The organism is Rhodopseudomonas parapalustris (assembly GCF_053772255.1).
Genome location: NZ_JAMKBZ010000033.1, coordinates 1 through 57,671, shown reverse-complemented (window position 1 = coordinate 57,671; position 57,671 = coordinate 1). Strand labels below are relative to the sequence as shown.

Sequence of the window (57,671 nt, the reverse complement as noted above, 5' to 3'; positions counted from 1 at the left end):
GCGGCGATGCCGTCCCACAGGCTCTTCTGCCCCTTGCCCTTCTCCGGATAGACGTAGAAGCCCTTGGCGTTCTTGCGGCCGAACCGACCCTGCTTTTCGACCAGCTCGACCATCAGCTTCTTCTGCTGCTGATCGACCGCCTGTTCGCCGAGGTCGGCTTCGGTCGCCTTCATGATCTTCAGGATCAGATCGAGCGCCACCTCGTCGGCCAGCGACAGCGGGCCGACCGGCATGCCGGCCATCTTGGCGGCGGTCTCGATCATCGGCGCCGGAACGCCTTCCATCAGCATCTCGAGACCTTCGGCGGTGAAACGCAACACGCAGCGGTTGGCGAAGAAGCCGCGGCTGTCGTTCACCACGATCGGGGTCTTGCCGATCTGGCGGGTGTAGTCGAGCGCGGTCGCGAGCGTGACGTCGCTTGTGTTGTTGCCGAGGATCACTTCGACCAGCATCATCTTCTCGACCGGCGAGAAGAAGTGGATGCCGATGAACTTCGACTGATCCTTGAACTCTTCGGCCAGCGAATTGATCGGCAGCGTCGAGGTGTTGGAGGCGAAGATCGCGCCTTCCTTGAGCAGCGGCTGCGCCTTGGCGTAGGTTTCGGCCTTCACTTTCCGATCCTCGAACACCGCTTCGATCACCAGATCGGCATCCGAGATCGCGCCAAAGTCTGCGGTCGCGGTGATGCGCGACATCAGCGCGTCGCGGTCGGCCTCCTTGGCGCGGCCTTTCTTGATGAGACCTTCGATGACCGACTGGCAATGTGCCTTGCCCTTGTCGGCGCTCTCCTGGTCGCGATCGATCAGCACCACTTCGATGCCGGCCTTGGCCGAGACGTAGCCGACGCTGGCCCCCATGAACCCGGCACCGATGATGGCGAGCTTCTTGACCTTGGTCGGCGGCACGCCCTGCGGGCGGCGCGCACCCTTGTTCAGCTCCTGCATCGACAGGAACAGGCTGCGGATCATCGCCGCCGCTTCCTTGGTCTGCAGAACATGCGCGAAGTAGCGCGACTCGATTCGCAGCGCGACGTCGATCGGCACCAGCAGGCCCTCATAGACGCAGCTCATGATCGCGCGCGCGGCCGGATAGTTGTCGTAGGTCTCGCGGCGGTAGATCGCATTGCCCGCCGGGAACATCATCATGCCCTGCTTGGAGAACACCGGGCCGCCGGGCAGCTTGAAGCCCTTTTCGTCCCACGGCGCCACCGCCTTGCCGCCGCCCTTGATCCAGTCCTTGGCGGTCTTGATCAGATCGGCCGCCGGCACCACGGCGTCGACCAGCTTCAGCGCCTTGGCCTTGTCGAGCTTGATCTGATCGCCCTTGAGCAGAATCGTCATCGCGTTCTGCGGATCGACGATGCGCGGAATCCGCTGGGTGCCGCCGCCGCCCGGAAACAGGCCGACCTTGATCTCGGGCAGGCCGAGCCGGGTCTTCGGATTGTCGGCTGCGACGCGATAGTGGCAGGCCAGCGTGACTTCGAAGCCGCCGCCGAGCGCCAGACCGTTGATCGCCGCGACCCACGGCTTACCGCAGGTCTCGATGCCGCGCAGAATCTGCGACAGCTTGCGGCTCTCGTCGAACAGCATCTTCTGGGCAGCTTCTTCGCCCTTCTCTTTGCGGATCTGGGCGAACTGCTGGTTCATGCTTTCCAGCATCGACAGATCGGCGCCGGCGCAGAACGCGTCCTTGGCCGAGGTGATCACCACGCCCTTGACCGCGGCGTCCTTGGTGGTCGCTTCCGCGATCGCGCCGAGCTCCTCGATCGTCGTTGCGTCCAGCACATTCATCGACTTGCCGGGCAGGTCCCAGGTGACGAGCGCAATGCCGTCGGCGTCGGTCTCGACTTTGAAGTTCTTGAAGGTCATCTGATTAGCTCCTTCGCTGCCAGCAGCCATTACGGCGCGGCGGTTGTTGTTCATCTCCCCTCCCCCGCAAGGGGGGAGGGAGCAGGCCGGCGCGCGTGGCGCGGCCCGCCGCGCTATCGAATACTCACACCCGCTCGATGATGGTGGCAGTGCCCATGCCGCCGCCGATGCACAACGTCACCAGCGCGGTCGCCTTGCCGGTGCGCTCCAGCTCGTCGAGCACGGTGCCGAGGATCATGGCGCCGGTGGCGCCGAGCGGATGGCCGAGCGCGATCGCGCCGCCATTGACGTTGATCTTGTCGTTGTCGATCTCGAACGCCTGCATGTAGCGCAGCACGACCGACGCGAACGCCTCGTTGAGTTCGAACAGATCGATGTCGCTCTTCTTCATGCCCGAGCGCTCGAACAGCTTGTTGGTGACGTCGACCGGGCCGGTCAGCATCATCGCCGGCTCCGAGCCGATATTGGCGAAGGCGCGGATTTTCGCACGCGGCTTCAGGCCGTGCTTCTCACCGGCTTCCTTGCTGCCGAGCAGCACCGCGCCGGCACCGTCGACGATGCCGGACGAGTTGCCGGCATGATGGACGTAGTTGACCTTCTCGACTTCCGGATGCGACTGGATCGCCACCGCGTCGAATCCGCCCATCGCGGCGATCGGCGCGAACGACGGCTGCAGCTGCGCCAGCGACTGCATCGTCGTCGAGGGGCGCATGTGTTCGTCCTTAGCCAGGATGGTCAGGCCGTTGATGTCCTTGACCGGCACCACCGACTTGTCGAACCGGCCTTCGTCCCAGGCCTTCGCGGCGAGCTGCTGGCTGCGCACCGCATAGGCGTCGACGTCGTCACGCGAGAAACCGTATTTGGTGGCGATCAGATCCGCCGAGACGCCCTGCGGCATGAAGTAGGACGGAATCGCCATCGACGGATCCATCGGCCAGGCACCGCCCGACGCGCCGAGGCCGATGCGGCTCATCGATTCGGCGCCGCCGCCGATCACCAGCTCGTGCTGACCGCTCATGATCTGTGCCGCGGCGAAGTTCACCGCATCGAGGCCCGAGGCGCAGAATCGGCTGATCTGCACGCCGGGCACTGCTTCGCCGAGCCCTGCATTCATCGCGGCGAACCGCGCGATATCCGAGCCCGCTTCGCCGACCGGATCGACCACGCCCATCACGACGTCGTCGACCACGTCCTTCTTGATGTTGTTACGCTCTTTCAGCGCCTTCAGCGGCACGGTGGCGAGCGCCAGCGCGGTCACCTCGTGCAGCGAGCCATCGGCCTTGCCGCGGCCGCGCGGGGTGCGAACGTGATCGTAGATATAGGCTTCGGGCATAGGGTCTCTCCCGTTTCGGTCCGTGCTCAGCATGCCGGACGAATTGAACAATCGCGTGTCGGGGCGTCATTGCGAGGAGCGGAGCGACGAAGCAATCCGGACTTCGTGCGCGGCTTGGATTGCTTCGCTACGCTCGCAATGACGGTGGAGTTGGTCAGAACGCTTCCGCCGGCAGTTCCATCAGCGTGCCGCAGCCGGCTTCGATCCGGGTCAGCCGCAGCGCGGTCTCCGGCAGCATCCGTTCGGCGAAGAACCGGCCGGTGACCAGCTTCCTGGTCAGGTAGGGCGTCGCGCCCTCGGCCGCGATCTTGTCCTGCGCCACCTTGGCCATCTTGGCCCACATGTAGCCCATCGCCACCAGGCCGAAGAGATGCATGTAGTCGGTGGCGGCGGCGCCGGCATTGTCGGGCTGCGCCATGGCGTTCATCATCAGCCAGGTGGTGGCCTTCTGCAGGTGGCCGAGCGAGGTCGACAGCGGTGCGACGAACGGCTTCATCGCCTCGTCGCCGCCGTGCTCCTTGGCGAAGGCACCGACCTCGGCGAAGAACGCCATCACGGCGCGCCCGCCGTCACGCGGCAGCTTGCGGCCGACCAGGTCGAGCGCCTGAATGCCGTTGGCGCCTTCGTAGATCATCGCGATGCGGGCATCGCGGACGAACTGCTCGACGCCGTTGGCGGCGATGTAGCCGTGACCGCCATAGACCTGCTGGGCCGCGACCGCATTGGCGAAGCCGCCGTCGGTCAGCACGCCCTTCAGCACCGGCGTCATCAGGCCGAGATGATCATCGGCCGACTGGCGCTCCTTGGCGTCGCTGGAGCGATGCGCGACGTCGCTCTTCAGCGCGGTCCACAGCACCAGCGCCCGCGCCGCCTCGTTGAAGGCGCGCATCGTCAGTAGCGCGCGGCGGATATCGGGATGCACGATGATCGGATCGGCCGGCTTGTCGGTCGCCTTCGGCCCCGACAGCGCCCTGCCCTGCAGTCGTTCGCGCGCGTATTCGACGGCATTCTGATACGCGACTTCCGACTGCGCCAGGCCCTGCACGGCGACGCCGAGGCGAGCCTCGTTCATCATCACGAACATGCCCTGCATGCCCTTGTTCTCTTCGCCGACCAGCCAGCCGGTGGCGCCGTCGTAGTTCATGGTGCAGGTGGCGTTGCCGTGGATGCCCATCTTGTGCTCGATCGAGCCGCACATCACGCCGTTGCGGGCGCCGACGGTGCCGTCCGGGTTGACCATGAATTTCGGCACCACGAACAGCGAAATACCCTTGATACCCGCGGGCGCGCCTTCGATCCGCGCCAGCACCAGATGGATGATGTTGTCGGCCATATCGTGCTCGCCGGCCGAGATGAAGATCTTCGTACCGGTGATTTTGTAGCTGCCGTCCGCCTGCTTCACCGCCTTGGTGCGCAGCAGACCGAGATCGGTACCGCACTGCGGCTCGGTGAGATTCATGGTGCCGGTCCATTCGCCGGACACCATCTTGGGCAGATAGGTCTGCTTCTGCTCCGGCGAGCCGTGCACCGTCAGCGCCGCCGCGGCGCCCATGGTCAGCCCCGGATACATCGCGAACGCCATGTTGGCGGAATTCAGAAACTCCTGCACCGTCTGGGTCAGCGTGATCGGCAGCCCCTGGCCGCCATATTCGGTCGGCGACGACAAGCCCATCCAGCCGCCTTCGGCGATCTGCTTGTAGGCGTCCTTGAAACCCTTCGGCGTGGTGACGCTGCCATCGTCGTTGCGCTTGCAGCCTTCGTGATCGCCGACCGCGTTGAGCGGGTGCAGCACTTCCTGGCTCAGCCGCGCCGCCTCGTTGATGATCGCGTCGCGCACATCGGCAGCGGCATCGGCGAACCCGGGCAGATTGTTGTAGCGATCGAACTGAAAAACGTCGTTGAGAAGGAAGCCGACTTCTTCAACCGGGGCCTTGTAGATCGTCATGCGGGTCTCTCGATCGGGATCAGGTGTGAAGTATGCGCCGCCCGAACCAACTTCAGACGACGGCGTGATGAATTCGACCAGTCGCTGCCGCGCTTATTGCCGCGCCAGCTGTTCTCCCATCAAACGATGCAGCAGGTTGATCGCTTTCAGGGGTCTTACCATGACCTTGAAGTGGGTAATACGCCCGTCGTCGGCGAATGTAATGATGTCGACGCCGTTGATCTTGATGCCGTCGATCACGTTCTCGAATTCGAGCACGGCGCCGTTATCGCTGCGCCATTCGCCCACATAGGTGAAGCCCGGTCCGCCGAGCACCTTCTCGGCGCCCTTGAGATACTTGAACACAATGTCGCGACCGACCTGCGGGGTGTGAACCACCGGGCTTTCGAACACCGCATCGGGATGCAGCAGATCCCACAGTGCCGCTGCATCGTGGGACTTCATGAAGGCATACCAAGCGTCGAGCCCGTTCAAGGCCATTAGCAGTTCTCCGGATTGGCGAGACTAGAAGGCGGCGAAGACGCAAGGCGGAGCGGATGTTCGACCATCATCGGCCGAGACATCAAGCGCTATGACGCCGCGGCGCGCGCACGCGCCGACAGGTCTGCAAATTTTCGAGAAATACCGGGATGATGGATCGGAACAGGTCGACCATCGGCCGCTGGACCAACATGGCGTGCACGAGCGCTCCTCCGATGTGATGATTTCCAGCGGCCGCAGAACCGCAGCCTGCCGGATCATCTCCATACATCTCTGAATGGCATCTAATCGCGCGGCTTGGCCGTGTCAATACACGCGTGTATGGTACCTATATGGATTCGGATACCAAAGACCGGCTGACACGCGCGGACTGGCTCGCCCACGGGCTGCGCACACTCGCCCGCCACGGCGCCAATGCGCTCAAGGTCGGCGATCTCGCGGCCGGCCTGGACGTGTCGCGCGGCAGCTTCTACTGGCACTTCAAGGACGCGACCGACTTCCGTACCCAGCTCCTGCAGCTCTGGAAGGAGCGTGTGACCGAGCAGGTATTTCGCGACATCGATGCGGCGATCGTCGGCCCGGCCCGGCTCACGCATCTGATGAAGCTCGCCTTCAACGAGGACCGGAGCCTCGACCGCGCGATCCGCGAACTCGCCGCGACCGATCCGGCCGCCGCCCAAATGGTCGCCTCGGTCGATGCCCGGCGGGTCGAGTATCTCTCCAAGCTGATGATCGAGGCCGGGGTCGAGAGCCGCCGGGCTCGGCCACGGGCCGAGTTCCTGTACTGGGCCTATATCGGCCAGACCGCGGTGATGAACCCGTCGCTGAACGCGGTCACCGAATCCGACATCGACGACCTGAGCGCCCTGTTTACCCGAGCGGGCTGATAGCGAGTTCTGCGGTAATATTCGGCGCCACAGCAGCGCGCGACGCCTGGAAAATCACTGGGAAACCGCGGACTTTCGCCTCGATCGTTAAGTTTCTCTGCCGACCGCCCCGATCCTTAACCCGCTATTTACCCTAACGGGAAAAAGTCGACCCAGAAGCAGACTCCCGCGTCGTGTCGATGTTCGCTGGAACGGAACGCGGAATGTTTGCAGGCGCGGCCGTGGGCCGGCTCGGGTGCGGACAAGGGCATGAATCGCGTGTCGTGGAGTATCGAGGAGATCGAGCCGTCAGTGCGCGAGAAGGCCGAGGCCGCCGCGAAGCGCGCCGGTATGTCGCTCACCGACTGGATCAATGCTCAAATCGGCGAAGCTGCGCCGCAGCCTGCGGCCGATCGCCCGCACATCCCCGGCCGCCCGACGATGCCGGAGCGCAGCGCCAGCGAAGTCGCTGAAATCCATCAACGGCTCGACGCCATCGCCCACCAGATCGATCGCATGTCCCGCACCCCGGCGCGCAGCGAGCCGCCGGTCGCCCGTCAGCTCAACGACGCGATCTCGCGGCTCGACGCCCGCCTGGCGCGGATCACCGAGCCGAAGCAGACGCAGCGGCCAGCCGAGGCCGCTGCGGTGTCGCCGCAGACGCCGACCGACCGCGTCGAACGCGCCGCTGCGCAGGTGTATCCCTCGCCGACGCTCGACCCGAACGCGCTCGACAAGGCCGTCGCCGAAATCGCGGCCCGGCAGAGTGAGCTCGACGCCGCGGCCAGCCGGATGCCGCGACAGCCGGCATCGTTTGCGCCGCCGATCGCGCCGGCGATGACCCCGCCCGCGGGGCCGGACTTCAACAGCCTGGAGCAGCAACTCCACAAGATCACCAGCCAGATCGACGCGCTGCAGCGTTCGGACAAGGTCGAGCAATCGATCGCCGCATTCCGCGCCGATCTTGCCGAGATCCGCCAGACCATCACCGAGGCGATGCCGCGCAAGGCGATCGAGTCGCTGGAAGGCGAGATCCGCTCGCTGGCGCAGCGGCTCGACGAGAGCCGCGCCAATGGCAGCGACAGCGAGGCCATCGCCGGCATCGAACGCGCGCTCGGCGAGATCCATGGGGCACTGCGCTCGCTGACGCCGGCCGAACAGCTCGCCGGATTCGACGAGGCGATCCGCAATCTCGGCGGCAAGATCGACATGATCGTCCGCAACGCCGACGATCCCGGCACTGTGCAGCAACTCGAAAACGCCATCGGCGCGCTGCGCGGCATCGTCTCCAATGTCGCCTCCAACGAAGCGCTGACGCAGCTCAGCGCCAACGTCCACACGCTCGGCGAGAAGATCGAGCAACTGGCCCAGGCCGACAGCCACAGCATCTCGTTCGCCGCGCTGGAGCAACGCATCTCGGCGTTGACCGCGGCGCTCGAAAGCCGCGAGCGCCCGGCGCCCAGCGAATCCACCGAGCAGCTCGAAAGCGCGGTGCGCGCGCTGTCGGAGCGGATCGACCATCTGCCGATCGGCAACGACGATCAGTCGGCGTTCGCACATCTTGAACAGCGCGTCGCACATCTGTTGGAGCGGATGGAAGCCGCGACCGAGCAGCGCGGCAGCAGCGCCAATCTCGGCCGGGTCGAGGAAGGGTTGCAGGACATTCTGCGGATGCTGGAGCGCCAGCAGTCGCAGTTTTCACTGCTGAGCGAGGTAGACCGCAGCCCGGCGCCGGCGCTCGATCCGAGCTTCGTCGACACCATCAAGCGCGAACTCTCCGACATGCGCTTCAGCCAGTCGGAGACCGATCGCCACACCCAGGATTCGCTCGAGGCGGTACACAACACCCTCGGCCATGTCGTCGACCGCCTGGCGATGATCGAAGGCGATCTGCGCGCGGCCCGTGCCGCCCCGCCACTCGCGCCACCGCCGGTCTCGGTCTCGGAGCCGGCCAAGCCGGCTTTCCTCGCTGCCGCCCCGATCGCCTCCACTCCGGCCGAGCCGGTGGTGGCGCCGATTCAGCCGCAGCCGGAGATGGCCAATCCGGCCGCCGAGCCGTTCGCGGCCGCCCCGCGCGAATTCAGTTCGGTCAAAGCCCCCGCCGAACCGGCCCCGGTCGCACCGGCCCGCGCTCCGCGCGCTTTCCACGATCTGCACGAACCGGCCGCAGGCCCACAGCAGCCCGCCAAGGTCGAGCCGGTGATCGCCGTGCCGCAGCCGCCGCGGCGCGAAGCCGCGTTGCCGCCGGATCATCCGCTCGAACCCGGCACCAAGCCGCCGGGCCGCGTGTCGCCGTCCGAGCGGATCGCCGCGTCCGAAAGCGCGCTGAGCGATATCGCGCCGGCGCAGCCCGAACCGGCCAATGCCACCAGCTTCATCGCGGCGGCGCGGCGCGCCGCGCAGGCGGCCGCATCCGCCGGATCCGGCAACGCAAAGGCCAAACCCGGCAAGCCCGGCAAACCGAAGCACGACAGCGACAAGCCGGATCCCGACGGCGGCACGCCGGGCTCGACGCTCGGCTCCAAGGTCAAATCGCTGCTGGTCGGCGCCAGCGTCGTGGTGATCGTGCTGTCCAGCTTCCACATGGCGATGAAGCTGTTCGACAGCGGCGACGCGCCGCCGGTCGCCAGCGTCGGCGCACCGAAGTCCGCGCCGGCACCGGCACCTGAAAAGCAACTTGCGCCGGAGGATGACACCGACAGCGATCCGACCGAGCCCGCTGCACCGCCGGCGGTCGCCCCGGTCACTCCGCCGCCGTCGATGATCTCGCCGACGCCCGTCGAACGGCAGTCGCTGTACCCGCCGACGCCGGCAACGCCATCGGCAGCACCGCAGGCCGCGCCTGCGGCGACCGCCGCCGCCAACGACATCACCGGCACGATTCCGTCGTCGTCACCGAGCGCACCGCCGCAGACATTCGGCACCATCGCAATCCCCGCGGCCGAACGCCTGCCGGACGCGATCGGCGGCCCGGCGCTGCGCCACGCCGCTCTGAAGGGCGACGCCGCAGCGGCCTACGAGGTCGCCCTGCGCTATGCCGAAGGCAAAGGCGTGCCGGTCAATTACGACGAAGCGGCCAAGTGGTATCAGCGCGCAGCGGACGCCGGCGTCACGCCGGCGGTCTTCCGGATCGGCACCCTTTACGAGAAGGGGCTGGGCGTGAAGAAAGATCTCGATATGGCGCGCAAGCTATATTCGACCGCTGCCGACCGCGGCAACGCCAAGGCGATGCATAATCTGGCGGTGCTGTACGCCGACGGCGGCAGTAAGGGCGCGAACTACCGGACAGCCGCCGCCTGGTTCCGCAAGGCGGCCGAGCGCGGCGTCACCGACAGCCAGTTCAACCTCGGCATCCTGTATGCCCGCGGCATCGGCGTCGATCAGAACCTCGCCGAGTCGTACAAATGGTTCACTCTCGCCGCTGCCCAGGGCGACGAGGACGCTGCCCGCAAGCGCGACGATGTCGGCAAGCGGCTCGACCCGCAATCGCTGGCGGCCGCCAAGCTGGCGATCCAGACCTTCACGCCCGAACCGCAGCCCGACGCCGCGGTGAAGGTGGCGGCTCCGGCCGGCGGTTGGGACGAGCAGCCCGCCACCGCGGGTAAACACGGCTCGGCGAAGCGCGCCGCGCGCTGAGCCTCGGCGTTCGCCGGTTGGATGGTGACGTCGCGGCCGGGACGAAAAAATCCCGGCCGCGACAGATTCAGGAATCCCGGCGCGAACTAATTTCGGTTATGCAGGGTTGCGGTTCGGATCGACCGCCGTCTGGCGCGCATCCCGCGACCACGGGGCTCGGCTCGGCGGCTCGGATCCGCGCCCGATCGATCCATCGAGCATCTCGACGCCGAACCGGTGCCCGCTTCGACGAGAGTGCTCTCGTGCCAGCGAGAACTCCGAAGCGAACCGCGCGTGCAGCTTTATCTCCCGATCGCCGATATTCCCGTCAACGTCCTGCTCGTGCTGGCGATGGGCGCCGCGGTGGGGTTCGTGTCGGGGATGTTCGGCGTCGGCGGCGGCTTCCTGATGACGCCGCTGCTGATCTTCATCGGGATCGCCCCGGCCGTCGCGGTGGCCTCGGTGACCAGCCACATGGCCGCCTCGTCGTTTTCTGGTGCGCTGTCGTACTGGCGGCGCCGCGCGATCGATCCACTGCTCGCCTTCGTCTTACTTTGTGGCGGCATCGCCGGCACCGGACTCGGCGTCTGGTTCTTCGTGCTGATGCGCGCGGTCGGCCAGCTCGATCTGGTGATCGCGGTGTCCTACGTGGTGCTGCTGACCGCGGTCGGCGGGTTGATGGTGTACGAAGGCATCCGCGCCATCCGCCGCACCAGCCGCGGCGAGGTCGCGCTGGCGGGCCGCTCCGGTAACCGCAACTGGCTGTACGCGCTGCCGTTCAAGGTGCGGTTCAAGCGCTCCAAGATCTATCTGTCGGTGCTCCCGGTGATCGCGATCGGGGTTTTGATCGGCTTCATCGGCGCGGTGATGGGCGTCGGCGGCGGCTTCATCCTGGTGCCGATGCTGATCTATCTGCTGCGGGTGCCGACCAGCACCGTGGTCGGCACATCGATGGTGCTGACCCTGGTGACGATGCTGATCGCCACCGTGCTGCACGCCGCCACCAGCCATCTGGTCGATGCGGTGCTGGCGCTGATTCTGATGATCGGCGGCGTCGCCGGCGCACAGTTCGGCGCCCGTGCCGGCCAGCGCATCCGCGGCGAACAGCTCCGGCTGCTGCTTGGCCTGCTGGTGCTGGCGGTCGGCATCCGTTTCGCGATCGAGCTTGGCATTCGTCCCGCTGAGCTGTTCACGCTGCGTGAACTGGGTCCGGCGTGATGGCGCGGCGGCCCGCCTCGCTCCGCGCGCTGGTCGCCGCCGCGCTGCTGGCGATGCTCGTGCCGTTCGCCGCGCCGGCGCGTGCCGAGCGGCTGATCGTGTCGGTGTCCAACGCCCGCGTCACTGTCACGCCGAACTATTCGGGCGGCGAACTGGTGCTGTTCGGCGCGATCGAGAAGGACCATCCGGCGTTCACCGAGACTGCCAAATACGATCTGGTGATCACCGTGCTCGGCCCGCGCGCCAGCATGGTGACGCGGCGCAAGGAGCGCAAATTCGGGATCTGGATCAACACCGACTCGCGCGAATTCCTGATGGTGCCGAGCTATCTGGCGGTGTTCTCCAACCGGCCGACCGATGTGATCGCGCCGCTCGAAGTGCGGCGGCGGCAGCAGCTCGGCATCAACCATGTGCTGCTGACACAGCGGATCGGCACCGACTATGCCGACGTGGTCGCCGACGACCAATTTCGCAAAGCCTTCGTCCGGCTGCTGGAAGACCGCAAGCTGTATCGCGAGGACGCCGCGGCGGTGAAATTCCTCACCCCGACGCTGTTCCGCACCGGAATTCCGCTGCCGGCCGAAGTCCCGATCGGCAGCTACGACATCTCGATCAAGCTATTTGCCGCCGGCGAATTGCTGACCGAGACCGACACCTCGTTCGAAATCGCCAAGATCGGCTTCGAACAGTTCGTCGCCACCGCGGCACGCCAGCACGGCATCATCTACGGCCTGGTCACAGCGCTGATGGCGCTTGCGACCGGCTGGATGGCATCGGTCGTGTTCCGAAGGGACTAACGCGCCCCCGTCATTCCGGGGCGCTCGCGCAGCGAGCGAACCCGGAATGACGGCGTGTGGGGCCAGTTAAAGCAAATACCCCACCGCCATCGCGATGACGCTGAGCCCCATCGCCGCGGTCGACAGCCAGCCGAGCCAATACAGCGGGCCGCGCACGGTGAAGCGGTGCATCACGTCGCGGCGCCGGGCGATCAGCATCAACAGCACCATCACCGGCACCGCGAGCACGCCGTTGATCACCGCGCTCCAATACAGCGCCGAGATCGGATTGATCGGCGCGAAATTGATGATGATGCCGAGCACGGCCGACAGCGCCAGCACGCTGTAGAACGCCACCGCCTGCTTCGGCTTGCGCGCCAAGCCGACCGGCCAGCGCCGCCCCTCGCCGACCGCATAGGCCGCCGAGCCCGCCAGCACCGGAATCGCCAAAAGGCCGGTGCCGACGATGCCGAGTGCGAAGATCCATTCCGCGAACGGGCCGGCGATCGGCTTCAGCGCCTCGGCGGCCTGTGCCGAGGTCTCGATGTCGGTCCGGCCGCTGGCGTGCAGGGTCGCAGCCGCCGTGATGATGATCGCCAGCGCGATCAAATTCGAGAACGCCATGCCGACGATGGTATCGGCGCGGATGCGCTGGAATTCCCGCGGCGCATCCTGCGGCGATTTCGTCAGCGGCTTCTTGTGCGGATCGATCCGCTCGTCCTCGGCCTCCTGCGAGGCCTGCCAGAAGAACAGATAGGGCGAGATCGTGGTGCCGAGGATGGCCACGATGGTGGTGAGATAAGCGCTGCTCCAGGTGAGCTGGGGGATCAGCACGCCGGCCGCAGCCTGCGGCCAGTCCACCTTCGCCACGGCCAGCGCACCGACATAGGCGAACAGGCACAGCGTCAGCCATTTCAGAACAGCCACGTAGCGCTTGTAGTCGAAGAAGATCTGCGCCAGCACCGAGATCGCGCCGAACGCCACCACGTAGAGCAGCGGGTGGCCGCCGATCAGCAGCTTGGTGGCGTCGGCCATGGCGGCGAGGTCGGCGGCGATGTTGATGGTGTTGGCGGTGAACAGCAGCACGACGATCGCCGCCAGCAGTTTGCCGGAATAGTGCCGGCAGACGTTGCCGGCGATGCCGTGGCCGGTGACGCGGCCGACCCGGCCGGAGATTTCCTGGATCGCCACCATCAGCGGGAAGGTCAGCAGCATCGTCCAACTGATGCCGTAGCCGAGCTGTGCGCCCGCCTGGCTGTAAGTGCCGATGCCGGAAGGATCGTCGTCGGAGGCGCCGGTGATCAGGCCGGGCCCGAGCGTCTTGAAGAAGCCGCGGAGCCGGAAGCTCTCGAGCCGCTGGACCTTGGGGACGTCGCCGCTCGCAGGCGTGATGAAATCGGGATGTTCGGCATCGCCTTTGGCGTTGTTCTTCACACTGGGTCCCCGGCTCGCCGATCTCGACCACAACGTAGCCGAGGCCGGCCGGTTCCGGTAGCGGAACGAGCCGCCCGATCACGCCGCCGGCACAACTCTCTTGGCCGGACGTGTCACCAGATAGATGCCGATCGCGACCGGGATCACGCCGAACAGATCTCGGAGGTCGATCGATTCACCGAGCACCAGCCAGGCAAACAGCATCGCCAGCGGCGGCATGACGAAGTGCCAGGCGCTGGCGGCGGTCGCGCCGTACAGAGTCAGCAGTCGGAACCACAACCAATAGGCGACGATCGAACCGCCGAGCACCAGGAACGCGAAGGCGCCTGCAAGCCGCCAGCTCGGCACGATGTCGCCGACGCTCGACAGCGAGAACGCGAGCGGCGTCAGCACCAGTCCCGCGGCGAGATTCTGAATGCCGTTGCCGATCCACAGGCTGCCGTGCGGCGCCAGGCGCTTGAACAAAATGGTGCCGGCGACAATCGACGCCAGCGAGGCCAGCGTGAAGCCAATGCCGTGCCACGCCTCGGTGCCGATCGCGATGCGGTGCCAGACGATGAACGCGACGCCGGCGACGCCGAGCACCAGGCCGGCGACCTTCCGCCAGGTCAATGCCTCGTGCAGCACCAGCGCCGCCAGCACTGCGGTGAACACCGGATTGGCGCTGACGATCAGTCCGCCGATGCCGGCCGAGACGGTCTGCAGGCCGACATAGCCGAGGCCGAGATACAGCGCGTTGTTGATGATGCCGAGCAGCGCGCACAGCGCGACGTCACGCGGGCGCAAATTCCAGTGCTCCCGCATCAGCACGGACAGTCCGAGAATCAGCACGCCGGCGAGCGTGAACCGTCCTGCCAGCAGGATCAGCGGCGGACAATCGGCGACACCAGCCTTGCCGGCCACAAAGGCGAAGCTCCACAGCGCGCAGAACAGCGCGATCTGCAGCGGGCGGGTATTGAATCCGGCGGTCGCGAGCGAGGTGGTGGGCGCGAGTGACATCGGTGGCCTCCTGAAGACCTCTCCGGTCTAGGCGCTCGCGTTGTCATCGGGAAATTAAATGATAAGATCAACGTCAGTGGATTCTCAAATGGCACCCCTGCAATGCTCGACCTCGAATTGCTGCGCAGCTTCGTCTCGGTCGTGGAGGCCGGCGGCTTCACCCGCGCCGGCGAACGCGTGCACCGGACCCAGTCGACCGTCAGTCAGCAGATCAAGCGGCTCGAGGACGACCTCGGCCAGCAACTCCTCGACCGCAGCGGCAAGGATGTGCTGCCGACCGAGGCAGGCGAGCGGCTGCTGTCCTACGCACGGCGCCTGCTTGCACTCGCCGAAGAGGCACGCGACGTGGTGGGCCGGCCGAGCACCGAGGGCGCGGTACGACTCGGGATTCCGGAAGACTTCGCGCTGTACCGGCTGCCGCGGCTGCTCGGCAGCTTTTCGCGCGCGCGGCCCGGTCTGCGGCTCGATGTCCGCGCCGACCAGAGCCTGAATCTGAAGCGCGATCTCGCACGCGGCGATCTCGATCTCGTGCTGTTCAAGCGTGAAGCCGGCGGCTCCGACGCGATCGCGGTGTGGCCGGAGCGGGTGTATTGGGTGAACAGCAAGAACCACCCCTGCAACGCCAAGGCCGACAGCCTGCCGCTGATCTTCTTCCCCGGCGGCTGCCTGTATCGCACCCGCGCGATCCATGCGATCGAAGCCACCGGGCGGCGCTGGCACATGGCGTACAGCAGTTCGAATCTCGCCGGCATTCAGGCGGCGGTCGCCGCCGGGCTCGGCCTGTCGATCCTGTCGGAAATCTCGATCCAAGCCGATCACCGCAAGCTCACCGCGCGCGACGGCTTTCCGCCGATCGAGCGCACCGAACTGGCCCTGATCGCCGCCCCGCACGCCAGCCCGGCGACGCTGCGCCTCGCCGAAACGCTGGCCGAATTCTGCGACCAGCTTCACGCCAAGGCGGCGTGAGACATTCTGCGGCTTGAGGCCCGTCAATCGTGTCGACCTCTCAGCGGGTCATTCCGGGGCGCGCGTAGCGCGAACCCGGAATCTCGCCCAACATCGCAGCCGTCGAGATTCCGGGTTCGCTCGCTTTGCGAGCGCCCCGGAATGACTCGTAGATAGTTCTGGGATCAGCAGCAGCGCGTAGCGGCGATGGCGTGGAGGCGGTTGTCGCCGAGCACATGGGCGGTAAAGGCGGCGCCGCCGAACAGCCGAGCGAACGCGGCATCGCGAATGTTGAGGCCGCCCGTATAGGCGCCGAATGCCGGCATCACCACGCGCATGCCGTCACCTGCAAAGCAGCGCCGCTCGATGCTGCGGCCGCGGCGGCTGACCCGTGCCTTGGGATGCAGATGGCCGGCGATCTCGCCGCAGGCGCCAGTCGGCTCGTGACGGAACGCGACCGCGCCGATCGCAACTTCGCGGGCGACGCTGCCGCCGAGATTGCACGGCAGCTCCGGGTCGTGATTGCCGGCGATCCAGATCCAGTCGCGCCGCGCCTGCAGTGCGCCGAGGATCGCGCGATTGGCGTCGGACAGCCGATCATGCGCGTCGCGGTCATGGAAGCTGTCGCCGAGCGCGATCACCAGCTTCGGATCGAACCGCGCGATCACCGCCCCTAGCCGGCCGAGCGTCGCCACTGTGTCGTAAGGCGGCAGCAGTACCCCGCGCATCGCGAAGCTGGAGCCCTTTTCCAGATGCAGGTCGGAGACGACCAGCAGCCGCTCGTCTTCCCAATACAGCGCACCCGCCAGATCGGCGACCAAGGTCACGCCGGCGATGGTGACGACCGGTGCGGGATCGGGTTCGTAGAGAGTGCGGCCGGCCAGCAAAACAATCCACCCGTAGGATGGGTTGAGCGAAGCGAAACCCATCGATTCAATGCGCGCGTCTGATGGGTTTCGCTTCGCTCAACCCATCCTACGTGGATCCCATCGCCTCGCGCACCAGTTCGTCGGCGGCTTCGGCGAGCAGGGCATCGGAGGCCTCGCCGTACACGGCTTCGCGGCCGATTTCCAGCATCACCGGCACCGCCAGCGGCGACACCCGGTCGAGTTCCTTGTGGACGATGCGCCCGTTGATTCGCATCAGCATATCACTGAGCCGGCGCAGATCGAGCAGGCCGGTGGCGGCGTCGGCGCGGGCGGCGCGCAAGAGCACATGATCGGGCTGGTGCTTATTGAGCACATCGTAGACCAAATCAGTCGAGAACAGCACCTGGCGCCGCGACTTCTCTTCACCGGCGAACCGTCGCGCGATCAGCCCGGAGATGATCGCACAATTACGGAAGGTGCGCTTCATCAGCGCCGACTCCGCGAGCCAGGCTTCCAGATCGTCGCCGAGCATGTCGGGGTCGAACAGCGCGCCGAGATCGAGCCGGCCCTGACGGATCATCTGCGACATGTCGCCGAGTCCCCAAACTGCCAGCGCATATTCGTTGGCGACGAAACCGAGCGGCCGGGCGCGGGCACGTTCCAGCCTGCGCGTCAGCAGCATGCCGAGCGTCTGATGCGCCAGCCGCCCCTCGAACGGGTAGCACACGAGATAGTATTTGGCGGCGCGTGGAAACGTCTCGATCACCAGCTCGCGCCGCGCGGGCACGCGCGAGGCTTTGCTCTGCAGCGTCAGCCAGTCGCGGACTTGATCGGGGAGCCCCTTCCAAGCCTTCTGATTATCGAGCAGACCGCGAACGCGCTCGGCAAGATACGTCGACAGCGGAAATTTGCCGCCGATATAGGACGGCACCCGGGCGTCCTTGTCGTGGACGCGCGAGACGTAGACCTGGTCCTCCATCAGCGCCTCGTAGCGCACCACCTCGCCGCCGAACACGAAAGTGTCGCCCGGCGTCAGTCCCTCGATGAAGTACTCCTCGATCTGTCCGAGCATCCGGCCGCCACGCGCAATCGCGCCGGTCGAACCGCTGCCCTTGGCGCGCGACGAGCGCACCAGCTTCACTTTCAGCATCGACTCTTCGACGATGGTGCCGACGTTGAGGCGATAACTCTGGCGCACTTTCGGATTGGCGACGCGCCAACGGCCTTGCTTGTCCTGCTTGATCTTCGCAAAGCGTTCGTAGCTCTTCAGCGCGTAGCCGCCGCTGGCGACAAAATCGAGCGTGTCGTCGAAATCGGCGCGCGACAGATCCGCATAGGGCGCGGCGCTGCGGATCTCCTCGTATAAATCATCGGCCAAGAAGGGCTCGCCGCAGGCACAGCCGAGAATGTGCTGCGCCAACACGTCGAGCGCGCCCTTGCGCTGCGGCGGGGTGTCCTGCGCGTTTTCGGCAACCGCGTCGATGGCGGCTGCGCATTCCAGCACTTCGAAGCGATTGGCCGGCACCAGCACCGCGCGCGAGGCTTCGTCGATGCGGTGGTTGGCACGGCCGATCCGCTGCATCAGCCGCGATGAGCCCTTGGGCGCGCCGACATTCACGACCAAATCGACATCGCCCCAGTCCACGCCGAGGTCGAGCGACGAGGTGCACACGACGCCGCGCAACTTGCCTGCTGCCATCGCGTCTTCGACCTTGCGGCGCTGGCCGACGTCGAGCGAGCCGTGATGCAGCGCGATCGCCAGGTTGTCGTCGTTGATCCGCCACAGCTCCTGAAACAGCATCTCGGCCTGGCTGCGGGTGTTGACGAACACCAGCGTGGTTTTGTTGGCTTTGATCAGATCGTAGATTTCGGGCAGCGCGTGACGCGCCGAATGCCCGGCCCAGGGCAGCCGCTCGCGGGTATCGAGCATCTCGACGATCGGCGGCGCGGCACCACCGGCGACCACGATGTCGGCCTGTTCTCCCTCTCCCACAAGGGGAGAGGGGACAAAGGGCTGCGGCACCAGAAATCGCGCCAGCTCTTCGGGATCGGCAACCGTCGCCGACAGGCCAATGGCGCGGAGCTGCGGCGCGATCCGCCATAGCCGGGCGAGGCCGAGCGACAGCAGATCGCCGCGCTTGGACGTCACCAGCGCATGCAGCTCGTCGAGCACGATCCGCCGCAGGGTGCCGAACAGATACGGCGCGTCGTCGGAGGCGAGCAACAGCGCAAGCTGCTCCGGCGTGGTGAGCAAAATGTCCGGCGGATTGCGCCGCTGCCGCGTCCGCCGCGACACCGGGGTGTCGCCGGTGCGGGTTTCGACCCGGATCGGCAGCTTCATCTGCGCGATCGGCGTTTCGAGATTGCGGGCGATATCGACCGCGAGCGCCTTGAGCGGCGAGATGTAGAGGGTGTGGAGGCCACCGCGCTGGGCTCTTGTTCCTTCTCCCCGCATGCGGGGAGAAGGTGGCGCGGCAAGCGCAGCTTGGCGCGCCGGATGCGGGGGCGTCTCGGCAGCACGCGCCGCGTCGACAAGTGAAGGCTCATCAGCCCCCTCACCCGACTGACCGGCTGTGCCGGCCAGTCGACCTCTCCCCGCAAGCGGGGAGAGGTTAAGCCGCGACGCAGTGCTCAGCTCCACCAGCGACGGCAGGAACCCGGCCAGCGTCTTGCCCGCGCCGGTCGGCGCGATCAGCAGCGCCGAGCGCTGCGCGTGGGCTTTTTCCAGCAGCGCCAATTGATGGTCGCGCGGCGCCCAGCCGCGCGCGGCGAACCAGCGCCGGAACAGCTCGGGCAACAGGCCGGAATCGGCGACGGGTTCGGCGAGACTCACGCCGTCAAGGTAGGCATTGCCGAGGCGCGGGTCGAGATGGCGCCGCCGGAAACGCAAAACGCCCGCCAGAAGGCGGGCGTTACGGGACGGAAGGCTCTCAGTCGCAGGTCACTCGGTGACCGCCTTCTCCGAGATCTGCCATTCCTTGCCGTCGAACTCCATCGTGTGCAGCGTCTTGATCGAGGTGTAGTCGGTCGGCGTGTAGGAGTAGCTGACGTCGTCCAACATGTGCGGCGCGCGGAAGCCGCCGAGCATCGAGGCTTGCTTGAGGACGTTCGCACGCGTGAGGTTGTCGCCGCAGCGGCGCAGGATTTCCGCCATCGCGGCGGCCTGGCCGTAACCGGCGAACGCGATCGAATTGTCCGCCGCGACATTCGGCAGATACTTCTCGCGCAGCGCTTCGAACGCCTTCACATCCGGATCGTTGGCGTATTTCGGCGATCCGATGTCCTTGACGTAGGAAATCGCCACGATGCCCTTGGCGTTGTCGAAGCCGGCGGCGTGCAGGATCGAGCGGCCTGTGGAGCCCGCAGACAGCAGTTGCAGCGGCTTCCAGCCGAGCTCGGCGACCTTGCGGATCGACTGCGACGTCGCCTTGCCGGTGGTGATGTTGTAGAATACGTCGGCGCCGGACTTCGACAGGTTGATGAGCTGGGAATCGATCGTCGGATCGGTCAGGTCGTAGCTCGCCTCGGCCACCACCTTGGCCTTGCCGCCGGCGTCTTCCAGCACCTTCTTGAACGGGCCGAGGAAGTCGCGGCCGAAATCGTCGTTCTGGTACAGGATCGCGACCTTGGCGTCGGGCTTTACGCTGAGTACGTATTTGGCGAGGATCCGCGCCTCGGTCGGGTACAGCGGCAGGCCCGCGAGGGTCCATTTGAAGTGCTTCGGATCGTTCCACTTCGAGGCGCCGGTGTTCAGCAATAGCTGCGGCACGCCTTTGGAATTGAGATATTTGTGCACGGCGGTCTGCGGCGCGGTGCCGAGCGAGCCGTACAGCGCCAGCACTTCCTCCTGCTCGACGAGCTGACGGGTCGCTTCCACCGCCTTCGGCGCGCTGTAGGCGTCGTCCTTGGTGAAGAACCTGACCTTGCGGCCGTTGATGCCGCCCTTCTCGTTCAGCATCTCGAAATAGGCTTCGCCGACCCGGCCGAGCACACCGTACAGCGAACCGGGGCCCGAATGCGGCACCGTCTGGCCGATCTTGATCTCGGTGTCGCTGGCGTCGGGATCGTATTTCTTCTCGGCCGCGACCGACGGGGTGGCGGCGAGCAGCAGCGCGCTCAACACGGCTGATGACGCAAGGACGGATTTCGAGCGTGGATTCATGCGGTTTCCTCCTGATATGCCGGCTCGCTGTCGCGTCCGGTCTCGTTTGACCGCGGCTGCTCGCTTCTACGGCGGCATGTCCTCGGCAGGTGCTCCGGCTTCGTCACGCCGGCGGGGTTGGTCCCACCGGCGCGACGAGTCCGAGCCTAACACATCACGTCTCGAGGCCGCTCACAACGCCGCCCGGGAGAAGAACTTCGCTCGATCGCGCGGGATTACTCCGTGAACGGCTTGTCCGAGATGTCCCAGTCGGTGCCGTTGAAGGTCGCGATGTAGAGCGTCTTCATCGGGGTGTAGTCGTCCGGCGTGTAGCTGTAATCGATGCCGTCGAGGAAATAGGGAGAGTGGAAGCCCTTCAGCGAGGCGGCCTGCTTCAGCACGTTCTCGCGGGTCAGGTTGTCGCCGCAGCGGCGCAGGATCTCGGCCATCGTCACGGCCTGACCGTAGCCGGCGTAAGCAATGGTGTTGTCCTTGTCGACGTTGGGCAGGTACTTGGCACGCAATTCCTCGAACGCCTTGACGTCCGGATCGTTCTCGAACCGCGGCACACCGACTTCCTTCGAATAGCGGACCGCCACGATGCCCTTGGCGTTGTCGAGCCCGGCCGCATTGAGGATGGAGCGGCCGGTCGAGCCCGCCGACAGCAGGTGCAGCGGCTTCCAGCCGATTTCGGAGATCTTGCGGATCGACTGAGACGTCGCCTTGCCGGTGGTGATGTTGAAGAACACGTCGGCGCCGGACTTCGACAGATTGATGATCTGCGAATCGATCGTCGGCTCGGTCAGATCGTAGCTCGCCTCGGCCACCACCTTGGCCTTGCCGCCGGCTTCCTCCAGCACCTTCTTGAACGGCCCCAGGAAGTCGCGGCCGAAATCGTCGTTCTGGTACAGGATTGCCACCTTGGCATCCGGCTTCACCGCAATGACGTGCTTGGCCAGGATGCGCGCCTCGGTCGGATACAGCGGCAGGCCCGCCATGGTCCATTTGAAGTGCTTCGGGTCGTTCCATTTGGACGCCCCGGTATTCAGCAGAAGCTGCGGAACCTTCTTGGAATTCAGATACTTGTGGACCGCGGTCTGGGGCGCGGTGCCGAGCGAGCCATACAGCGCCAGCACCTCTTCCTGCTCGACCAGCCGGCGGGTCGCCTCGACCGCCTTCGGCGCGCTGTAGGAGTCGTCCAGGGTGATGAACTTGACCTTGCGGCCGTTGATGCCGCCCTTCTCGTTCAGCATCTGGAAGTAGGCCTCGCCGACGCGTCCCAGCACGCCATAGAGCGAACCGGGACCGGAATGCGGAACCGTCTGGCCGATCCTGATCTCCGTGTCGCTGGCGCCGGGGTCGTATTTTTTGTCGGCCGCCGTCGCGGTGCCGATGGCCAGCGTCGCCGCCACAATTGCGGCCGCGGACGCAAGGACGGAATTGTAGTTTGATTTCATCGAGTCTCTCTCCCCTGGTGCCGGATCGAAGGTCCGGTTCTCGTTCGGCCGCGGCGTGGTTCGCTTCTGCGGCGGGGCATCCTCGGTGCAAGGGCCGGGGACCGCAACCATCCAAAAGATTGAAAGATCTAGACAAACACGCAAAGCGTGCAGATCTTGCCGCGACGTGGGTTATCGGCTCGCGACGAGACGCCGCACCTGGAACCCAGGGGACCGGGAATTCCCTGCGTCAATCAATTGTTTACCTGCGATTTTCGGAGGGTGTGGCCGCGCGGGTACAGACGACTCGGCACCGCGACTTTAATCTCCGGGCAAGTCGAAGAGGGGATTTCCGTCCATGAAGCGAATTTTTGCCGGTGTCGTACTGGCCAGCACCGCCGCCGTCAGCGCCCAAGCGGCCGATCTCGCCGTCAAGGCTCCGTACCTGAAGGCCCCGGTTGCCGCCGTCTACGACTGGACGGGCTTCTACATCGGCGCCAACGTCGGCGTCGGCGTCGGCCGCAATCTCACGGCGCATGCTTTCCCGGGCGGCGGCACATTCAACACCACCTATCTGCAGCCGCAGGGCGCGATCGGCGGTGGTCAGATCGGTTACAACTGGCAGTTCGGGTCGATGTTCGGCCCAATGCTGATCGGCGTCGAAGCCGACATCCAAGGCAGCGGCGTGAGTGATGGCGGAACCACGCTGAACAGCTTGGCCGGCTTGGTGAACTACAATCAGAAGCTCGATTGGTTCAGCACCGTGCGTGGCCGCGTCGGCCTCGTGCGCGGCCCGGCGGTCGCCTACTTCACCGGCGGTTACGCGGTCGGGAACGTCAAAACCACTGTCACCGAGGGTGGCTTGGTGGCGTTCGACAGCAGCAAGACTCGCTCCGGCTGGGTGATCGGCTCGGGTGTTGAAGCGGCGCTGGGCGGCAACTGGACCGGCAAGATCGAGTATCTGTATCTCGACCTCGGCAACCAGACCGACTTCTTCGGCAATCAGAGCCTGCGAACCGAAGTTCGTGAGAGCATTTTCCGCGTCGGTCTGAACTACCGCATTGGCGGCAACGGCATGTACGTCACGCCGCCGCCCGCGAACTGGGCCGGCCTGTACATCGGCGGTAACTTTGGCGGCGCGCTTGGCCGCAACAATTCGACCGCGTCAATCTTCGGCCTCACCGAGCAGTTCAGCCTGTCGCCCGACGGCTACGTCGGCGGCGGCCAGATCGGCTACAATTGGCAGGCCGCAAACTGGGTGTTCGGCGCCGAAGCCGACTTCCAGGGCTCGACCCAGAAGGACGACCGCTCCGCGGTGCTCGGTTCGAACCTGATGTACAACCAGAAGCTTCCGTGGTTCGGCACCGCCCGCGCTCGCGTCGGCTACTCGCTCGGCTCGACGTTGTTCTATGTCACCGGCGGTTACGCTTACGGCAACGTCAAGACCAACATCACGACGCCGACCGTCAGCGACACTGTGAGCCGCACCCGCAGCGGCTACGCGGTTGGCGGCGGCATCGAGACCCCGTTCAGCCTGTTTGGCCTGCTCGGCCCGAACTGGACCTCGAAGACCGAATATCTCTATGTCGACCTCGGCAAGAGCGACGATTCGTTCTTCGGTGGCACCCTGCGCAGCACATCCAAGGTCACCGAGCATATGCTGCGCACCGGCATCAACTATCACTTCAATCAGCCGGTGGTCGCGAAGTACTGATCTTCGCATCGCAGCGACGGACACCAAACCCCGGCCTTTCGGCCGGGGTTTTTGTTTGCGCGGAACCAGGGCGACCGGGACTCGATTGCGATCCAGCCTGCCCTATATTGAACGGATGCGTCCGCACGACATCCTGATGCCGACCGCAGCCGGCTTGTGCTGCAAGCCGGGCGGCTTCCACATCGATCCGGTGCGGCCGGTCGAACGCGCTGTCATCACTCATGGCCATTCCGACCATGCCCGCGCCGGCCACGGCGCCGTGCTGGCGACCCAACCCACGCTCGACCTGATGCGGCTGCGTTACGGCGACAACTTCGCCGGCTCGACCCAAGCGGTGTCGTATGGCGAGACCATCCGGCTCGGTGACACCACGGTCTCGTTCCATCCGGCCGGCCATGTGCTCGGCTCCGCCCAGGTCTCGGTCGAAGCCGGCGACATCCGCATCGTCGCCTCCGGCGACTACAAGGACGCGCCCGACCCGACCTGCACGCCGTTCGAGATCGTATCGTGCGACGTCTTCATCACCGAGGCGACGTTCGGCCTGCCGGTGTTCCGCCATCCGGACGCGGCGGGTGAAGTTGGAAAGCTGCTCGACTCGGTCAGACTGTTTCCGGAGCGGGCGCATCTGGTCGGCGCCTATTCGCTCGGCAAGGCCCAGCGGGTGATCGCGCTGATCCGGCAGGCCGGCTACGACGCACCGATCTATCTGCACGGCGCGATGGAGAAGATCACGCACTACTATGCGGAGCAGGGCGTGCCGCTCGGCGAACTGCGTGCCGTGAAGGACGTCAAGAAAGCCACGCTCGCCGGCACAATCACGCTGGCGCCGCCGTCGGCGACCTCGGATCTGTGGACCCGCCGCTTCCCCGATCCGCTCACCGCATTTGCCTCGGGGTGGATGCGGGTCCGCGCCCGCGCCCGCCAGCGCGGCGTCGAACTGCCGCTGGTGATTTCCGACCACGCCGATTGGGACGGTCTCACCGCGACCATCGCCGCCACCGGCGCCGGCGAAGTCTGGGTCACTCACGGCCAGGAAGACGCGCTGGTGCATTGGTGCCAGACCAAGGGCCTCGCCGCACGGCCGCTCGATCTGGTCGGCTATGGCGACGAAGATGAAGACGTCGGCATGCCGGCAAGCGACAGCGAGGCCGCAGAGGCATGAATCGCTTCGCCGAACTACTCGACCGCCTCGGCTACGAACCGGGCCGCACCAACAAGCTGCGGCTGATCAACCATTACTTCCGCGAGGTCCAGGATCCGGATCGCGGCTGGGCGCTGGCGGCGCTGACCGGCGCGCTGTCGTTCCGCCACGCCAAGCCCGGCCTGATCCGCGCCCTGATCGCCGAACGCACCGACCCGGTGCTGTTCGGCCTGTCCTACGACTACGTCGGCGACCTGTCCGAGACGGTGGCGCTGATGTGGCCCTCGCCCCATGCACAGCGCAACTCCCCTCCCCCTTGCGGGGAGGGGTCGGGGGTGGGGGTCCACAACGGGAGCCTCGCCTCGGGGCGCCCTCACCCCAACCCTCTCCCGCAAGCGGGAGAGGGGGCTCGCCCTGCAGCGGGAGAGGGCAGTGATTCTGAACTCAGCGCGGCAACGACCCCAGGCCACAACAACCCTCCTCCTCCCACGCTCACCGAGATCGTCACCACGCTGCACAGTCTCGGCAAGGCGGAGCTGCCGGCGCAGTTGGCGCGCTGGCTCGATGAGCTCGACGAGACCGGGCGCTGGGCGCTGCTCAAGCTGGTAACCGGCGCCTTGCGGATCGGCGTGTCGGCGCGGCTCGCCAAGACTGCCGCAGCGGCGCTCGGCGATCAGGATCCGCACGAAGTCGAGTTGGTGTGGCCAGGCCTCGAGCCACCGTATGGCGACCTGTTCGCCTGGCTCGAAGGCCGCGGCCCGCAACCGGTCAATCGCGATCCGGCGCCGTTCCGCCCGGTGATGCTGGCGCACGCGATCGAAGACACCGACTTTGCAGCCATGAATCCGGCCGACTACATCGCCGAATGGAAATGGGACGGCATCCGTGTCCAGGCAGTCAGCGGCCTCAATGAGCAGGGCGACGGCGTTGCGCGACTCTATTCGCGCAGCGGCGAAGACATCACCATGAGCTTCCCCGATCTGTTGCCGTCGCTGCGCCTTCCCGGCGCGATCGACGGCGAGCTCCTGGTGCTGCGCGATCATCGCGTGCAGTCGTTCAACGTGCTGCAGCAGCGGCTGAACCGCAAATCGGTGACTCCGAAGCTGACCAAGGACTATCCGATCCATCTGCGCGCCTACGACCTGCTCGGCGACGGCGACGAGGATTTGCGGACTCTGCCGTTCGCCGAGCGCCGAAGTCGGCTGGAGGCCTTCATCACCCGGCTCGACGATGCCAAGGTCGATCTGTCGCCGGTCGTCGCCTTCGACGATTGGGAGGGCCTCCGCGCCGCGCGGCGCGATCCGGGGGCCGCCGGCGCCGGGCCGGATGCCGACGCGGTCGAAGGCGTAATGCTGAAGCGGCGCGACGCGCTGTATCTGCCCGGCCGACCCAAGGGCCAGTGGTGGAAGTGGAAGCACGACCCGCACATCATCGACGCGGTGCTGATGTATGCACAGCGCGGCCATGGCAAGCGCTCGTCGTATTATTCCGACTACACGTTCGGGGTCTGGACCGACGGCGACGGCGGCGATCAGCTCGTCCCGGTCGGCAAGGCGTATTTCGGCTTCACCGACGAAGAGCTGCTGCAGATCGACCGCTTCGTCCGTCGCAACACAACCGAGAAATTCGGCCCGGTCCGCCACGTCGTGCACGAGCCCGACAAAGGCCTGGTGCTGGAAGTCGCGTTCGAAGGGCTGCAGCGGTCGCCGCGCCACAAATCCGGCGTGGCGATGCGGTTTCCGCGGATCAGCCGGCTGCGCTGGGACAAACCGCCGAAGGATGCCGACCGACTGGAGACGCTGGAGCGGATGCTGAAGGCGGAAACCGTGAATCCGCCGACGGTCGCCGGGCGCAAGCATTGACGGCACGGCACCGGTTTCCCATCTGCCCTGCACCGAATATGATGCGCAAGCCACGCGCGCGAGGACCATGACGATGCGAGACGACATCCGGGATCTGCCGGCCAATGACGACAGAATGACCCGCTTTCTCGGCGGCTCGCCGATGGCCGTGGCATTTCGCCTGATCCTGATGTCGGTCCTCGTCGGCGTGGTGCTGGCGGCGATCGGACTCGATCCATGGAACATCCTCGTCAGCATTCGTCTGATGTTCGAACGGATCTGGGACCTCGGCTTCGACGCGATCAGCGGGCTGTGGCGTTACTTCCTGCTCGGTGCGGTGATCGTGATCCCGATCTGGCTGCTCAGCCGACTGTTCAGCACCCCGCGCGGACGCTGAACCGCCGCGACACGCCCTACCGTGGAATCCGCGAATTCGCCCGTAACCATCCGGCAGGTGTTCGCCATCGCCGGCCCGGCGATGGTCGCCAACCTGACCACGCCGCTGCTCGGCGTCGTCGCCACCACTGCGATCGGCCGGCTCGGCGAGGCGACGCTGCTCGGCGGCGTGTCGATGGCCTCGGTGCTGTTCGACTGCCTGTTCTGGCTGTTCGGCTTTCTGCGGATGAGTACGCTGGCCTTCACGGCGCAGGCGCTCGGCGCCGGCGAGGCGCGCGAAGTGCCGGCGCATCTGCTGCGCGGCCTGCTGGTCGCCGCCGGAATCGGCGTAGCGCTGATCGCCCTGCAGGCGCCGCTCGCCGCGGTCCTGATCGGCGCGATGGGCGGCAGCGATGCGGTCAGCGCCGCCGCCAAGACCTACTTCTCGATCCGGATCTGGTCGGCGCCGCTGGTGCTGGCGAATTTCGCGGTGCTCGGCTGGCTGGTAGGCCAGGCGCGCGCCATGCTGGCGCTCGCGGTGCAGATCGCCATCAACCTGATCAACATCGCCGCCACAATGACGCTGGTGCTGTGGTTCGACTTCGGCATTGCCGGCGCCGCGATCGCCGCTGTGATCGCGGAAGGTTCGGGCCTATTGATCGGGCTCGCGATCGCGGCCTCGCGCGGCCGTGGCCTGTTCAACGTGTCCCGGGCGATGCTGTTCGATCCGCACCGTCTGCGGCGGATGTTCGACGTCAATCGCGACATCATGATCCGCACCGCCGCGCTGATCGCGGTGTTCCTGTTCTTCACCGCACAGGGCGCGCGCGGCGGCGACATCGTGCTCGCCACCAATGCGGTGCTCAACAACTTCCTGATGATCAGCGCGTTCTTTCTCGACGGGCTGGCCAATGCCGCCGAACAGCTCTGCGGCCGCACCCTCGGCGCGCGCGACCGTTCCGGATTCGTCAAGGCGACGCGGCTGGTGATCCTGTGCGGCTTCGGCTTCGCACTGGCGGTGAGTGCGATCTACGCATTGGCCGGCCCGGCGCTGATCGATTTCATCACTTCGAACGACGAGCTGCGCCGTTCCGCCCGGAACTATCTGTGGCTGGTGACGCTGGCGCCGATACTCGGCGTATTCGCATTCGCCTATGACGGCGTATTCATCGGCGCCACCTGGGCGCGCGAGATGCGCAATCTGATGCTGCTGTCGCTGCTGCTGTTCCTGGCGTCGTGGTTCGCGCTTCGCCCGCTCGGCAACACCGGACTGTGGATCGCACTGCTGCTGCATTACGTCTGGCGCGGCGGTCTGCAGGCGCTGCGTTATCCGGCGATGGTGCGCGGCTCGTTTCCGGCGACACATTGAGTTTTCTTCAAATCTCGCACTGCGAATTATCGCTCCGTTGATACCCGCATCACGCGCAGAAGATTTACACTTCGCATCTCGCCGCTCCACAAATACCATTCTCCATAGAATAGAATCGAATCAGGGAGAGACGGAATGTGCCAGACGTGTTTGAGCGGTGTGTCGCGGCGCCATCTGATGGCGGGCGGACTGGGACTGCTCGCGGCCTCAACGCTGCCCTTCGCCGCGAGCGCGCAAACCCAGGCGAGCGATACGCCCGACGCCGCACTCGACAAGCTGATGCAGGGCAATGAGCGCTACATCGCCGGCCAGATGCGGGAGCGTGATTTCTCCGCGGGCCGCGCCGCGCGGGCGCAGAGCCAGGCGCCGTTCGCCGCTATTCTCGGCTGCGCCGACTCCCGCATCGCACCGGAGTTGGCGTTCGACCAGGGCCCCGGCAACCTGTTCGTAGTCCGCGTCGCCGGCAATTTCGTCACGCCGGACGGCCTCGCCAGCCTCGAATACGGCGCAGCCGTGCTCGGCACCAAGGTGATCATGGTGCTCGGCCACAGCAATTGCGGCGCCGTCAACGCCACGGTCGCTGCACTCCAGAAGGGCAACGATCTGCCCGGCCACATCGCCGCTCTCGTGCGAGCCATGAAGCCCGGCATCGAGCCGGTGTTGAAGGCCAAGGAAGACGATCTGCGCAATCAGGCCGTGATCGCCAATGTCCGTTACAATGTCCGGCAGTTGCAGGAGTCGAAGCCGATTCTCGCCGACATGGTGAACAGCAAGAAGCTGCGGGTGGTCGGCGGCGTGTACGATCTCGCCAGCGGCAAGGTCACCCTGGTTTAACGACGCCGGCAACGTTGCGCGCGGGGGCCGGGATGCGTCCCTGCGCGCAACGGTCGCGGCATCCGGCGATGGTACGGGTTACGTTCCGAGCACAGACGGCCTAGAGCTGAGGGAACGGCATCTGAGCCAGATCGACGGAACGCGAAATGCAGGTACGATTTGTCGGCTGTGGCGACGCGCTGGGCTCCGGTGGCCGGCTCAATACCTGTTTTCACGTCTCCGGGCAGACCGTGAACTTCCTGATCGACTGCGGCGCCACCTCTTTGCCGGCGTTGAAGCGCTACGGAATTTTGCGCGAAGAACTCGATCTGATCCTGATCACGCATTTCCACGGCGATCATTTCGGCGGACTGCCGTTCCTGATGCTCGACGCGAAGTTCATGAAGCGCAAGCGACCGCTGGTGATCGCCGGCCCGCAAGGCATCGACATCCGTCTCACACGCCTGATGGAAGCGATGTTCGAGCACTCGTCGGCGACCAAGCCGAGCTTCGACCTCCAGGTGCTGACACTCGAACCGGCAGTGGAGCGGCAGTTCGGTGCCGTGACCGTGACGCCGTTCCCAGTGATCCACGGCGACTCCGGCGGGCCGTTCTTCGCCTACCGGATCGAAGCGGAAGGACGCATCCTCGCCTACAGCGGCGACACGCAATGGACCGATCAGCTCGTCGCAGCGGCGCACGACGCCGATCTGTTCATCTGCGAGGCTTACACCTACGACCGCACGGTGAAGAACCACATCAGCCTGAAGGCGCTGGAAACCCACCTGCCGCAGATCAATCCGAAGCGCGTGATCCTCACCCACATGGGCGACGAGGTGCTGCACAGACTCGACACCGTCCCGCACATGGCGGCGAGCGACGGACTGATCGTGCCGCTGTAGAAACTCTCGACGATCCGTGGCGCGCGCCGGGATGACACCCACGACTCGCGCGCTAAGCGCACCCCAGGATGAACGGTCGTGTTGTGTGGGGAGTCATTCCCGGACGCTCGCGCCAGCGAGCGGATCCGGAATCTGGAGATTCAGGGCACTTCAGCGAGCCTGCGGGGCAAGCTTCTCGGCCAGGCAACTGCGGGATTCCGGGTTCGCTCGCTAGCGCGAGCGCCCCGGAATGACGGGGGGTGTGAGTAGCAGAACGTCGACCGTTCAGATCGGCCATTCTTCCGCAGTGATCATCGGCGCGTCGGCGCCGACGATTTCGGCCAGCGACTCGCGGCCGGTGCGGAGCAGCGTCGAGGCGAGATCGGCCTTGATGTTCTCGACCAGACGGAGGCCCTTGTAGACCAGCGCCGAATACAACTGCACCAGCGTCGCGCCAGCGCGGATCTTGGTCAGCGCCGCCCCTCCGGAATCGATGCCGCCGACGCCGATCAGCGGGAATGCACCCTCGGCGCGCACGTAAGTCTCCGCCACCATCCGGGTCGACAGCCGGAACAGCGGCCGGCCCGACAACCCGCCCTGCTCGTTGATGCGGTTGCGCTCGCGCAGCGTCGGCGAGCGGGACAGCGTGGTGTTGGCGACGATCATGCCGTCGACGCGCCGTGACCGCGCGATGTGGACCACGTCGTCGAGCTCACTGAGCGACAGATCGGGCGCGATCTTCAAGAGCACCGGAGTATCGCCCGCCGCCGCCCGAACCCGTTCGCGGGCGTCGATCACCCGCGCCAGAAGATCGTCGAGCGCGGCGGCCTGCTGCAGATTGCGCAGGCCCGGTGTGTTCGGTGACGAGACGTTGACGGTGAAGTAACTCGCCAGCGGCGCGAAGGTCTCGATCAGCTTGACGTAGTCCGCCACGCGATCGTCGCTGTCCTTGTTGGCGCCGACATTGACCCCGACGATGCCGCCATATTGCGCGCGCGCCGCCAGCCGGCGCAGCACCGCCTCGGCGCCGTCGTTGTTGAAGCCCATGCGGTTGATCACCGCTTCGTCGCGCTCCAGCCGGAACAGGCGCGGCCGCGGATTGCCGGCCTGCGGCCTCGGCGTCACCGTGCCGACCTCGACGAAGCCGAAGCCGAGCCGCAGCAGCGCATCCGGCGCTTCGGCGTTCTTGTCGAAGCCGGCGGCGATGCCGACCGGATTGGGAAAATTCAGCCCGAACGCGCGCACCGCGAGCCTGGGATTGTCGGGCCGCGGCTTGACCGGCGGCCACAGCTTCAGGCCCTGGATGGCCAGCCGGTGCGCATCCTCCGGATCGAGCCAGCGCAGCAGCGGCAGCGAGACGGCATCGAACGCGCGGATCACGACGCGAGCTCCGGCACGACGTGGCTGCCATCGGGGCGCGTGACGAGATCCTGCACGCCGGTCACCGCCGACAATACCAGGTCGCCATAGAGATGCGGAAACAGCTCGTCGCCGCGCGATGGCTCCCACCGCAGCCCGTCGCCGAGCGACGCCGCATCGACCGCAATCAGCTTCAAGCCGGTCTTGCCGGCGTAATGCTTGGCAAGGGTGCCGGCGAGTTGCGGTGCCGTCGAGAAATGGATGAAGCCGTCGCGGGCATCGTCGGCACTGCCGCGGTACAGACCGGCCCGCTCGGCATCTCGCCAGGCCGCGGCGTCACAGATCTTGTAAATCGTGCGCAAGGGCGCGGCTTCCCGTCGTTGCGGCTGGTTTCAGGGTCGGGCGAGGATCGGTCCCGCCAATCTCCGGGCAACCGAAACATCCGCTGAAACAATAAGTTGCGCACGTCGGAAGCGCAAAGTCGAATCCGGCATGGCCGATCCGCGCGCGTTCGGTCGCCCGGCCATCGGCCGAACTTGGGCACGACCGTATCGGCCGCTCCGGAGCTCTGCAAGAGGCCGCGCTTTTGTCACCGGACGGGATTGCATAATGCCGAAAATTAAGGCAATAATTCCTAGTATCAAGTCCGTTTCCGCGCGCCGGAGCGACGGCGCATCTGGGTGCCTCCGATGCAAATGCTGACGCACGATCAGATCTGGACTGCCCTTGACAGGCTGGCCGAACGATCCGGCCTTTCGCCGTCGGGGCTCGCCAAGAAATCCGGGCTCGATCCGACCACCTTCAACAAGTCGAAGCGGATCACCAATGACGGCCGCGAACGCTGGCCATCGACCGAATCGGTCGCCAAGGCACTGCAGGCGACCAACACCGCGATCGACACCTTCGTGCAACTGATCCACGACCGGCCGCGGGTGGTACAATCGGTGCCGCTGCTCGGCCTCGCTCAGGCCGGCTCCGGCGGTTATTTCGACGACGGCGGCTTCCCGGTCGGCAAAGGCTGGGACGAGGTCGGACTTCCGTCGATCAGCGACGAGCACGCCTACGCTCTGCAGATCTCCGGCGATTCGATGAAGCCTGCGTATCGCGACGGTGACATCGTCGTGGTGTCGCCCAGCGCCGCGGTCCGGCGCGGCGACCGGGTGGTGGTGAAGACCACCAAAGGCGAGGTGATGGTGAAGGAATTGAAGCGCCGCACCGCCAAGCTGATCGAGTTGACGTCGCTCAATCCCAGCCATCCGGACCGGACCCTGATGCCGTCCGAGGTGGAATGGATCGGCCGCATCGTCTGGGCCAGCCAGTAAGCAAACACCATCGTCGTTCATTCGTCCCACTTCACTTTGTTCCGGCGTCGAGCAATGCTAGTTCCCGCGCATCAACCCGGGAGACGTCGATGGACCGCCGAAATATCCTGAAGGCCTTTGCCGGCCTCGCTCTATGTCCGCTCTGCGCCAGCGCCGGCGTTGCCGCCGAAGGCGCCCATCATTGGGGCTACGAGGGCGACGGCGCCCCCGCAAAGTGGGGCGAGCTCGATCCCGCTAACCAGATCTGCTCGATCGGGGTACAGCAATCGCCGGTCGACATTCGCTCGACCGTCAGCGCCAACCTGTTTCCGCTGCAGATGCAGTGGGCGGACACGGCCGATACCATCGTCAACAACGGCCACACCATCCAGCTCAACATGGCCGAGGGCTCGACGCTCAAGCTCGGCGGCGCGAGCTTCAAGCTGGTGCAATTCCATTTCCACCGCCCGAGCGAGCATCAGATCGACGGCAAGTCGTTCCCGATGGAAGTACACTTCGTCCACCGCATGGATTCCGGCACGCTCGGCGTGGTCGGCGTGCTGATGCAGGAAGGCGCGGCCAATCCGGCCTTCGCCAAGATCGTCGCGACCATGCCGCAGAGCGAGGGCCCGGCGGTGAAGGCCGATCCGGCGATCAACCCGAACGCGCTGCTGCCGACCAAGCTCGCCTACTATCGCTACGAAGGTTCGCTCACCACACCGCCGTGCTCGGAGGTCGTCGACTGGATGGTGCTGACCGATCCGATCACGGTCGCGGCCGACGACGTCGCGGCGTTCGCCAAGCTGTATCCGATGAACGCCCGCCCGGTGCAGAAGGACAATCGCCGCTTCGTGCTGCAGTCCAACTGAGCCCGACCACGCAGGTCGAAGCCGGCTTAACGACAAAGACCTGACGCGGGAGCCGCGTCAGGTCTTTTCGCTTTTCAGACAGGTGATTTGCGGTCGCCGGACTCAGCCGCCGTTGCCCGGAGACGCATCAGCGACCGGGACCAACGGCACGTCGGCGACCAGCGACGAGGTCATCGACGGCACCTGGGCGCCGCTCGTCGCCTTGATCACAGCCAGCCGCGTCTTGGCGAACGCCGCCTCGGCGCTGGCGGGCGACGATAGCGAACCGATCAGTTCGCCGACCAGCATGCTGTTGGCGGCGTCATCGTCGTCCGCAACCTGGCCTGGGGTCGCCGCCGACAGCACCAGCGCATTGGCCGGAGCCTCGATCGGCGCCAGCCCGTGCGAATAGGCACGGAAGCGACGCTCATACGGATTGCGGCGCGAGGCATCGAGCACCGCGAGGTTGGTGCGGGCACCGGCAGCCTTGATCTCCGCCAGCACCTGCTCGACGCTGACGCCGCTGCGGCGCACATCGGCCTCGGTCCAGATCTTGGCGTCGACCGGGATCATGTAATTGTCGCGACCGGACTGGATGCCGTAGCCGCCGAAAAACAGCATCACGGTCGCGTCCTTGCGGGCGCGTGCCTTGAGACGATCGACCGCGCGCAGGATGTCGTCGCGACTGGCGTCTTCGATCATGTCGACGTCATAGCCGTCGCCGCGCAGCTTGGCGCTGAGCGCACGGGCGTCGTTGATCGGCTGGGTCAGCGGAGCCGCCGCGTCCGGGTAATGACCATTGCCGATCACCAGCGCCAGCCGTGACGAGGAGGCATTCGCCTCTTGCGCGGCCGGCGAAGCGGCGCGAGCGGAATCGACCGGGCGCTTGTTCAGCGCCGCATGAGCACCGATCCCGAGCGACACCACGCCCACCAAGGCCGCAGCCGCGGTAAGGGTTCGCCGGGACAAGCGATGCAACCGGATCTTCATCGTCGATCGTCCTTATCGGCGCGCGCAGGCATTCGTCGCGTCGCTACCGTTCAGGTTCAGGGGATGAGCGGGTCTTTTGCGTGTGAATTGCGCTCAATTTGCGGCGTCGCACAATAACAAGTCCTTAAACAATCCAGGATGTTCCGACAAGCTGGAAGGAACTCGCAGCGTTGAACCGGAACAGCTCGCCACCAATTCGGACCTCTGACCTTTGGTATTTCGACTGCTCCTCGACGCGAAAGCCGCGAAGAGCATTGAAATCACTGCGAATGCTTCACTGAGCGTTGCTGCGACAATTATCGTCTTTGGAGGCCGGCCGTTCTGTCCTACCCCTCGGGCCGGCCCGATCGGGCGAGGCCGGATGCGGCGGGTTTGTAATCCCCGTCCGTCCATGCAATTTCTCAATGGCTGGAAGACGTTCGGGCGGGCGGAAGACGATCATGGATGTGCTGAAGATGGCCGGCGCCGCATACCGTGCGCTGACCGCCAGAAAAGAAGCGCCGACGCTGTACGACCTGTGCGATCCGGTGTTTCTCGGCCACAAGCACGGCGACCCGCACATCTCCAAATTCTACAAGACCGCGCTCGCCAACCCCGCGCTGCGGCCGCTGCTACGCAAGGCCGGGCTGCCGGAGCTGCACGATCCGGTCAGGTTCCGCGCCGTGCGGGATGCCCTGATCAGCGCGCGCGACGACGCCGAGCCGGATTGGGCGGCCATCGGAGCGCCGATCGCCGAACTGATCGACAGCGTTAGACTCGAACACCCGCGACCACCCGGCTGGGTGGCGCCGGCGCAGACGCCGCGGCTTTCCGACATCGACAGCGCGATCCGCGCCTGCGGCGACCATCTGCTGCAATCCTGGAGCCGCAATGGCTTCTTGCCGGCCTATGCGGCCTTCAACCTGATCGGCGATCCGGATTTCGACGGCCGCGCCTTCGTCGCGACGCTGACTGGGCTGAATGCGCGCAGCTACAAGAACTCGACGCTGCTGTTTGGTCTGGCGCGGGTGTTCATCGCCCGCTCGCCGGCAGCGGGCGTGATCAATCCGCGCTGGCGCGGCATCGCCGAGCCGATGTGGTCGCCCGTGCAGATTCGCCATCGCTCGGCCTATTACGACGCATTCTACATCGAAGCGCTGCTCGGCTTCATCGATACCGGCCTCGGTACGCCCGACGACACCCGGGCGGCGCGGCGGATGATCGCCGACATGGCCGAGTTCTGCCTGAAGACCAGCCGCGAGCGGGTGCGCACGGCGGAGGGCGAGCCGTTCGATGTGATCACCGCGCTGGCGCCGCCACCACACCCACGGTTTTCGCGGTTCTTCGCCAAGGTCAAACACAACCTCGGCTTCGGCGTCTACGTTCCGGACTGCGACACCACCGCCTGCTCGATCTCGGCCGCCACCCAGGCGAATTCGTCCGATCCGATCATCGATCAGCCGCTGATCGATTTCTACCGCACCTATCAGGTGCGCGCAGGCGCCAATGCGCCGATGGTCACGGTGCCGCTCAACGACAATATCGACTACGACGGCGGCATCGTCACCTGGATCGACAGCCTCGCCGGCGAGCGCCCGTTCGGCAACGATCTCGACCCGACGCTCAATCTCGACGTGCTCGAGGTCAGCTTCCGCAATTGCGCGCGTTGGCGGATCGTCGAGACTCCGGCACGGCTGGAGACGGTGCGCCGCATCGTCGACTTCCAGCGCCGGCTGGTTGCGAGTGGCGCCTTCGCCGACCCCAAGTCACATGTGTATTATCTGCCGGAATTGTACTGCGCGTATTTCGGCCGCTGCTACGCCACCTTCCGGACGCTGGACGAAACCGCCAGACGTGCGATCGATCCCGACGGCGTGTTCGAGGCGATCCGGCAGCGCGTGCTGGCCTACGTGCAGGACGAACTGATCGCCAAGGAGATGAACGTGTTCGACGCCGCGTTGGCGCTGATCGCGCTCGGCCATCTCGGCGGCGATCCTGCGCACCTCGCCCCGGCGCTGCATTGCATCCTGAGCCACCTCGGCGAAGGCGGCGGCCGTGCGCCGTTCAAAGCCTACGAGTGGAACAAGATGAAGACCCCGACGCGCATTCTGGTCGGCGGGCCGGAAGTGACCTCGGCGTTCGTGCTGATGGGGCTGGCGCTGGCGCGCAAGGCGCTGCTGCAGCGGGCGCACCACGCCTGAGCTTCGCGCGAAGTTGAATCGCAGCATCGCCGAAGCTCTGGCCCGTCGGCCCAAGATTGAGCACAATCGCCGGACCTGTTTGACGGCAGGGTGACTGCCGGGAAGGTCGACGCATGCTCAAGCTGAACACATGGCTGCTGCCGCTTTTGCTCCTGCTGCTGCCGGTAGCCGCCCAGGCCGCTGACATCAGCGGCGTACCCAAGATCCGCGACGGCGACCATATTCTGATCGGCAAGTCCCGCCTCCGCCTCGCCGGCATCGACGCACCGGGGCTGGATCAGCTCTGCCTCAATACCAAAGGCGACCGCTGGACGTGCGGCGTCGCCGCACGCGACGCGCTGGTTCAGCATACCGCCGGCAAGAGCTGGACTTGCCACGTTCAGCGCGTCGACAAGGCCGGCCGCTCGATCGCCAAATGCGACATCGACGGTGAAGACCCCGGACAATGGATGGTCAAGAACGGCTGGGCCCTGGCCGCCCCGCTGTCGTCCCACACCTACGATGCCGACGAGAAGGCTGCCCGTGCGGCCAAGCTGGGGCTGTGGCAGGGCTCGTTCATCGCGCCCTGGGCGTGGCGGGTGCGCAGCAGCAAGACGCCGATCCTCGGCGCCACCAGACCGCCGAAGGATGCCCGCCGGATTCTGCTCGCCTCGGCCTCCGGGCCGGTGGCGCCGTCGCCGGACTGCACCATCAAGGGCAACGTCAACAGGTCCGGCGAATGCATCTATCACAAGCCGACCAGCCGCTGGTATGCACAGATCCGAATGAAGATCAGCAAGGGCACGCGCTGGTTCTGCTCAGTCGAGGAAGCCGAAGCCGCCGGCTGCCGCGAGACGCGGCGCTGATCGGAGCGCGATCTGCCAGCTGCGGGGGCGAACGGTGAAGCAGACGGCGGACGAGGCTTCGCAGCCGGCGCGGCCGCGCAAGCGCCGGCTACGGCGGGCGTCGCAGATTTCGGTGGTGCTGATCGGCTGCTACGCGATCCTCGCCTATCTGGCGCTGCCGCTGTTCTGGACTCACTATGAGCACCAGCGCGGGCTTGCCGACATGCCGATGGTGACCCGCACGGCGCAAGGCATTCCCGGCGATCCGATCAATGTCGGACTGATCGGCGATCAGCACGACATCGTCTGCGCAGTTCTGGCGGCGCACTGGCATCCGGCCGATCCGATCACGCTGCGCTCGTCGATCGCGATCGCCGGCAGCGTGCTGCTCGATCGCCCCTATCCGGACGCGCCGGTGTCGAGCCTGTACTACCTCGACCGCCGCGAGGATCTTGCCTTCGAAAAGCCCGACGGGCGAAGCGCCGACCGGCGCAATCATGTACGGCTGTGGAAAGTACTCGACAGCGGCCAGGAAGGCCGCCCGGTCTGGCTCGGCAGCGCCACCTTCGACCGCGGCGTCGGCATCAGTCACTACACCGGCGCGGTGACGCATCACATCGCACCGGATATCGACGCCGAACGTGACCGCTTCGCCGCCGACCTCGAAGCGACCAAAATGGTCGAGGCGAAATATCAAATCACCGGAATCGGACCGACGGTCGCCGGCCGCAATGGCGAAGGCGATTCATATTACACCGACGGCGAGGTCTGGATTCTGCGGCTGACCGAAGGCTGCAAGACGCGCAGCGAACCGGTCGAGATCCTGCCGAGCCCGCTCGCCACCCAGATCAAGGACCAGATCTTCCGCACCGTCACGGATGCAATCGAGCCCGGCGCGCCGGCGCCTTGAAATCGACCCCGCGGCCCGGCATGGTCGCAGCATCTCTCACCACAGGGACCAGTACCATGGCCGTCAGCGCCGGACGGGAATTCTTGGCGATTCCCGGACCTACCACCATGCCCGACGAGGTGCTGCAGGCGATGCATCGCCCGGCACTCGACATCTATTCGAAGGAGATGGTGGCACTGAGCGAGGGGCTTCTCGCCGATCTCAGCCGGCTGTTCGCCACCAAGGGCAGATCGTACATCTACATCGCCAACGGCCACGGCGCCTGGGAAGCGGTGATCAGCAACGTGATGTCCCGCGGCGACAAGGTGCTGGTGCTGGAAAGCGGACGGTTCGCAGTCGGCTGGGGCAATGCGGCCCGCGCGATGGGCTGCGAGGTCGAGGTGATGCCGGGCGACTGGCGCCGCGCGGTGCGCGCCGACGAAGTCGAAGCGCGGCTGCGCCGGGATACTGCGCATACGATCAAGGCGATCGTGGTGGTGCAGGTCGACACCGCCTCCAGCGCCCGCAACGATCTCGAAGCGATCGGCCGCGCCATCAAGGCGGCGGACCATCCGGCGCTGTTCATGGTCGATGCGGTGGCATCGCTGGGCTGCATGCCGTTCGAGATGGATGCCTGGGGCATCGACGTCGCAATGTCGGCCTCGCAAAAGGGACTGATGTCGCCGCCCGGCCTGTCGTTCGTCGCGGTCGGTGATCGCGCCCGCGCCGTGCATCAGAACGCCGGCCTGCGCACGCCGTATTGGGATTGGACCGAGCGCGACGGGCCGGAGCACTACCAGAAATATGCCGGCACCGCGCCGGTGCATCTGTTGTTCGCGCTGCGCAAGGCGCTCGACATCCTGAAGACCGAAGGGCTCGACAACACCTTCCGGCGGCATCATCTGCTCGCCGGGGCGGTGCGCCGCGCCGTCGACGTCTGGGCCGAAGGCAACGTGCTCGGCTTCAACATCGAGCATCCGGACGAACGCGCCGACACCGTCACCACCGTCCGGGCCGCCGAGGGCCACGACGTCGCGGCGCTGCATCGCTACTGCAAGGAGAAGTGCGGCGTGGTGCTCGGCGTCGGCATCGGCGAATTGCAGAACAAAGCGTTCCGGATCGCCCATATGGGCCACGTCAACGCCCCGATGGTGCTCGGCACGCTCGGCGTGATCGAGATGGCGCTGACCGCGCTCGGCATCCCGCACAGCCGCGGCGGCGTCGACGCCGCGATCGCGTATCTCGCCGAGAACGTGCCGACCTAAATCAGGATCGGCGCCGCCGAACCGCCTGCCACGACAACAGCACCGCTCCAAACAGCAAAGGCCCCGGCGAACCGGGGCCTCCGAAGCATCGATCATCAGGCGTGGACTAACCCCACGGGCCACGGCCGCGCGGTTGGCCGCCCCAGGGGCTGCGGCCGCTGCCGCGCGGGGCGCCGCCCCAGGGAGCAGCGCCGGTGCTGCGCGCGGACGGCGAGGCCGGGCGATACGCACTGCCGCCGATCTCGGCCGCGAGCCGCTGCAGCGCCGCGATCCGGTTATCGGTGGACGGGTGGGTCGCGAACAGATTGTCCATGCCCTGCCCCGACAACGGGTTGATGATGAACATGTGCGCGGTCGCCGGCGAGCGTTCGGCCTCGACGTTCGGCACCTGATGCGCGGCAGCTTCGATCCGGCCGAGCGCCGAGGCGAGCCACATCGGCTGGCCGCAGATCCGGGCGCCCATCTCGTCCGCGGCGTATTCGCGGGTGCGGCTGATCGCCATCTGCACCAGCATGGCGCCGAGCGGCGCGAGGATCATCAGCGCCAGCGAGCCGATCAGGCCCGGGCCGTTGTTGTTTTCGCGGTTGCCGCCGAAGAACATGCCGAACTGCGCCACCATCGAGATCGCACCGGCGATCGTCGCCGTGATGGTCATCAGCAGCGTGTCGTGGTGCTTGATGTGCGCCAGCTCGTGCGCCACCACGCCGGCGAGTTCCTCACGGCTGAGCTGGTGCATCAGCCCGGTGGTGACGGCGACGGCGGCGTTCTCCGGATTGCGGCCGGTGGCGAAGGCGTTCGGCTGCGGATTGTCCATGATGAACACCCGCGGCATCGGCAGGCCGGCGCGGCCGGCCAGTTCCGCCACCATCCGGTACAGATCCGGCGCCGAACGCTCGTCCACCTCCTGGGCGCCGTACATCGACAGCACCATCCGGTCGGAATTCCAATAGGTGAAGATGTTCATCGCCGCGGCGACGACGAGCGCAATCAGCGCGCCGTTGGCGCCGCCGATCAGATAGCCGACCCCCATGAACAGCGCGGTCAGGCCGGCCAGTAAGAGAGCGGTCTTGAAGTAACTCATGGTCCTCCTCCTGCGTTTCCACTCCCGCAAGGGAGCCTGGATAACGCATCCGTGAGATGGGGAATTCCATTAGCCGGGGCAAGATCGCGTTGTGCGGCAGGCCGTCGCGGCTCACCGCCGCCGCAATCCTCAACGAAAGTCCCTGTGTGACCGATCCGACCACACCGCCCGATGCGATGCGCGTCTATCCCGCCGGCGTCAGCATCGTCCGCCGCAGCCAGCGCGGCCCGGCTTGCGTACCCGCCAGCATCACTCTGCCCGAGCTGGACACCTGGCTGCTGCACGACGCCTCCGCCGAGCCGGAGATGCTGCTGACGTTCGAATCGCTGATGTGGCGGATGAACGCCGTCGGGCTGCCGGTGCATCGCGCGACCCTGCACATCCGCACGCTGCATCCGCAACTGCTCGGCTTCGCCTGGAACTGGCGCGCCTCGGACGGGCTGTGCGACGAAGTCCAGGTCAACCAATCGACCGCCGACACCGACGCGTTCCGGCTCAATCCGCTGCAAAACCTGTTCGAGGGCGGCAAGGCGATCCGGCGCAATCCCCAGGATGCGGCCGCGCAGGCGGAATTCCCGATCATGCTCGACCTCGCGGCCGGCGGGTACACCGAATACCTGGCCCTGCCGATGGGCGGTGAGCGCTTCCGCCACGCCGTCACCTTGGCGACCATGCGACCGGGCGGCTTCACCGACGAGCACCTCGCGCAGTTTCAGCGGCTACTGACGCTGTTCGGCCTGCATGTCGGTCGCCACGTCGCGACCCGGATCGCCATCAATGCGCTCGGCGCCTATCTCGGCCCGGTTGCCGGCGCCAAGGTGCTGAGCGGCGACATCAAGCGCGGCGCCGGCGAGCCGATCCACGCCATCATCTGGATGTCCGATCTGCGCGGTTTCACCGATCTGTCCGACCGGCTGTGCGGCAACGACATGATCGCGCTGCTGAACGCTTACTTCGAGGTGTTCGCCGACGCGGTGCTGCGCAACGGCGGCGACGTCCTGAAGTTCATCGGCGACGGGCTGCTGGCGGTGTTCCCGCTCGGCGACAATCCGCGTACGGCCGGCAACGCCGCGCTGACGGCCGCGATCGAAGCGCAGGCCGGCCTATCGCGGCTCAATCTGATCGACCCGGCGGGCGTGAACTGCGAAGGCTGGCGACCGCTGCGCGCCGGCATCGCGTTGCACGAGGGCGAAGTGTTCTTCGGCAATATCGGCGCCGCCGAGCGGCTCGACTTCACGGTGATCGGACCAGCCGTGAACGAGGCCAGCCGGGTCGAGGCACTGCAGAAGAGCATCGGCCGCAGCATCCTGGTCACCACGGCGGCCGCCGCCCACATCGACGCACCGCTGGAGCCGCTCGGTGACTACCCGCTGCGCGGCGTCACCGTCCCGATGACGATCCTGGCCCCGCCCGAGCCACCGCTGCGCCAGCCGCTGGCCGCCGCGTCATAATCCTCGCCGTTTCGGTTTGGCCTTGCCAAGCCGAGCGAACGCCTCCTATTTTCAACTGCAACGCGCCACAGAACGGGGGCACACCTCCGCATGGCCGCTACAACATGCCGAGGGAGGCCCCATGTCGATCCAGGTCGCGGATTCGTCGCTCGTCGCACGGCTGTCGCCGCCGAAACCGAGCGCGCTCGCCCACATTCCCGGTGACGAAGGCTGGCCGATCATCGGCCGCACCCTGGCGGTGCTCGCCGATCCGAAGGGCGAGGTCGAGAAGATGGCGCGGACTTACGGTCCGGTCTATCGCAGCCGCGTGCTCGGCGAGACCTCGATCACGCTGCTCGGGCCGGAAGCCAACGAGCTGGTGCTGTTCGATAACACCAAGCTGTTCTCCTCGACCCATGGCTGGGGCCCGATCCTCGGCCGGCTGTTTCCGCGCGGTCTGATGATGCTCGATTTCGACGAGCATCGGCTGCACCGGCGCACGCTGTCGGTGGCGTTCAAGGCCGGCCCGATGCAGTCCTATCTGGCCGAGCTCAACACCGGCATCGCCCGCCGCATCGCAGAGTGGCGAAGCCGCCCCGGCGAGATGCTGTGCTACCCGGCGATGAAGCAGCTCACCCTCGATCTCGCCGCGACCTCGTTCCTCGGCACCGCGATCGGCGCCGAGACCGAAGAGGTCAACCGCGCCTTCATCGACATGGTCGCGGCTTCAGTCGCGCCGATCCGCAAGCCGTGGCCGGGCACCGCGATGGCCCGCGGCGTCAAGGGCCGGCAGCGCATCGTCGCTTACTTCGCCGAACAGATTCCGATCCGCCGCGCCAAGGGCGGCGACGACCTGTTCTCGCAGCTCTGCCGCGCCACCCACGACGACGGCGCGCTGCTGTCGAACCAGGCGATCATCGACCACATGAGCTTCCTGATGATGGCGGCGCACGATACGCTGACCTCGTCGCTGACCTCGTTCGTCGCCGCGCTCGCGGCGCATCCGGAATGGCAGCAGAAGCTGCGCGAGGAAATCGCCGGCCTCGGGCTGAAGCCGGGCGAGCCGATCAGCTTCGAACAGCTCGATGCGCTGCCGCTCACCGAGATGGCGTTCAAGGAAGCGATGCGGCTGCGGCCGCCGGTGCCGTCGCTGCCGCGGCGGGCGACGCGCGCCTTCACCTTCAAGGGCTACACGATTCCGGCCGGCACCATGGTGGCGGTCAATCCGCTGTTCACCCACCACATGCCGGAGATCTGGCCGAACCCGGATCAGTTCGATCCGCTGCGCTTCACCGACGACGCCTCGCGCGGCCGTCACCGCTTCGCCTGGATTCCCTATGGTGGCGGCGCGCACATGTGCCTCGGGCTCAACTTCGCCTACATGCAGGCAAAGTGCTTCGCCATGCACTTGTTACAGAACGTCGACCTGTCGCTGCCGCCGAACTATCAGGCTTCGTGGCAGATGTGGCCGATCCCCAAGCCGAAGGACGGGCTCCGGGTCAATGTTGCGCCGGTGAATTAGCTCGCAGAACAGCTCCTCTCGTCATTGCGAGGAGCGAAGCGACGAAGCAATCCAGAAGCCCCGTGCTCGGCTCTCTGGATTGCTTCGCTTCGCTCGCAATGACGGATTGTCGATACTTCGACGAGCTCACCCCTCGCCGTGATCGAACGCCTTGCGCAGCGCGACGTAGCCTTGCTGTTGGGCGGTCCAGTTGCGGCCGCCGGTGATGCCGCCGTCGACCACGAGGTCGTGACCGTTGATGAAGGTCGACTCATCGCTGGCGAGAAACACAGCGGCCTGGGCGATGTCATCCGGAATGCCGGCGCGCTGGATCGGCTGCGCCGTCCTGTAGATCTCGCGCATCGTCGCCGCGGTCTTTTCGGCCGCATCGGTGGTCAGCCCCAGCGCCTTGCCGAAGATCCCTGTCGCGATCGCACCGGGCGAGATCGAATTGACCCGAATGCCGGATTCGCCGAGCTCCATCGCGACGCATTTGGTGAAGTGGTTCACCGCCGCCTTGGCGGCGCCGTACACCAGGGACGACGAGAACCCGGCAAGCCGGCCGGCGATGCTGCCGTTGTTGATGATCGAGCCGGAGCCCTGCTTCTTCATCACTGGCGCGGCGTGCTTCATGCCCAGCATCACGCTGCGCACCAGCGTCGCCATCGCTGCGTCAAAGCGATCGACCTCGAGCCCTTCGATGCCGCCGGTCTGCGCCGGGCCGCCGGCATTGTTGAACAGGCAGTCGAGCCGGCCGAACCGGTCGAGCGCGGTTCCAATCAGCGCCTGCACCTGCGCTTCGTCGGTGACGTCGGTCTGCTTGAAGACGCAGGACTCCCCGAGCTGCGTCGCCAGCGCCTCGCCTTCGGCGACGCGTCGCCCGGCCACCACGATCTTGGCGCCTTCGGCCACGAATACCTCCGCGGTGCGCCAACCGATGCCGCTGGTTGCGCCAGTGATGACCGCAACCTTACCCTCGAGCCGTCCCATCCTTGTCACTCCCTGATCGAGCAGGCTTCACCTGCTACCGCTCTCGTTGTCGGCATTGATACGCTGTTAATGACAAATACTCGACTGCAATTCAAATCCACCCGGATGCAGCGATTACGCCGCAATGAGCAGCGGTCCTTAACCATTATTACAGCGGATATCGCCATTCCTGGCGCGCATGACGAGCGCCGCCCCATCCGCTGCTCCGACCGAGCCGACCGACGCTGCCGGCGATCGGGCGACCGTGACCGCACCATCCGAGGCGGCCGCGCCGGAGCCCGCGGACCTGCGGCTGTTCGAGGAAATCGTGCGAACGCTGCCATCGGCGGTGACGGTGCAGGACGAACAGGGCCGCTTCGTCTTCGTCAACGACGCTGCCGCCGCACAATATCGGATCGTCCCTTCGGCGACCTGTACCGCCGACAACCTGCCGCTCGATCGCCGCCGGCTCGACGGCGCGGCGCTGTTGGCGCGCGGACAGTCCGGCACTTGCGAGGAACGGATCGCCTTCGGCGGCCCGGCACGCGCGCTGCTGACCGCGCACAAGCCGGTGGACATCGCGGGCCGCAGATTGCTGTTGTCGAGCTCGCTCGACGTCACCGAGCAGAAGGCGATCGAGGAGGAGCTGTTCCGCCGCGCCTATTACGACGAGCTCACCGGCCTTCCGAACCGCGCCGTGATCGAGCGCCACGTCACCGCTTTGCTCAACGACCAGCGCCCACGGAATTTCGCCCTGGCGTTCCTCGACGTCGACAATTTCAAGCACATCAACGATTACTACGGCCATTCGGTCGGCGACGCGCTGCTGGTCGGAATCGCCAAACGGCTGTCGCTGGAACTGCGCGACACAGACGTGCTGTCGCGCATCAGTGGCGACGAGTTCCTGCTGCTGCTCGATCCCGTGACCAGCGAGGCCGAAGTCGCCGATCATATCGCGTTCCTGCTGCAGCGGCTGAAAGCGCCGTTCTTTATCGACGACACCGAGGTGTTCGCCTCGGCCTCGATCGGCGTCAGCCTTTATCCGGAGCACGGCCGCGACTATGAAGCGCTGCGGCAGAACGCCGATATCGCAATGTACCGGGTCAAGAGCGACGCCAAAGGCGCCGCGGCGATCTTCAACATCGCGATGGAGCGCGAAGCGCTGGAACGGATGGCGGTCGAGCAGTCGCTGCGTCAGGCCATTCTCGACAAGCGGTTCTGCTGCGCATTCCAGCCCAAGGTCGACATCCGCACCAACGAGATCAAGGGCATCGAGGCCCTGGTCCGGCTGCGCGACGACAACGGCGTGATCCAGGCGCCCGGTTCCTTCATCGACCTGGCGGTCGAACTCGGCCTGATCGACGAGCTGACCCATCTGGTGCTCGGCGAGATCATGAAATCGATCGACCTGATCAACGCCACCTTCGGCGAGGGCGCCAGCATCAGCATCAACGTCGCCGCGAAGCAGGCCGGCTCGCCGGACTTCATGCGCTCGTTCTGCGATGCGCTTGCGGCGACCGAATGCCCGACGCGGTTCATGGTCGAGATCACCGAAGACGCCTTCGTCACCAAGGGGCCGTTCCAGGCGGAAATCCTGCCGATGCTGCGCGAGATCGGCGTCAGGCTTTCGATCGACGATTTCGGCGTCGGCTATTCGTCGCTGTCGGCGCTCGCCGATATCACCGCCGACGAGATCAAAATCGACCGCTCGTTCATCACCGACATCCACAAGCGGCCGCGCAGCCAGGGCATCCTGCGCGCGATCGAGTCGCTCAGCGATGCGCTGGGCATGACGGTGATCGCCGAAGGGCTCGAGACCTTCGAAGAGCTCGCTTACCTGCAGGCGATGACGCGGATCCGCTACGCGCAGGGCTATTACTACGCCAGGCCGATCTTCCTCGAAGAACTACCACCTGCCGTACCTGCGTTCACCGGCGGGCGCCCCGGCGATCCCGGGCGCCGCATCGAACAGGCGCGGCAGTCGCTGATCCGCACGACCTACGCGCGGCGCTGAGCAGAGCCGATCTAGGTTCTCTGCCCGACTCGGATTCGTATTCCGCATTGCGAACAAACAACTGATAATCAGCGCGTCACACCTCCGGTACTGTCCGAGGGGCGTAAGCTTGATCTATCGCAATGTGACTCGGGGGGCGTTCGGCGATTGTACCGCCACCGTCAGACATCTTGGAGGGCGAAATGCCTGCCATAGCCGCCCCTACCCGCTCGTCGACCGGCTTCTCGAAACCTTCTCCGATTGGCTGAAGCACCGCCGTGAAGTCGTCGAGATGTGTCAGTTCGACTCCGCCGAATTCGGCCGCATCGCGCACGACCTCGGCGTCACCGCATCCGACCTCGACGAGTTGGTCCGCCAGGGCCCGCACAAGGTCGAAGAGCTCCCGCAACTCCTCAAGGTGCTCGGCATCGACGAGGACGCCATCGCTCGCGCCCAGCCGCTGGTGATGCGGGACCTGGAGCGGGTGTGCGCGCTGTGCCGCCACAAGGCCGAGTGCGATCAAGACATCGCCGACGGCTCGCTCGCCGAGCACTACCAGGCGTACTGCGCCAACAAGGTGACGCTCGACGCGCTGGATAAGGACTTTCACGTCACGCCCGGCACCGTCCGTCACTAAGCGCGACGATGTCGCACCGCTGGGTCCGGCTGCTGGCCACGGGTTTTCTGATCGTCGCGGTGCTGCTGATCGTTCGGCTGCACCGCGCTGGTGGTGCAGCACCGCAAGATGGCCTTTCGGTCGGTCACAAGCTCGCGGTCGCCTGGTGTTCGGACTGCCACGCCATCGCGGCGGGTGACGCCCGGGACGGAAAAGGTCCGGCGTTCGCGCGGATCGCGAACCTGCCCTCGACCACGGCGCTGTCGCTGACCGTGTTCCTGCGCTCCAACCACGCCAATATGCCGAACTTCATCATCGCGCCCGGCGATGCCGCGGAGATCGTGCAGTACATCCTCAGCCTGAAGCGCAATTGATCCGGGCGTAGCCACGCCGCGCCCGACGCCATCGCCCTCGCCCTCGGCGGGACGCACCGCCGCCCTTCCCGCCTGAGAGCCCTGCATGGATTTCGACCACAGCGACAAGGTGCAACGGCTGCGCGCGCAGCTCTCAGATTTCATGCGTTTCCACGTCGAGCCGGCCAATGTCGCCTGGCATCGCGAGGTCGCTGCCGGACGCTATCCGCTGGATCTGATCGAGCGGCTGAAGTCGAAGGCGTTTTCCGAGGATCTGTGGAATCTGTTTCTGCCGGGCCTGCGCGACGAGGATCCCGGTCAGCGCCTCGGCAATGTCGAATACGCGCCGCTCGCAGAGATCATGGGCCGGGTGCATTGGGCCTCGGAAGTGTTCAACTGCAACGCGCCCGACACCGGCAACATGGAGCTGCTGCATCTGGCGGCAACGCCCGAGCAGCGCAGCCAGTGGCTCGACCCGCTGCTGATCGGCGAGATCCGCTCCTGCTTTGCGATGAGCGAGCCGGATGCCGCATCGTCGGATGCGCGTAACATCCGCACCACCATCACGCGCGACGGCGACCACTACGTCGTCAACGGCCGCAAGTGGTTCATTACCGGCGCGGCACATCCGAACTGCAAGCTTGCGATCGTGATGGGCGTCACCGGCGAGCACCTGCCGGCGACCTCGACAGAGCGGCATTCGATGCTGCTGGTGCCGATGGACACGCCGGGACTGTCGATCGCCCGCAATATCCCGGTGATGCACTACCATTCGCCGGACGGCCATTGTGAGCTGGTATTCCGCAACGTCCGGGTGCCGGTCTCCAACCTGCTCGGCGAGGAAGGCAAGGGCTTTCGGCTGGCGCAGGACCGGCTCGGACCCGGGCGGGTGCATCATTGCATGCGAACCATCGGCCAATGCGAGGTCGCACTCGAACTGATGGCCGAACGCGCGCTGGAGCGCGAGGCATTCGGCAAACATCTGGCCGACTTCGCCAACGTTCAGGACTGGATCGCCGAGTCGCGGCTGGAGATCGATCAGGCACGGCTGCTGGTGATGCAGGCGGCGCATCGCATGGACCGCGCCGGCAACGCTGCGGCGCGAGTCGATGTCTCGGCGATCAAGCTGGTGGCGGCACGGCTGCAGACCCGCGTCGTCGACCGCGCCATGCAGGTATTTGGGGCGATGGGACTGACGCCGGATACGCCGCTGTCCTACTTATGGACCTGGGGCCGGGCGATGCGGTTTCTCGACGGGCCGGACGAAGTGCATTTGCGGGTGGTGGCCCGCGCCGAACTGGCCAAGGCGAAAGCGCAGGCCGGCAGCAACGCCCACCACTTCGTTCCGCCGTCGCAATTGCTGACGGAGTGATCAGCGCCGGGCGGGCTGCGACAGCACCGTGACGATCCAGCGTGGGATCTCGCCGGACTTGTCTTCCTTGACGGCGCGAACAATACCGGTGACCGAGGAACCACCGACCTTCAGGGTCGCGGCCCGACCGCTGAACTGCGCGATCCGCGACCGGCGAGCTTCTTTCAAATCCGTAGTTTCGAGCGTCTGCAGCATGGATATTACCCCTCTCAGGCTCGACTATTCGCAGTCGTCGTTACGCACTGATTAAATCAGTCGCTGGTATGAATACCTGCCTCGCTGCGACGAAAGACCAAGACGACTGCTAGCGACGCCCCGTCACGCCGGTCGCTGCGACCGGCCGCCGCACGCTGTTCCAACATCCGCTGTCAGCAATTCGCCTGACTGGTCGGGCTTTCGCATTTGCCCTATTCAAAAAGGGCTGGGAATCGGCGCTTGCCGGTTGTTTCGCGCTCGAGATCGTGGACGCAGTCGAGGATGACGACCTCCGCAGCAGCGTGCGCGTAGCTGACCGTCTTTCCACCCCACTCGCGGCGATGCCCGGGTGGACGAACCTGAAAGGGCACCCGCCACCGCCGGGTGACAATAGGTAAATCAATGCAGTATTGGATCGGTGCTTTTGCAATCGCTCTCGTGGTCGTCATCGGCTACGCCGGCGGTCCACTGGCCGCCCTCGTCACCATCGCCACCTTCCTGATCGCGCTGTTTCTGTTGTGGGCGCGCGAAATCGGCTTCAAGGGCGCCTGGGAGAGGTTCGGCCTGCAGACCATGACTCCGCCGCTGTGGAAGGTGGAGAACTGGGATCGCTTCAAGCTGATCTTCATCGACCAGAACAAGGTCGTGAAGGCCTGCACCGTCGCGGTGGCGATGATTGCGCTGGCGATGTTCCTGCCCCGCAATCTGGTTGCGCTGGTGTATCTCGCCGCCGCCGCCTGGGGCGTGTTCGAGGTCTATCGCGCCAACAGCGCAACGGCCCCGCGGCCCGGCACGCCGATCAACTGATCGACGCCGATCGGCAGCGCGATCCGCGCCGCCACGAAAAACAGGAGGCCGGCGGAGCAATCCGTCGGCCTTTTGCGTTCGAGGGCCGCCCCTGCGCGCCACTCGCGGCCAGCGTCGGGCCGCACTGCGCGTGAGCAATATTGAACACGTCCGATTTCGACGGATTCCAGCCCCGTTCGGCCGTATTCAAGATTCGCTTACCGTGATTGCTAACCCGCCTCTCATTTGTGGCTGGTAGTTTTCACGGGATGCAGAGCCCCCGTGCCCGATCTCAGGCCCTCGGCCCTCCACCGAACGTCAGCGAGCGGCTGTCGCTCGCCGGAGCGCTTCGCCACCGTCCAATCCTCTGGCTGATCCTCAGCGGCGCAGTCCTGATCGCCGGAATCGCCCTCACCACGGCGTTGACGGTGAACAATTTCCGCGAGCGGGCGCTGCAGAACGGCGAACGCGAACTGTCCAACACCGCACTGTTGCTGGCGCTGCATTACGATCGCGAAATTGAAGAGTTTCTACAGATCCAGAACGAGATCGTCGCGACGGTGCGCCAGGCTCACCAACAATCCGCCGACGAGTTCGGCGGCGGGATGGCGACGCTCGCCGCACACCATATGCTGAGAACCCGCGCCAGGGGTGCAACCGACATCACCGCGCTGAGGATCTTCGACTCGACCGGCCAATTGATCAACGCGTCGAATGCCTGGCCGGTCCCCGAGATCTCGATCGCCGAGCAAGGCTACTTCCTCGAGCACAAAGCGGGGACCGCACCGCGGATCACCGTCGCGCTCGAGCAGAATGCGCTGGCGGGCGGTTGGACCACCGTGCTGGCGCAGCGACTGAACGACGCCAACGGCGCGTTTCTCGGCGTCGTCACCCGCGCGATCACGCCGATGCACTTCGACCGCTTCCTGTCGCAGGTGTCGCTGGTCGGCGATTCCGCGATTGCCGTGCACCACAGCGACGGCACGCTGCTGACGCGCCATCCCTATATCGACGGCATGATCGGGCACAATTTTCGCGACGGCCCGATGCATCAGCAGGCGCTGTTCGACGACGACACCACCGCCCGGCTGACCTCTCCGGTCGACGGCCAGGAACGTCTGGTCGCCTCGCACGGGCTGAGCGAGCTGCCGATCGTGATGGTGGCCAGCATGACCACCGAGGACGCGCTGGCGAGCTGGCGCAGGCAGACCAAGCTGCTGGTGTCGGTGGCGATCGTCTCGGCACTGGTGGTGACGGTGATCCTGCTGCTGATCGTGCATCAGATCTCCAGGCATCATCACGCCACCCAGCGCAAATTGCTGCTCGACAAGCAGCGCCTCGACACCGCGATCAACAACATGTCGCAGGGGCTGCTGCTGTTCGACGCGCAGGCCCGATTGGTGGTCTGCAATCAGCGCTATCTCGATATGTACGGACTGTCGCCGGAGATCGTGAAGCCGGGCTGCAGCCTGCGTGACGTGCTGGAGCATCGCAAGGCCACCGGCTCGCTAGGCGGCGATGTCGACACAATCGCCACCAATCTGATCGACACGCTGTCCAGCCGGAAGGTCTCGCAGGTTCATAACATCGGCGACCGCTCGATCGAATTCTCCAGCGTACCGGTGCCCGGCGGCGGCTGGGTCATCACCCACGAGGACGTCACCGAGCGGACTCACTACGACGAGCGAATCTCCTATCTGGCGCATTTCGACAGCCTGACCGACCTGCCGAACCGCACCATGTTCCGGCAGCGGCTGGAAAAGGAATTGCAGCGCGCCGGCCGAGGCGCACTGTTCGCGCTGCTGTATATCGACATCGACGAGTTCAAGAACATCAACGATACGCTCGGCCATCCGGTCGGCGACGAGTTGTTGAAGCAGGTCGCGGTGCGGCTGCGGGATTGCGTGCGCGAGACCGATTTCGTCGCCCGGCTCGGCGGCGACGAGTTCGCCATCATCCAGATCGCGGTCAGCGGCGCCGACGAGGTCACCGCACTGATCGACAGGATCTACGAATCGATCCGACTGCCCTACCAGTGCCTCGGCCATCAGCTTTCTACCGACGCGTCGATCGGGATCGCGATCGCGCCGCGCGATGGCGCCGATCTCGACCAGTTGGTGAAGAACGCCGACCTTGCGATGTACAGCGCCAAGGCCGAGGGACGCCGCACCTTCCGGTTCTTCGAGCCGGAAATGGACGCTGCCGCCAAAACCCGCCGCCAGCTCGAATTCGATCTGCGCAGCGCGATCACCAACCGCGGCTTCGAAATCCACTACCAGCCGCTGGTCGATCTCGGCACCGATACGATTACCGGCTGCGAAGCGCTGCTGCGCTGGCGGCACCCGACCCGCGGCATGATCTCGCCGGCCGAGTTCATTCCGATCGCCGAGGACACCGGCCTGATCAACGAGATCGGCGCCTGGACGCTGGCGACCGCCTGCTCCGAGGCGGCGACCTGGGACGCCGACGTCACCCTCGCCGTCAACATCTCCCCGGTCCAGTTCCGCCAGCCGACGCTGGCGCTGCTGGTCGCCTCCGTGCTCGGCTCGTCCGGCCTGCCGGCGAACCGACTCGAACTCGAAGTCACCGAGGCGGTGCTGATTCACGACGACGACGCGGCGCTGACCACACTCACCCAGCTCCGCGCGCTCGGGGTCAGGATCTCGCTCGACGATTTCGGCACCGGCTATTCGTCGCTGAGCTATCTGCAGCGCTTCCCGTTCGACAAGATCAAGATCGACCGCAGCTTCATCGACGCGATCGACACCGCCGAGGGCTCGACTGCGATCGTGCAGGCGGTGGTCAACATCGCTGCGGCTCGTCGCATGACCACCACCGCGGAGGGCGTTGAGACCGCACGGCAGCGCGAGATCCTGAGCAAGCTCGGCTGCACCCAGATGCAGGGCTGGCTATTCAGCCCGGCGGTGCCTGCACCGGCGTTCCGCCAGTTGCTCGACACGCACCTTTCGACCTGCGCTGCCTGACCGGCATGGCTGCTTCTGCGTCGTAGCAGCGGCGCACAGCACGCCCTACACTGGCCGGCGCCGACGCCCGCCGTCGGCGTCTCCGCCGGTTCTCCCATTTTCAGCGAAAGCCTCCGCATGTCCGACCATTTCAGCCATCTGCAGCAGATTCGTAAGCCGGCGATCACCGCCACGGGCGGCATCGTCGCGGCGCAGTCGCGCCGGGCCGCCGAGATCGGCGCCGATGTGCTGGCGGCAGGCGGCGACTGCATCGACGCGGTGATCGCCACCACCTTCGCGCTCGGCGTGGTCGAGCCGTGGATGAGCGGCATCGGCGGCGGCGGCGCGATGGTGCTGTATCGCGCCAAGGAGGACCGCACCGAGGTGATCGACTACGGCATGCGGGCGCCGCAGAGCCTGCGGGTCGAGGACTATCCGCTGACCGGCGCCGGTGCCGCGTCCGATCTGTTTCCGTGGCCGCGGGTGAAAGACGACCGCAACATTCATGGGCCGGCCGCGGTCGCGGTGCCGGGCGTGGTCGCCGGCATGGAGGAGGCACATCGCCGCTACGCCAGGCTGCCGTGGCGCGATCTCGTGGCGCCGAGCATCGCGCTCGCCGGCGACGGTCTTGCGATCGACTGGTGGACCACGCTGATGATCGGCAGCGTCGCCGCCGATCTGCGTCGTTACCAGGCCAGCGCCGCGTCGTATCTGATCGACGGGCTGCCGCCGCACGCCCCCTGGGGCATCAAGTCGAACGTCGTGCTGCCGCAGGACCGGCTGCAGGCAACGCTGGCGCAGCTCGCCGAACAGGGGCCGCGCGACTTCTACGAGGGCGACCTGGCCCGCAGCCTCGCGGCCGATATCCAGGCCAGCGGCGGCACGCTGTCGGTCGAGGATCTGGCCGGCTTCCGCGCGCATCTGCGCGACCCGCTGACGATCCCGTATCGCGGCGGACATGTCTTCGCGACGCCGGAGCTGACCGCCGGACCGACGCTGGCGCACACCTTGCGGGTGCTCGGCGATAATTTGACGCCGAGCGGCAAAGAGCCGAACACCGACGCTTACGCCGCCTACGCACGGGCGCTGCAATCGGCCTATGCGGAGCGGCTGCGCGACATGGGCGACGCCGACGGCCGCCGCGCGCTCGGCGCCGAGCATCTGGCGCCGGCCTGCACCACGCATTTCTCGGTGGTCGACCGCGACGGCAACATGGCGGCGGTGACGCAGACGCTGCTATCGACCTTCGGCTCGAAATTCGAAACGCCGCACACCGGCATCATGATGAACAACGGCATCATGTGGTTCGATCCCGAGCCGGGCCGGCCGAACTCGCTGGCGCCCGGCAAGCGCTGCCTGACCAACTACACGCCGGTGCTGGCGCAGGCGCCGGACGGCCGCCGCTTAGCACTCGGCGCCTCCGGCGGCCGCCGCATCCTGCCGGCGGTGGCGCAGATCCTGTCGTTCGTGATCGACTACGGCATGGACCTCGACGCCGCGATCCACCAGCCGCGGATCGACGCCAGCGAAGGCGAGGTGGTGATCGGCGACGTGCGCCTGCCGCCGGCGACGCGCGAGGCGCTGCGCAACCAATTCGATTACGAAGAAGCGCGGGTGCAGACCTTCCCGATGAAATTCGCCTGCCCGAGCGTGGTGCTGCGGCACGGATCCAGCAACAGCGGCGCGACCGAAATCGCCCAGCCGTGGGGCGATGCGGTGGCGGAAGGCTGAGGCGCGCCTCGCAGCAACCCGCTTCCGGCCGGCTCAGGCGGACACAGCCTCCTGGGCCGACTGTCGCCGTGCCGAGCGTAGAGACGCATCGCCGAACTCGCGCGCAAACGACGACGCTGGTCGTCGCGGCCCGATCAGATCGGACACCTCGGCGATGTCCGCCGTCTCCAGCGCGCGATACGCCGCCACATGCGCGTCGAGCTGCGCCAGACCGAGCGCGCGACCGTCTTCGCCGGCGACCATCACGTCCCAGCCTTCGCTCTCCCAAATCCGCGCCTTGGCGAGCGCGATCAACGCGCTATCGCGCACGCAGCGCATCTTCTCGTCTCCTCGAACGGCCGTGATGGTGTAGGGCAAGCTTCGGCTCCTCGTGCAGCGAACATTCGCCGTAGCCGAGCGCTTTGACCGCAATTCGCCGCCATCATGGCGATTTCGGGCTGGCGGAACCGGGTGTGGATATCTCGCCTTGCGTGGGGCCGAGGCGATTCGTCGTTGCAACCAGCGATCGGTCGCACTGCGCAGCTATCGGTTGAACACACCGCCGATCACATGCAACTTTCTTCCCGCAGCGTGTCCTTCAAAATTTGCACGCGAACTGGGGGCGATTGGAGTGTTGGGGGGCGAGACCCATGCCTCTGCTCCACGTAAACTGGAGTCCGGCGACCAGCCAATGACAGTTCCGTTCGAGCAAACGATCTAGTAAGTGAGCATACTCGGTAATCAGAACGCGGTCTGGAGCCTATGATGCCGAGACGACCGTTCACGATCGAACGGCTGAAGCAAAGATCTTCGAAGTACACATCCTGACCGCAGCGAACCCCAAGGAGCTACGATGTCTCCCGTATCGCTACTATTGAATATCCTCTGGATCGCGCTCGGCGGGTTCTGGATGGCGGTCGGCTGGGCGGTCGCGGCGGTGATCATGGCGATCACCATCATTGGACTGCCGTGGGCGCGTGCGGCCTTCAGTATCGGGGTCTACACGCTGTTTCCGTTCGGCCAGACCGCGGTGCCGCGGGAAACCGTCACTGGACGCGAAGACATCGGCACCGGGCCGCTCGGGGTGATCGGCAATGTGATCTGGCTGGTGTTGGCCGGCTGGTGGCTCGCGATCGGCCATGTCGTCACCGCCGTGCTGCTCGCGGTGACGATCATCGGCATTCCGTTCGCCTGGGCGCATCTGAAGCTGGCCGCCATCGCGCTGTGGCCGATCGGCAAGGTGATCGTCCCGATCGACCAATACTAGCGCGGGCAGGCAACGCGGGGCGTGCAGCGGCGGTCGGCGGGCCTGCCGGCACGAGCGGTTCGCTCACTGCCGCGCGTCCCATTCCTTTCGCAGGATCGCGTACTGCATCGTGTTCTCGTAGATCGGCTCCCCGTGGTCGTCGGACTTGAACGACACGAACTCCACGAACAGCCCTTCCTGGCGCATTCCCAGTCGTTCACACAGACGTCGCGACGCCGTGTTGTGATCCTCCACATAGGCATAGAGACGACGAGCGCCTCCGGCAGCGAACCGATGCGCGAACAAGGCTCGGACGGCCTCGAAAGCGAACCCCTGTCCGCCGAAATCCGCGTTGAAATTCCACCCGACCGAAACCGTATCGTCCTCGGGCACGGCGAACAAATCGCCGATCAGCCGGCCGGAAGTCTTCAGGCAGACGGCGATGTGCTCATCGCTTCGGCTGCGCTCTTCGGCCTCGGCCCGCGCGGCGCCGATGTCCTCCAGCTTTAGCGAAAGGAAGCAACTCGCCCTCGGTTCACGCAAATAAGCATAGAGGTCGGCCGCATCCTCGGTCCGGAAATTCCGCAGGACCAGCCGGTCTGTTTCAATCGCGTCCATATCAATCGTGTCCACCGAGCCTGTCTCGTCGTCCACGACCCTACCGGACGATTCCGGCCAAAACACTGCACTCGCGCCCGACCGCCGGAGCTTCATCCTGTTCAATCCGATGCGCGCGCCGGGCGACTCTCAGGAGAGCGGCGCAATCCGCCGCATCATTTCGAGGATTCGCCGCATGCCGAGCTCACGCCCTATCGTCCCCGCACTTCTGGTCGCCTCCGCGCTGAATTTGGCACTGATGGTGCCCGGCGGCTTCGTCGAGACGCGCGACTTCAGCGCCTATCCGGCGATCGTGCTGGGCGCGTTCAACGTGTTTCTGACCGTGCTCGGCTTGGGAAGCCTCGTGCTCGCCTATCTCGTGATCAGGACGGGTAGAGCATATGGTTGGGCCGGTCTCGCCGGCCTCGCTTTCGTCGGTGTCTATCTGCTCGACTTGGGCCGCATTTTCCCGGTGACGCCCAACCCGATGTCGACGCTGCTGGCGACGCTGGAATGGATCGGCACAGCGCTCGGCGCCGCCTTGGCCGTTTCATCCGTGGTGCGCGGCGCGGCGGGCACCACAACCTCGGCCAGACCGACGCTGCCGTTGCCGGTCGTGCTCGCCCTCGTCGTCGTGGCGCTAATCATCGTGGCATTTGCGACCAAGTCGGCGATGGGCGTCTAGATTGCAAAGCGGCAGCGGGAGCCGCCCGACCAATGACCATCGGCGGAATTCGGCGCATCCAAAGCGATTCGAACATGCGGCCACCGTCCGAGGGGCTTACCCCTTGAAAAAATATCGCTTTTCTCCCCCGTTGCCGATCCGACTGCGATCGGCTACAGGAACGGGGCACGCACCCGTAGCTCAGCTGGATAGAGCGTTGCCCTCCGAAGGCAAAGGTCACACGTTCGAATCGTGTCGGGTGCGCCACTTGCGTACAAAACTGCGAATACCGGCCGCAGGGACGCTTTTCCCTGCGATGACCTGTTCAAGCGTTGCGCTGTCCCCGACGATCCGAACGGTGTGGTCGTCCACTTCAATTCGATCGATCACAGCCCGGAGATAGGCCTTCCGGAATGGAATTTCGCCGTTGGCGATGTTCTCGCGCATGATCCGGCCAAATTGACCTGCCCCTGAATTTTT

47 protein-coding genes, 1 tRNA gene and 1 pseudogene (1 of these 49 running past the window's edge) are annotated in these 57,671 nt (G+C 66.0%); 30 read left to right on the top strand and 19 right to left on the bottom strand.

The window, feature by feature from the left end; all coding sequences use genetic code 11:
- From M9H71_RS21755 to M9H71_RS21740, 4 genes are all read right to left on the bottom strand, one after another.
- Positions 1 to 1,868, bottom strand: the 5' portion of a protein-coding gene (locus tag M9H71_RS21755; RefSeq protein ID WP_455406981.1) for a 3-hydroxyacyl-CoA dehydrogenase NAD-binding domain-containing protein. 349 nt of this gene lie to the left of the window's left edge; only the first 1,868 of its 2,217 coding nucleotides appear in the window; its start codon is at positions 1,866 to 1,868; the stop codon falls past the left edge of the window.
- Between the two features lie 124 nt (positions 1,869 to 1,992).
- Positions 1,993 to 3,201 (bottom strand): acetyl-CoA C-acetyltransferase, encoded by a 1,209-nt coding sequence (locus tag M9H71_RS21750; protein ID WP_013500764.1) that lies wholly within the window; start codon positions 3,199 to 3,201, stop codon positions 1,993 to 1,995.
- A 154-nt stretch (positions 3,202 to 3,355) separates the two neighbouring features.
- Entirely contained in the window at positions 3,356 to 5,146 is a 1,791-nt protein-coding gene (locus M9H71_RS21745) for an acyl-CoA dehydrogenase C-terminal domain-containing protein (protein WP_455406980.1), read from the bottom strand.
- 93 nt (positions 5,147 to 5,239) lie between these two features.
- On the bottom strand, positions 5,240 to 5,626 hold the full coding sequence (locus tag M9H71_RS21740; RefSeq protein WP_455406979.1) for a nuclear transport factor 2 family protein: 387 nt from the start codon (positions 5,624 to 5,626) through the stop codon (positions 5,240 to 5,242).
- A gap of 332 nt (positions 5,627 to 5,958) precedes the next feature.
- On the opposite strand from M9H71_RS21740, the gene M9H71_RS21735 reads away from it, so the two are divergent.
- From M9H71_RS21735 to M9H71_RS21720, 4 genes are all read left to right on the top strand, one after another.
- The gene (locus tag M9H71_RS21735) at positions 5,959 to 6,513 is read left to right on the top strand and encodes a TetR/AcrR family transcriptional regulator (protein ID WP_455406978.1); all 555 of its coding nucleotides are present in this window, start codon (positions 5,959 to 5,961) and stop codon (positions 6,511 to 6,513) included.
- A gap of 249 nt (positions 6,514 to 6,762) precedes the next feature.
- The gene (locus M9H71_RS21730) at positions 6,763 to 10,128 is read left to right on the top strand and encodes a hypothetical protein (RefSeq protein WP_455406977.1); all 3,366 of its coding nucleotides are present in this window, start codon (positions 6,763 to 6,765) and stop codon (positions 10,126 to 10,128) included.
- 273 nt (positions 10,129 to 10,401) lie between these two features.
- Entirely contained in the window at positions 10,402 to 11,325 is a 924-nt protein-coding gene (locus tag M9H71_RS21725) for a sulfite exporter TauE/SafE family protein (protein WP_455406976.1), read from the top strand.
- Positions 11,325 to 12,122, top strand: coding sequence for a TIGR02186 family protein (locus M9H71_RS21720; protein ID WP_455406975.1), 798 nt, complete (start codon positions 11,325 to 11,327; stop codon positions 12,120 to 12,122). The genes M9H71_RS21725 and M9H71_RS21720 overlap by 1 nt, the downstream gene beginning before the upstream one ends.
- 66 nt (positions 12,123 to 12,188) lie before the next feature.
- Here M9H71_RS21720 and M9H71_RS21715 read toward each other — a convergent pair whose 3' ends face one another.
- Positions 12,189 to 13,493 (bottom strand): Nramp family divalent metal transporter, encoded by a 1,305-nt coding sequence (locus M9H71_RS21715; RefSeq protein WP_455406987.1) that lies wholly within the window; start codon positions 13,491 to 13,493, stop codon positions 12,189 to 12,191.
- Between the two features lie 120 nt (positions 13,494 to 13,613).
- Positions 13,614 to 14,534 (bottom strand): DMT family transporter, encoded by a 921-nt coding sequence (locus M9H71_RS21710; protein ID WP_455406974.1) that lies wholly within the window; start codon positions 14,532 to 14,534, stop codon positions 13,614 to 13,616.
- Between the two features lie 102 nt (positions 14,535 to 14,636).
- Here M9H71_RS21710 and M9H71_RS21705 point away from each other — a divergent pair, with 102 nt between their 5' ends.
- Positions 14,637 to 15,500: a LysR family transcriptional regulator gene (locus M9H71_RS21705; RefSeq protein ID WP_455406973.1), complete on the top strand. Its 864-nt coding sequence runs from the start codon at positions 14,637 to 14,639 to the stop codon at positions 15,498 to 15,500.
- A 164-nt stretch (positions 15,501 to 15,664) separates the two neighbouring features.
- Here the strand turns inward: M9H71_RS21705 and pdeM are convergent, their stop codons facing one another.
- From pdeM to M9H71_RS21685, 4 genes are all read right to left on the bottom strand, one after another.
- The gene (gene pdeM, locus M9H71_RS21700) at positions 15,665 to 16,408 is read right to left on the bottom strand and encodes a ligase-associated DNA damage response endonuclease PdeM (RefSeq protein WP_455406972.1); all 744 of its coding nucleotides are present in this window, start codon (positions 16,406 to 16,408) and stop codon (positions 15,665 to 15,667) included.
- 46 nt (positions 16,409 to 16,454) lie between these two features.
- The gene (locus M9H71_RS21695; RefSeq protein WP_455406986.1) at positions 16,455 to 19,181 is read right to left on the bottom strand and encodes a ligase-associated DNA damage response DEXH box helicase; all 2,727 of its coding nucleotides are present in this window, start codon (positions 19,179 to 19,181) and stop codon (positions 16,455 to 16,457) included.
- A gap of 108 nt (positions 19,182 to 19,289) precedes the next feature.
- Positions 19,290 to 20,510, bottom strand: a complete 1,221-nt coding sequence (locus tag M9H71_RS21690; protein ID WP_455406971.1) for an ABC transporter substrate-binding protein — start codon at positions 20,508 to 20,510, stop codon at positions 19,290 to 19,292.
- Between the two features lie 215 nt (positions 20,511 to 20,725).
- Positions 20,726 to 21,946, bottom strand: coding sequence for an ABC transporter substrate-binding protein (locus tag M9H71_RS21685; protein ID WP_455406970.1), 1,221 nt, complete (start codon positions 21,944 to 21,946; stop codon positions 20,726 to 20,728).
- A 337-nt stretch (positions 21,947 to 22,283) separates the two neighbouring features.
- Here M9H71_RS21685 and M9H71_RS21680 point away from each other — a divergent pair, with 337 nt between their 5' ends.
- The 7 genes from M9H71_RS21680 to M9H71_RS21650 all read left to right on the top strand — a co-directional run bounded on the left by M9H71_RS21680 (position 22,284) and on the right by M9H71_RS21650 (position 30,080).
- Entirely contained in the window at positions 22,284 to 23,639 is a 1,356-nt protein-coding gene (locus M9H71_RS21680; RefSeq protein WP_455406969.1) for an outer membrane protein, read from the top strand.
- Between the two features lie 115 nt (positions 23,640 to 23,754).
- On the top strand, positions 23,755 to 24,801 hold the full coding sequence (locus M9H71_RS21675; protein ID WP_455406985.1) for a ligase-associated DNA damage response exonuclease: 1,047 nt from the start codon (positions 23,755 to 23,757) through the stop codon (positions 24,799 to 24,801).
- Positions 24,798 to 26,642: an ATP-dependent DNA ligase gene (locus M9H71_RS21670; RefSeq protein ID WP_455406968.1), complete on the top strand. Its 1,845-nt coding sequence runs from the start codon at positions 24,798 to 24,800 to the stop codon at positions 26,640 to 26,642. Before M9H71_RS21675 ends, M9H71_RS21670 begins: the two co-directional genes overlap by 4 nt.
- A 73-nt stretch (positions 26,643 to 26,715) precedes the next feature.
- The gene (locus M9H71_RS21665; RefSeq protein WP_455406967.1) at positions 26,716 to 27,018 is read left to right on the top strand and encodes a DUF6460 domain-containing protein; all 303 of its coding nucleotides are present in this window, start codon (positions 26,716 to 26,718) and stop codon (positions 27,016 to 27,018) included.
- Between the two features lie 81 nt (positions 27,019 to 27,099).
- On the top strand, positions 27,100 to 28,365 hold the full coding sequence (locus M9H71_RS21660; protein WP_455406984.1) for an MATE family efflux transporter: 1,266 nt from the start codon (positions 27,100 to 27,102) through the stop codon (positions 28,363 to 28,365).
- A gap of 135 nt (positions 28,366 to 28,500) precedes the next feature.
- A complete protein-coding gene (locus M9H71_RS21655) occupies positions 28,501 to 29,199 on the top strand; it encodes a carbonic anhydrase (RefSeq protein ID WP_455406966.1) in 699 nt (232 codons plus the stop codon).
- A 146-nt stretch (positions 29,200 to 29,345) separates the two neighbouring features.
- Positions 29,346 to 30,080, top strand: coding sequence for an MBL fold metallo-hydrolase (locus M9H71_RS21650; protein WP_455406965.1), 735 nt, complete (start codon positions 29,346 to 29,348; stop codon positions 30,078 to 30,080).
- Positions 30,081 to 30,344: 264 nt separating this feature from the next.
- Here M9H71_RS21650 and M9H71_RS21645 read toward each other — a convergent pair whose 3' ends face one another.
- Together M9H71_RS21645 and M9H71_RS21640 are read right to left on the bottom strand one after the other, a co-directional pair.
- Positions 30,345 to 31,439: a quinone-dependent dihydroorotate dehydrogenase gene (locus M9H71_RS21645; protein WP_455406964.1), complete on the bottom strand. Its 1,095-nt coding sequence runs from the start codon at positions 31,437 to 31,439 to the stop codon at positions 30,345 to 30,347.
- Positions 31,436 to 31,780: a DUF952 domain-containing protein gene (locus tag M9H71_RS21640; protein WP_455406963.1), complete on the bottom strand. Its 345-nt coding sequence runs from the start codon at positions 31,778 to 31,780 to the stop codon at positions 31,436 to 31,438. The genes M9H71_RS21645 and M9H71_RS21640 overlap by 4 nt, the downstream gene beginning before the upstream one ends.
- A gap of 333 nt (positions 31,781 to 32,113) precedes the next feature.
- Here M9H71_RS21640 and M9H71_RS21635 point away from each other — a divergent pair, with 333 nt between their 5' ends.
- On the top strand, positions 32,114 to 32,740 hold the full coding sequence (locus M9H71_RS21635) for a S24 family peptidase (RefSeq protein ID WP_455406983.1): 627 nt from the start codon (positions 32,114 to 32,116) through the stop codon (positions 32,738 to 32,740).
- 89 nt (positions 32,741 to 32,829) lie between these two features.
- The gene (locus M9H71_RS21630; RefSeq protein ID WP_455406962.1) at positions 32,830 to 33,588 is read left to right on the top strand and encodes a carbonic anhydrase; all 759 of its coding nucleotides are present in this window, start codon (positions 32,830 to 32,832) and stop codon (positions 33,586 to 33,588) included.
- Positions 33,589 to 33,690: 102 nt separating this feature from the next.
- Here the strand turns inward: M9H71_RS21630 and M9H71_RS21625 are convergent, their stop codons facing one another.
- A complete protein-coding gene (locus M9H71_RS21625; RefSeq protein WP_455406961.1) occupies positions 33,691 to 34,557 on the bottom strand; it encodes a caspase family protein in 867 nt (288 codons plus the stop codon).
- Positions 34,558 to 34,997: 440 nt separating this feature from the next.
- On the opposite strand from M9H71_RS21625, the gene M9H71_RS21620 reads away from it, so the two are divergent.
- The 4 genes from M9H71_RS21620 to M9H71_RS21605 all read left to right on the top strand — a co-directional run bounded on the left by M9H71_RS21620 (position 34,998) and on the right by M9H71_RS21605 (position 39,715).
- Positions 34,998 to 36,737: a hypothetical protein gene (locus M9H71_RS21620; RefSeq protein WP_455406960.1), complete on the top strand. Its 1,740-nt coding sequence runs from the start codon at positions 34,998 to 35,000 to the stop codon at positions 36,735 to 36,737.
- Between the two features lie 113 nt (positions 36,738 to 36,850).
- Positions 36,851 to 37,582: a thermonuclease family protein gene (locus tag M9H71_RS21615; protein ID WP_455406959.1), complete on the top strand. Its 732-nt coding sequence runs from the start codon at positions 36,851 to 36,853 to the stop codon at positions 37,580 to 37,582.
- Between the two features lie 34 nt (positions 37,583 to 37,616).
- Positions 37,617 to 38,471 (top strand): LssY C-terminal domain-containing protein, encoded by an 855-nt coding sequence (locus tag M9H71_RS21610; protein WP_455406958.1) that lies wholly within the window; start codon positions 37,617 to 37,619, stop codon positions 38,469 to 38,471.
- A 56-nt stretch (positions 38,472 to 38,527) separates the two neighbouring features.
- Positions 38,528 to 39,715 carry a pyridoxal-phosphate-dependent aminotransferase family protein gene (locus M9H71_RS21605; protein ID WP_455406957.1) on the top strand — a complete coding sequence of 396 codons (1,188 nt, stop codon included), beginning with the start codon at positions 38,528 to 38,530 and terminating at the stop codon, positions 39,713 to 39,715.
- A 106-nt stretch (positions 39,716 to 39,821) separates the two neighbouring features.
- Here the strand turns inward: M9H71_RS21605 and htpX are convergent, their stop codons facing one another.
- Positions 39,822 to 40,796 carry a zinc metalloprotease HtpX gene (htpX, locus tag M9H71_RS21600; protein WP_455406956.1) on the bottom strand — a complete coding sequence of 325 codons (975 nt, stop codon included), beginning with the start codon at positions 40,794 to 40,796 and terminating at the stop codon, positions 39,822 to 39,824.
- A 56-nt stretch (positions 40,797 to 40,852) separates the two neighbouring features.
- On the opposite strand from htpX, the gene M9H71_RS21595 reads away from it, so the two are divergent.
- On the top strand, positions 40,853 to 42,247 hold the full coding sequence (locus tag M9H71_RS21595; RefSeq protein ID WP_455406955.1) for an adenylate/guanylate cyclase domain-containing protein: 1,395 nt from the start codon (positions 40,853 to 40,855) through the stop codon (positions 42,245 to 42,247).
- Positions 42,248 to 42,368: 121 nt separating this feature from the next.
- Positions 42,369 to 43,748, top strand: coding sequence for a cytochrome P450 (locus tag M9H71_RS21590; protein ID WP_455406954.1), 1,380 nt, complete (start codon positions 42,369 to 42,371; stop codon positions 43,746 to 43,748).
- A gap of 126 nt (positions 43,749 to 43,874) precedes the next feature.
- On the opposite strand, the gene M9H71_RS21585 is transcribed toward M9H71_RS21590, so the two are convergent.
- Entirely contained in the window at positions 43,875 to 44,717 is an 843-nt protein-coding gene (locus M9H71_RS21585) for an SDR family NAD(P)-dependent oxidoreductase (protein WP_455406953.1), read from the bottom strand.
- A gap of 178 nt (positions 44,718 to 44,895) precedes the next feature.
- Here M9H71_RS21585 and M9H71_RS21580 point away from each other — a divergent pair, with 178 nt between their 5' ends.
- The 4 genes from M9H71_RS21580 (at position 44,896) to M9H71_RS21565 (ending at position 49,030) form a co-directional block, all read left to right on the top strand.
- Positions 44,896 to 46,710, top strand: a complete 1,815-nt coding sequence (locus M9H71_RS21580) for a putative bifunctional diguanylate cyclase/phosphodiesterase (protein WP_455406952.1) — start codon at positions 44,896 to 44,898, stop codon at positions 46,708 to 46,710.
- 124 nt (positions 46,711 to 46,834) lie between these two features.
- A complete protein-coding gene (locus tag M9H71_RS21575) occupies positions 46,835 to 47,326 on the top strand; it encodes a hypothetical protein (RefSeq protein ID WP_455406982.1) in 492 nt (163 codons plus the stop codon).
- 8 nt (positions 47,327 to 47,334) lie between these two features.
- Complete coding sequence (locus M9H71_RS21570; RefSeq protein ID WP_455406951.1) at positions 47,335 to 47,679, top strand: cytochrome c; 345 nt, start codon at positions 47,335 to 47,337, stop codon at positions 47,677 to 47,679.
- 85 nt (positions 47,680 to 47,764) lie between these two features.
- Positions 47,765 to 49,030, top strand: a complete 1,266-nt coding sequence (locus M9H71_RS21565; protein ID WP_455406950.1) for an acyl-CoA dehydrogenase family protein — start codon at positions 47,765 to 47,767, stop codon at positions 49,028 to 49,030.
- Here the strand turns inward: M9H71_RS21565 and M9H71_RS21560 are convergent, their stop codons facing one another.
- The gene (locus M9H71_RS21560) at positions 49,031 to 49,225 is read right to left on the bottom strand and encodes a hypothetical protein (RefSeq protein ID WP_455406949.1); all 195 of its coding nucleotides are present in this window, start codon (positions 49,223 to 49,225) and stop codon (positions 49,031 to 49,033) included.
- 402 nt (positions 49,226 to 49,627) lie between these two features.
- Here M9H71_RS21560 and M9H71_RS21555 point away from each other — a divergent pair, with 402 nt between their 5' ends.
- The 3 genes from M9H71_RS21555 (at position 49,628) to M9H71_RS21545 (ending at position 54,705) form a co-directional block, all read left to right on the top strand.
- Positions 49,628 to 50,032: a hypothetical protein gene (locus M9H71_RS21555; protein WP_455406948.1), complete on the top strand. Its 405-nt coding sequence runs from the start codon at positions 49,628 to 49,630 to the stop codon at positions 50,030 to 50,032.
- A 248-nt stretch (positions 50,033 to 50,280) separates the two neighbouring features.
- Positions 50,281 to 52,995 carry a bifunctional diguanylate cyclase/phosphodiesterase gene (locus tag M9H71_RS21550; RefSeq protein WP_455406947.1) on the top strand — a complete coding sequence of 905 codons (2,715 nt, stop codon included), beginning with the start codon at positions 50,281 to 50,283 and terminating at the stop codon, positions 52,993 to 52,995.
- Between the two features lie 117 nt (positions 52,996 to 53,112).
- Entirely contained in the window at positions 53,113 to 54,705 is a 1,593-nt protein-coding gene (locus M9H71_RS21545; RefSeq protein WP_455406946.1) for a gamma-glutamyltransferase family protein, read from the top strand.
- A gap of 33 nt (positions 54,706 to 54,738) precedes the next feature.
- On the opposite strand, the gene M9H71_RS21540 is transcribed toward M9H71_RS21545, so the two are convergent.
- Positions 54,739 to 55,062, bottom strand: a complete 324-nt coding sequence (locus M9H71_RS21540) for a hypothetical protein (RefSeq protein ID WP_455406945.1) — start codon at positions 55,060 to 55,062, stop codon at positions 54,739 to 54,741.
- A gap of 475 nt (positions 55,063 to 55,537) precedes the next feature.
- Between M9H71_RS21540 and M9H71_RS21535 the strand changes: the two genes are divergently transcribed.
- Positions 55,538 to 55,951 (top strand): YccF domain-containing protein, encoded by a 414-nt coding sequence (locus tag M9H71_RS21535; protein WP_455406944.1) that lies wholly within the window; start codon positions 55,538 to 55,540, stop codon positions 55,949 to 55,951.
- A 63-nt stretch (positions 55,952 to 56,014) separates the two neighbouring features.
- Here M9H71_RS21535 and M9H71_RS21530 read toward each other — a convergent pair whose 3' ends face one another.
- Positions 56,015 to 56,584 carry a GNAT family N-acetyltransferase gene (locus M9H71_RS21530; RefSeq protein ID WP_455406943.1) on the bottom strand — a complete coding sequence of 190 codons (570 nt, stop codon included), beginning with the start codon at positions 56,582 to 56,584 and terminating at the stop codon, positions 56,015 to 56,017.
- A gap of 139 nt (positions 56,585 to 56,723) precedes the next feature.
- Between M9H71_RS21530 and M9H71_RS21525 the strand changes: the two genes are divergently transcribed.
- Entirely contained in the window at positions 56,724 to 57,212 is a 489-nt protein-coding gene (locus M9H71_RS21525) for a hypothetical protein (RefSeq protein WP_455406942.1), read from the top strand.
- 169 nt (positions 57,213 to 57,381) lie between these two features.
- Positions 57,382 to 57,458 (top strand) — tRNA-Arg (locus M9H71_RS21520).
- On the opposite strand, the pseudogene M9H71_RS21515 reads toward M9H71_RS21520, so the two are convergent.
- A pseudogene (locus tag M9H71_RS21515) lies at positions 57,429 to 57,671 on the bottom strand (recombinase family protein); the annotation flags it as partial. The gene M9H71_RS21520 and the pseudogene M9H71_RS21515 sit on opposite strands and share 30 nt — an antisense overlap.

Coding starts and splice junctions, on each gene's coding strand:
- M9H71_RS21750 (WP_013500764.1), bottom strand. CDS start 3,201: ATGCCCGAAGCCTATATCTACGATCACGTTCGCACCCCGCGCGGCCGC.
- M9H71_RS21745 (WP_455406980.1), bottom strand. CDS start 5,146: ATGACGATCTACAAGGCCCCGGTTGAAGAAGTCGGCTTCCTTCTCAAC.
- M9H71_RS21740 (WP_455406979.1), bottom strand. CDS start 5,626: ATGGCCTTGAACGGGCTCGACGCTTGGTATGCCTTCATGAAGTCCCAC.
- M9H71_RS21735 (WP_455406978.1), top strand. CDS start 5,959: ATGGATTCGGATACCAAAGACCGGCTGACACGCGCGGACTGGCTCGCC.
- M9H71_RS21730 (WP_455406977.1), top strand. CDS start 6,763: ATGAATCGCGTGTCGTGGAGTATCGAGGAGATCGAGCCGTCAGTGCGC.
- M9H71_RS21720 (WP_455406975.1), top strand. CDS start 11,325: ATGGCGCGGCGGCCCGCCTCGCTCCGCGCGCTGGTCGCCGCCGCGCTG.
- M9H71_RS21710 (WP_455406974.1), bottom strand. CDS start 14,534: ATGTCACTCGCGCCCACCACCTCGCTCGCGACCGCCGGATTCAATACC.
- M9H71_RS21705 (WP_455406973.1), top strand. CDS start 14,637: ATGCTCGACCTCGAATTGCTGCGCAGCTTCGTCTCGGTCGTGGAGGCC.
- pdeM (WP_455406972.1), bottom strand. CDS start 16,408: ATGGGTTTCGCTTCGCTCAACCCATCCTACGGGTGGATTGTTTTGCTG.
- M9H71_RS21690 (WP_455406971.1), bottom strand. CDS start 20,510: ATGAATCCACGCTCGAAATCCGTCCTTGCGTCATCAGCCGTGTTGAGC.
- M9H71_RS21685 (WP_455406970.1), bottom strand. CDS start 21,946: ATGAAATCAAACTACAATTCCGTCCTTGCGTCCGCGGCCGCAATTGTG.
- M9H71_RS21680 (WP_455406969.1), top strand. CDS start 22,284: ATGAAGCGAATTTTTGCCGGTGTCGTACTGGCCAGCACCGCCGCCGTC.
- M9H71_RS21675 (WP_455406985.1), top strand. CDS start 23,755: ATGCGTCCGCACGACATCCTGATGCCGACCGCAGCCGGCTTGTGCTGC.
- M9H71_RS21670 (WP_455406968.1), top strand. CDS start 24,798: ATGAATCGCTTCGCCGAACTACTCGACCGCCTCGGCTACGAACCGGGC.
- M9H71_RS21665 (WP_455406967.1), top strand. CDS start 26,716: ATGCGAGACGACATCCGGGATCTGCCGGCCAATGACGACAGAATGACC.
- M9H71_RS21660 (WP_455406984.1), top strand. CDS start 27,100: ATGGTCGCCAACCTGACCACGCCGCTGCTCGGCGTCGTCGCCACCACT.
- M9H71_RS21655 (WP_455406966.1), top strand. CDS start 28,501: ATGTGCCAGACGTGTTTGAGCGGTGTGTCGCGGCGCCATCTGATGGCG.
- M9H71_RS21650 (WP_455406965.1), top strand. CDS start 29,346: ATGCAGGTACGATTTGTCGGCTGTGGCGACGCGCTGGGCTCCGGTGGC.
- M9H71_RS21635 (WP_455406983.1), top strand. CDS start 32,114: ATGCTGACGCACGATCAGATCTGGACTGCCCTTGACAGGCTGGCCGAA.
- M9H71_RS21630 (WP_455406962.1), top strand. CDS start 32,830: ATGGACCGCCGAAATATCCTGAAGGCCTTTGCCGGCCTCGCTCTATGT.
- M9H71_RS21625 (WP_455406961.1), bottom strand. CDS start 34,557: ATGAAGATCCGGTTGCATCGCTTGTCCCGGCGAACCCTTACCGCGGCT.
- M9H71_RS21620 (WP_455406960.1), top strand. CDS start 34,998: ATGGATGTGCTGAAGATGGCCGGCGCCGCATACCGTGCGCTGACCGCC.
- M9H71_RS21615 (WP_455406959.1), top strand. CDS start 36,851: ATGCTCAAGCTGAACACATGGCTGCTGCCGCTTTTGCTCCTGCTGCTG.
- M9H71_RS21605 (WP_455406957.1), top strand. CDS start 38,528: ATGGCCGTCAGCGCCGGACGGGAATTCTTGGCGATTCCCGGACCTACC.
- htpX (WP_455406956.1), bottom strand. CDS start 40,796: ATGAGTTACTTCAAGACCGCTCTCTTACTGGCCGGCCTGACCGCGCTG.
- M9H71_RS21595 (WP_455406955.1), top strand. CDS start 40,853: ATGGGGAATTCCATTAGCCGGGGCAAGATCGCGTTGTGCGGCAGGCCG.
- M9H71_RS21590 (WP_455406954.1), top strand. CDS start 42,369: ATGTCGATCCAGGTCGCGGATTCGTCGCTCGTCGCACGGCTGTCGCCG.
- M9H71_RS21585 (WP_455406953.1), bottom strand. CDS start 44,717: ATGGGACGGCTCGAGGGTAAGGTTGCGGTCATCACTGGCGCAACCAGC.
- M9H71_RS21580 (WP_455406952.1), top strand. CDS start 44,896: ATGACGAGCGCCGCCCCATCCGCTGCTCCGACCGAGCCGACCGACGCT.
- M9H71_RS21570 (WP_455406951.1), top strand. CDS start 47,335: ATGTCGCACCGCTGGGTCCGGCTGCTGGCCACGGGTTTTCTGATCGTC.
- M9H71_RS21565 (WP_455406950.1), top strand. CDS start 47,765: ATGGATTTCGACCACAGCGACAAGGTGCAACGGCTGCGCGCGCAGCTC.
- M9H71_RS21560 (WP_455406949.1), bottom strand. CDS start 49,225: ATGCTGCAGACGCTCGAAACTACGGATTTGAAAGAAGCTCGCCGGTCG.
- M9H71_RS21555 (WP_455406948.1), top strand. CDS start 49,628: ATGCAGTATTGGATCGGTGCTTTTGCAATCGCTCTCGTGGTCGTCATC.
- M9H71_RS21550 (WP_455406947.1), top strand. CDS start 50,281: ATGCAGAGCCCCCGTGCCCGATCTCAGGCCCTCGGCCCTCCACCGAAC.
- M9H71_RS21545 (WP_455406946.1), top strand. CDS start 53,113: ATGTCCGACCATTTCAGCCATCTGCAGCAGATTCGTAAGCCGGCGATC.
- M9H71_RS21535 (WP_455406944.1), top strand. CDS start 55,538: ATGTCTCCCGTATCGCTACTATTGAATATCCTCTGGATCGCGCTCGGC.
- M9H71_RS21525 (WP_455406942.1), top strand. CDS start 56,724: ATGCCGAGCTCACGCCCTATCGTCCCCGCACTTCTGGTCGCCTCCGCG.